The organism is Schinkia azotoformans LMG 9581 (assembly GCF_000307855.1).
GTDB lineage: Bacteria > Bacillota > Bacilli > Bacillales > Bacillaceae_J > Schinkia > Schinkia azotoformans.
This window is the reverse complement of sequence record NZ_AJLR01000152.1, coordinates 1-57,671: the sequence shown is the minus strand read 5'-3', so window position 1 is coordinate 57,671 and position 57,671 is coordinate 1. Positions and strand designations below refer to the sequence as shown.

Genomic DNA, 57,671 nt, shown 5'->3' with positions numbered 1-57,671 from the left:
TGCATTCTAATTATGATAGATTCTTACATAAAATTTGCTAGAGTGGAACATGCGAACCGTCCCCACGTTCCATAGAAATAAAGAACCAAATGGAATAACAAAAAAGAACAGGCTGCATTATAGCTATAGCCTGTCCAACATATCATGATGTACTGCCCTAAATAGCACATATAAATCCTCATTAAATTCAAATATTATTCTAATGTCCATATTTACATACACTTCATGATAAGGTGTTCCTTTTACTGCATGGCAATTTAAAGAAGGGTGTGTTATATCCTGTTCCATTAATTTAATTGTTTTGGCCACCTGTTTTTGCTCTTTCTTGGATAACTGGAACAAATCTTTAAAGAATTGTTGGGTAACAATAGATTGTTTACTCACTTTTAGCCTCAATTCCCTTTTCAATGAAGTCAGCTAATTCACTTAATGAGTCAAACTTTTGATAGTTACCCTCCTCTAAATCCTTTTCAGCCTGTTTCATTTTCTTTTGAAATGAATTTGTCCAGAAATATTCTTGGCTCTTATCATGCCAATTAACAGGTCTTAGAAACAGCCCACCATCTTTTACTTCAATTGAAACATAATCCCCTTCTTTGATCCCTAGTTCTGCACCAATAGTGGCCAATGAAATTAAGTTTCTTTTTTGTACTTGTGTTATTTTCTCCAAAGATTCTCCCTTCTTTCCCCTTTAATGTATCACTGTTGTTACTGAATCTGCTGTAATCACTGTAATTACATTATACCATCAAAGGGTTAGTTCAAGCAAACAAAAAAGCTGGACAAAGACCAGCTTACCTGCTTAATATATACCAGTTTTCCCATTGTAGAAACCCATTGAGAGTAATATTAGATGTTTGCCAATTAGTTCCTGCACAACAATATTGAATTTCATTGGCTTGCTATCATATTTATATAATTTAAGTCCAACTTCAACAATAGATCCTGCAAGTATGGATTTTAATACTTCTAATTTGTTCATGTTACTGACCCCACTTAATTATTATAAGGAATTGCTTCATGGAAATATTCTTCATCATCTTGAATGATGGTATATTCTTTTTCTGTCACTTTTGGAATATAGGCCCGGTTCGCATGTTCCAAACTCATTGTAATGGATTCAAACTCGGACCTTAAGAAAAAAGAAAGCAAAGATTGGGCATATGTGGATATTGCCTTAATAAATAAGGAAATTTTAAAAAAGCGCTAACTAGTAGCTATGTCTAGTTGCACTTTCGTAATTTTCATTGGAATTCACACTCTTTGAAAAGCCGAATGGAACATGAGAAGAACGAAATCGCTAACGCGATGGCTCTTTAAAAGCCCCCTCCGCAATAAATAAGCAAAAAAAACAGAAAAAGTATGTCTTTTGTGGTATTGTTTAATCGCCAAACCAAACAAACCTAGAAAGGACATACTTTTTCCTATGAAGATTTTAACACATTCTACAAATAAAATATATACCAATATTCCCCTTCAGTTTTCGAGAGACCCGCCTGCCTCCTGATTATTCATTCTAAACTCAATGATCGGGAGGGAAACATCATGAACCAATATGAACAAAAAACGGATCTTTACTTTGAACTAAAGGGTTCCCCGGAATCCACGAAAGAATCTTACAGCCGTCGAATGCAGGCTTTTACAAAATATCTTCAGGAAAACAATAAATCGATTGAAAATATGACCCATGAGGATGTCCAACAATATATTCTTTACCTTAAAAAAGAAAAAGGGTTATCCGCTGGGACCATCAATAATTATATTTCAGCCATTCGATTCTTCTACACCTATGTTTTAGAAAAAGATTGGAATAAAAGAAAGGTTCCGAGGATGAAAAGGTCACAAAAGTTACCTGTCATTCCAGCTAAAGAAGACGTTCTTTCCTTATTAGATTCAACTGAAAATCTAAAACATAAGGCCATACTTGAATTGATTTATGGCAGCGGTCTTAGAGTAAGTGAAGTGGCCAAATTAAAAATTAGCGATATTTGCAGTAAAACCATGCGAATTCGTGTAGAAAACGCCAAACACAATACAAATCGGTATACTATTTTATCTGATTTGGCACTGAAAGTGCTTCGGAATTACTTTAGAGAATACTTCTCTAACACATCGTATAAACTTGATGATTGGCTTTTTCCAGGGCAAAAACAGGGCGAACATATTCATGTCAAAACAATCAAAAATACGATCATTAAGCTTAGAAACAAATTAGAACTTGATCCCAAAATTTCCGCCCATACGCTTCGGCATTGTTTTGCCACTCACTCTTTAGAGGACGGGGTTGAGCCAGTACTTATCCAACAAATGCTTGGACATACAAGTCTTAAAACAACTACAGCCTACCTTCACATGACTTCCAAAAGTCTGATGGGAGTCAAAAGTCCATTGGATACTAGGAAGGACCGTGAAGTATGATAACAGTCCAAGATTTGTTTCAAAAATTCTTTTATCGGTTTATGGAAACTCACAAAGCATCGCCGCAACAACTCAAAGCCGCCTTTAACATCATGCGATGCCGAACCGCTGATTTAGGAGGACATGCCTATGAATGTGATCACTGTGAACATACACAAGTCAGTTATAATTCTTGCCGAAACCGACATTGCCCCATGTGCCAAGGAGTTAATAAAGAAATATGGGTAGATGGCAGAAAAAAGGATATTCTGAATGCCCCTTATTTCCATGTGGTATTTACCATGCCGGAACAACTGCACACGATTATTTATCATAATCAGAAACTACTTTATGACTTAATGTACAAAGCAGTAGCTGAGACGCTTACAGAACTCGCTCAAGACAAAAAGTATCTTGGTGCACAAATCGGCTTTTTTTCCGTTTTGCATACATGGGGTCAAAATTTGCACTACCATCCGCATATTCATACTGTTGTATTGGCAGGCGGTCTTACTAAAGAAAATATGTGGCGGAACACCAGCCAAAAATTCTTTATCCCGGTGAAGGTTCTATCAAAAAAGTTCCGCGGCAAATATTTTTATTACCTAAAAGAATATTATGAGAAAAATCAGCTTCAGTTTTTTAACGATGCAAAAAAGTACGAAGACCCGAAGGAGTTCCAATATTTATTGGACCAGTGTTACGCTAAAAACTGGTATAGCTATACCAAGAAAACCTTTGCCGGTCCTTTGGCCGTCATTCAATATCTTGGTCGGTACACTCATCGAATTGCCATATCCAATCATCGGATTGTTTCTATGGATGACGATACAGTGACTATTAAAGTGAAAGACTATAAAAATAACAATAAAGTTAAAACGGTAACCATGCCAGGCGTTGAATTTATTCGCAGATTTTTGATGCACATACTCCCGAAGGGATTGGTGAAAATCCGACATTACGCGATCTTAGCCAATCGAAATAAAAAAACGAAATTAGAACTATGTAGGTATTTAACTGGAAGTCCAGATTATAAACCAAAATTTGAAGGAAAAGATATTTTAGAAGTTGTCTCAATCCTAGCAAACAAAGACATTACCTTATGCCCTTCCTGCAAAAAAGGACATTTACAGAGGGCCGAACCAGGGGGCATACCTTGACAAAGTTCAATTTAATACTTTTTAAAAAAAGCCTCTTAAGTGGGAAGGGGGGAGCTGTAACCAAAAATGGATTTTTATCGATAAAACTGATAAAACAAAGCAAAAGGTAACGTAAAGATCCACTTAACGCGCCCAAGGGGGAGGATTGAAACCCCATAGGCCAGGTCCGCGACTTCATTCTTCCGAGGCAATCAAAAATTTTGCGTGTGTAGTGTATTTCAATAAAAAGCAAAAGGGCGTAACTAGTGAAAGCCACTAGTTATGCCCTTTTTCGCACAAAACTTCCGATTGTCCCCTATAAGAACCGTCCCAGTATTTCATTCGGGCTTAATAGTCATTCAAATATCATATTATTGGTAAAAGGGAGGTATTTTTGAAAACATCTAGAATTTAAATATTTAGAAAACATGGAGGTGTATAAACGCATGGACAAAAAATTCATTACAGGCTTTATAGCTGGAGCGATTACATTCAGCTCTATCGGTGTTTTTGCAGCAGGAGGAAAGGCAATTGAGGTATTTTATAGTATTAAAGATATTAAGATTGACAATGTCTCACAAATGCCTGAGCAAAAACCATTTACCTATAATGGAACAACATTTGTTCCATTACGCTTCATCGCAGATAAGCTTGGCCAACCAATCAAATATGATACAAATACACAAACTATCTTTATCGGTCAATTTGACGGTGAAAAGGTTTACCTTGGCGATGGCATTAAACATTCAGATGATGAGACAACTGCCCTTTCGTATGAATATAGTAATGGAAGTAAGACAGTGAAAGATAAAATTAAAAAAGAACATTCAAAATATCTATTATTAAAATATGAACCAACAATGACAAAGAAACCATCGGGGAAATTTACCTTTGACCTAAACAGAGAGTATACAAAGTTTTCTGCAACGATTGGATTTACCGAAGGATCTGGAGAAATTGATAAACCAATCCAAGTAAGGATTTATGCAGACGATAAAAGAATCTATGCTGGACAAATCACACGAGGGAAATTACCAGCTGATGTTAATTTGAATGTAACAGATGCAGTTAAACTACGGATTGAAACAGATCTAGATTCAGAAAAATCAGCTGAAATTGGATTGTTTGATGCTTATTTAGAGCAGGTAAAATAGGGGATTTTTCCAAAATAAAAACACAATTAGCATATTGATATGCTCCCCTTAAGGTAGACAGATTAAAAAATAAAAATCTGGCTACTTTAAGGGGAGTATTTTTTATGTCTAAAAGAGCTTATTCAGCAGAGGAAAAGTTTGAAATCTTAACAGCGTATATAGAGGGGAAATATTCGTTAAACGAAATTACTAAAATCTATAAGGTGTACAAAACCACAATTTTTGATTGGAAATATAATTTTGAAGAATATGGCACAGAAGGTCTTAAAGAGTCCTCAACCTGGAAAGAATACTCTAAAGAACTAAAGCTTTCGGCTATAAGAGACTATCAGTCTGGAGAATATTCCCTTAGAGAAGTTACAAGAAAGTATGGAATATCATCAACTTCTACCCTTAGGAAATGGATTAATAAGTATAATAATAGTCATAGAGAAATTAAGGCAACTGCCAAGGGGATGAGCCAATCTATGACTAAAGGAAGATCAACAAGCTGGGAAGAACGAATTCAAGTGGTCTTATATTGTATAGGGAACGGGAAAGATTATCAGAAAGCTGCGGAGGCTTATGAAGTCTCTTATCAACAAGTATATCAGTGGGTTAAGAAGTATGAAAACGGTGGAGATGAAGCCCTTAAAGATAAACGTGGAAGAAATAAAGCAGAACTATCTCCAGAAGAGAAAATTAGACTAGAGATGAAAAGGTTAGAACGGGAAAATGAACGGTTACGTGCAGAGAATTTATTCCTAAAAAAGTTAGAGGAAATCGAAAGGAGGCGAAAATAAGCCAAATCCGATTTGAAGATAAGTATACCGCTATTCAAGAACTTCATGAGGAAGAGAATCTAGCTATTATTCTACTGTGTGAAATCGCGGGTATTTCTAGAGCTGCTTACTATAAGTGGCTTAATCGTACGCCTTCTGCTCGAGAACTTCAGAATGAAACAATCATAAAAGAGATAAAGTCACTCCATGAGGAACTTGATGGTATCTACGGATACCGTCGAATGACGTTGAACGTAAATCGTAAGTTTAACAAGAATTTCAATCATAAGCGTATCTATAGATTGATGAAAATCTTTAGAATACAATCTGTCATTCGCAGAAAGAAAAAGCCTTATAAGCGCTCTCCCCCTCAACATGTGGCGGAGAATGTGTTGAATCGTGAGTTCACGGCGGAAAAGCCAAATGAAAAATGGGTAACGGATGTCACCGAATTCAAATACGGTTCCTCAAAGAAAGTCTATTTAAGTGCTATTCTTGATCTGTACGATGGATCAATTGTTAGTTATGTTTTAGGACATTCCAATAATAATAACCTCGTGTTCAAGACGCTTGACCAAGCCATAGAGCTTTTGAATGGGGACCATCCACTTATTCATAGTGATCGTGGGTTCCCATACACCTCTCATGGGTTTAAACGCAGGATAGATAAAGCAGAGATGGCACAAAGTATGTCGCGAGTCGGTAGATGTATTGATAATGGACCCATGGAATCTTTTTGGGGAACACTCAAATGCGAGAAGTACTATTTAAATAAGTACGAGACATTTGAAGAGCTTTCTAAAGCGATAGATGATTACATTCGTTTTTATAATCATAATAGATATCAAGAACGACTAAACGGCCTTAGCCCTATGGAATATAGAGCTAAAGCCGCTTAAATCATTTTTATTATTTCTACTGTCTACTTGACAGGGTGCAGTTCATTTTATGCCAGTCGTGCTTTTATTTTGGGGTAAACTACCAGTATAATTACTAACACCATAACTGAGGTGTATAATTTCACCCTTAAAATTGCAACTTGATACATAAGATGGAACAAAAGAACCGCCCCCAAGTTCCAACTTTTCCCCAAATATACAGATAAAATTCCTGATAAACTTTTGAACTAATAGTCTACATAGTCTATAATAAATGATAGCTTTGTAGATAATTGTAAAATTATGCGGAGGAAAATCGATGAAATTACAGTTCAGTGATAAAACTAGAAACTTAACTTTTTTATGTCTAACCGGCATAATTATCGTTTGTTTATTTGTTGTGAATAATATCGGAAATAAGCAGAACAAGGTATTTGCAGAAGAGAGTAATCAATTTAAATATGCCCTACATTTGTTGTCACAAAATAAGGTAACCGAAGCAGAGCCGCTATTAAAAGATTTAGCAGACAAGCACCCAGATAACTATGAAGTCATCTGGAATTATGGAATTGTTCAATTACAGCTTAAAAACTTTGAACAGGCTCGAGCGCTTTTTCAACAAGCACAAGATGAGAATGTTACCTTGGTAAAGAATTCTGCTTTTTTAGCACACTATGGTGAAGTGCTCTATAATCTTGGTGATTTAGAAAAAGCCAGAGTCTACTTGGAAGAATCGTTAAAATTTAACCCAAATGAACAAGTCTTAAATTCAGTTAATAATCTGCTAGAAACCATAAAGAATAAAGATCAACAATAGAGGTGGTGAAACAATGAGCAATAACTACAGTAAATATTATAAAAAAACAAAAGCAGATGCCACTAAAGATAATAAAAAGACGAATATAGAAGCTACTAAGGATAACAGGGACGTAGCAGAAGCACAAAAGATCGATAAAACTATATATGGCATTCTTTTAGCAATCTTAGCAATATTGCCGTTACTTACACGCACTAAAGTGATTGATTTTACAAGCCCACAGATAACAAATTCATCAATTGGCTCAGGAACAGTAGGTGATGTGTTTACGTATTATAAGTTTATTTTTCTAGTCATAGCAACGTCAATATTAATCATTCTTTTCCTATACCGTACATTTGGAATCGGTATTCCTATAAAGAAAAGCTTTATCAATATCCCGCTGGCAATTCTAGCGCTATTCGTGACACTTTCAGCACTATTTGCACCATATAAATCACTAGCTCTGGTAGGAATGTATAACCGCCATGAAGGTGCAATTACGTATTTATGTTATTTTACCCTGTTCTTTATTGCGGTAAACTTAACCTACACGAAAAAGATGCTTCATAATGTAATCTATGCACTTTACCCAATTGTAATAGTAAATGCTTTATTGGGATTATTAGGGTTTTATGGTGTGGATTTAATTAAAAGCAGCTTTGTCCGTTCAATATTATTACCTAAGGGTTTAACAGAGGATATGATTGGCACGGGCTCACAATTTATTACAACTATAAACCATGGGAACTATGTGAGCGGTATTTCAGTTGTATTAATCGCTATCTTTATGATGATGTTTATATTAGATAAAAATAAAATCCGTCAAGCTTTAAATACTCTATTAGCAACGTTGTCTTTTGCTATGCTTCTAAGTTCATTGTCACGAAGCGGATTTTTAACCTTTGTCATTATCTTGCCCGTTTTAGTCATTTTACTTGTTCGTTCGAGTGAAAAAGCGAAAAGCTATGGTAAGCTGGCAATTCAGTTAGTATTGTTTGCAATCATATTTGTGGCAATGACCACTCATAATCCCAAAGTATGGGATGAATCTGTGGGGATGTTTGTTGCGAAAAACCCTTTTGCAAATGATCAACAAGCAATCGGTGCAACTTCATTAGCGCTAAATAGCGACCATTATGATTTAAAAAATGGCAGCAGTGTCATACTAAATAAAGAAATAGCAGATCAATATCAAAAATTCGCTAAAGAACAACTAAATAAAGTATTACTTTTCCCAACCGCTTATGCGGATTCAAATGATAAAACAGCGGATGAATTCCAATTGCCACAGCTACCTGAATCAGGAATTGGGGCAGGCTCTGGTCGTCTCTTCATTTGGGGAAATACTTTTGATTTAATTAAGCAACGACCATTAGTAGGTTATGGTTTAGATACTTTTTCTTATCATTTTCCACAAAACGATCCAGAAAAAATTGCAGCCTTAGAGACGCATACGGTTATTGTTGATAAGCCGCATAACCTATACATTAATATCCTCTATGGATCAGGGGTACTTGCACTATTGGCATTGCTTGCTTTATTAGCGGTTCCTTTCGTAAAAGCAGTAAAAACGGTATTCACTCAACAGCTTGATAATGAACAATCAATTGTGTTCATAAGCCTATTTATCGGTTGGATTGCATATTTAATGCAGGCGTTATTCAATGATTCGGTAATTGGAACTGCGCCGATATTTTGGGTGATTTTTGGAATTAGTGTTGCAATTGTAAGGGGATTAGAAGTAAATAACGAAAAGTCTTTTGAAGAAAAGAACTAACGCTGCTTACAATCGTATTTCAATGATATAACTTGAGGGAGTTCTGGAATGTTAGGTTCAGTCAAATCAATAATAAGTTCAATTATAATAAATAAATCATTAACGAAACAATTGGTTAAGAGAGAAATAAAAGGGAGATATAAGGGTTCATATTTAGGACTACTTTGGTCATTTATTACCCCTATTTTTATGTTAATAATTTATACCTTCGTCTTTAGTGTTATATTCCAAGCTAAATGGGGGAATAATGCTGATACTAATAAATTAGAATTTGCCTTACTTTTGTTTTCGGGGTTGTTAGTATTTAATGTTTTTGCTGAAATCATCTCAAGAGCTCCGTCAATTATTACATCAAATGCTAACTATGTTAAAAAGGTTGTATTTCCTTTGGAAATCTTACCAATAGTTTCTTTAGGGTCAGCGTTATTTCATGCCTTTATAAGTCTAATAGTGCTTATACTAAGTATGTTTCTATTAATTGGTACATTACATTGGACAATAATATTATTCCCATTGGTTTTATTACCAATATGTCTTATTTCATTAGGTTTGTCATGGTTTTTGGCTTCACTAGGGGTTTACATTCGGGATATTGGTCAAGTAATCAATATTATTGTATCTGCCCTTATGTTTTTGAGCCCAATTTTTTATCCGATTTCTGCAATTCCAAAAGAGATGCAGTTCCTATACTATTTTAATCCAATAAGCTATGCAGTTGAAGATACTAGGAGAACGATTATATGGGGTCAACTACCCCATTGGAATTGGCTAGGTTATGGTATGTTAGTTGGGATAGTAGTAGCACTATTCGGATATATTTGGTTTAAAAAAACTAGAAAGGGTTTTGCAGATGTCCTCTAATGGAATTGCAATAAAGGTTGAAAATCTATCAAAGCAGTATCAAATATATGACAACCCCATTGACCGTTTAAAACAAACAATTAGTCGTGGGAGAAGGAAGTACTATCGAGAATTTGAGGCATTGAAAGACATTAATTTTGATATCTTAAAAGGTGAAACAATAGGGATTATTGGTAGAAATGGCTCTGGGAAAAGTACATTGCTACAAATAATCGCTGGCACATTAATGCCTACAAGTGGTGAAATAAATGTATACGGTCGGGTTGCGGCCTTACTAGAACTGGGAAGTGGGTTTAACCCGGAATTTACCGGGCGAGAAAATGTTTATTTGAACGGTAGTATTTTAGGACTTTCAAAAACTGAAATGGATAAAAGGTTCGATGAAATAGCACGATTTGCGGACATTGGCTCTTTTATGGATCAACCTGTAAAAACATATTCAAGTGGGATGTATGTAAGGCTAGCTTTTGCTGTTTCAATAAATGTAGATGCGGATATTCTTATAATAGATGAAGCATTGGCTGTTGGTGATGTGTTTTTCCAGGCGAAGTGTTATAAAAAATTCGAAGAATATAAACAACAAGGAAAGACAATTCTGTTGGTCTCACATGATTTAAGTAGTATTATCAAATATTGCGATAGGGCTATTTTATTACATGAAGGAAGACTTAATGAAATTGGAAGACCAAGAGAAGTTGTCGATAATTATAAAAAACTTTTAGTAAATCTACACGAGCATACGGATGCTATAGAAGTTAGTGATACCTCAAGCGAAGAGCATATTGGTAATAGGTGGAATACTTTTTATCAATGGAATCCAGAACATTTAGATTATGGTTCTAAATTGGCTACAATTACTGATTTTGGTGTTTTTGATGAGTCGAATGAGTTAACCAGTAATGTTGAAAGGAATCATTTTTGTTCAATTAAATTTAAAGTGAAATTTAATGAAGCTATTAGCTCCCCAATTTTTGCAATTACCTTTAAAGATTTGAAAGGTACTGAAATAGCAGGTACTAACACCCTGATAGAGGATATCTACACGGGTGATTACGAAATAGGTAATGAAGTTGAGGTTATATTTACACAAAAAATGAACCTCCAAGGAGGCAACTACCTTCTTTCATTAGGGTGTACCGGTTTTAGTGGGGAAGAGCTTGTAGTTTATCACCGATTATACGATATAATAAATATACAAGTGTTTTCTTCAAAATTATCAGTTGGATATGTTGATTTGGAAACAAAAATTAATATTTTATCCAAACAAAAGGTGACAGTATGAAACAGCAAATAGGAAATGTGAACCTGAATTTAGCATTCTATACTGGCCAGGACCAATACAGTGATGGTGACATTGAGGATGAATTGCTCGAGATAGTAAAAAAATATGAGGACTATGAAATCATTATTAAAAATGATAACAGATGGCCTATTCTTTACCATTTATCTAAGTATCGAGCAAATATTATCGAATGGTATCCAATGTCTAAAGACAAAACAGTTTTGGAAATCGGAGCAGGTTGCGGTGCTATTACAGGTGTATTATGTGAAAAAACTCATCACGTAACAGCAGTAGAATTATCAAAAAAGCGATCAATGATCAATGCATATAGACACAAAAGCAATGGGAATTTAGAAATCATTGTTGGTGATTTGAACAAAATAGAGTTCACAGAACAATACGATTATATCACGTTAATAGGCGTTCTTGAATATGCTTCATTATTTACTGAAGGTAAAACTCCTTTTTTTGACTTTCTAATGAAAATAAAACAGTTATTAAAACCCGGTGGGAAACTATTTATTGCGATTGAAAATAAATACGGTTTAAAATATTGGGCTGGGGCACGTGAGGATCATACTGGAAGATTTTTTGATTCTATTGAAGGTTATTCAGGCGAAGTAAGTGCACGAACATTTTCCAAAAGGGAATTAATGAGCTTACTTGAGAATGTTGGATTTTCTAATCAACAATATTACTATCCAATACCTGATTATAAACTTCCATTTAGAATTTATTCAGACGAACGTTTACCGCATGTTGGTGAATTGAGAGATTTAATTCATAACTATGACCAACAGCGCTTTCAGCTTTTTAATGAAAGTGTTGCATTTGATGAAATAATAGTAGATGGAAACTTTCCGTTTTTCTCAAACTCATTTCTTGTTGTTTGTGGATCTTAAAGTATACGGAGTGAAATTATGCATATTAAAAGTGTTAAATATAGTATAAATAGAAAAAAATGTTTCCAAATAAAAACAACAATTTTTGAGGATAATGGAATGCGCTTTGTTAGGAAGGACCCCTTTACCGAAGAAAGTAAAAGTCATATCCATCAAATAGAGAAAAATTTCCATCTATTAAAGGATTCAAATTTAGTTCATGTACCACCACAACTTGATGGAAATAAATTAATATTTCAATATGTTGATGGTGAACTACTTGAGACAAGACTTTATAATATACTAAAAAAAGGCTCTGCAAATGAGTTTATCAAAGCTGTTCAATCTTATCGGTCAATATTATTAAACGAAAATACTATAGATTTTTATGAAACAAAGCAGTTTACTGATATTTTTGGAGACGGAAAAAGATTTAATGGAATGCCCGCCTTCAAAGTTTCAAACATTGACCTGAATTTTGATAATTTAATTTTAAGTAATGGTAAGATTATTGTTATTGACTATGAGTGGGTATTTGAATTTCCAATTCCAGTTGATTATGTGATATATCGAGCTTTAAATGTTCTTTTTGCAAAGTATGAAAATCTTTGTAAAGGTACAATAGCAAAAAAAACTTATTTCGAACTTTTTGATTCTGAAAAAATAGATGATTTTTCAGAGCTCGAAAAGAATTTTTCTTATTATGTTGGCTTTGAATGGTTTGATTTACGTTCTAAGTATATGAAAGAAAATGTAGATCTTGATAAAATTATTACATTATATAATTCACAAGCTGAAATCCCTAAGTTTTTACAAGTATTCTGGGCAGATAATCAAAATTTCAGTGAGGAAGAGTCTAATAAAATCATTCTAAATAAAGGAAGAAGTATAGTTTTAAGGTGCGAATTACCAAGAACTCCTTTTGAATACTTAAGAATTGACCCATTAAATACAATTGGATATTTTTCTCTTGATGCTAAAGTGTTGATTAATAATGTAAAGTACAAACTAGATTCCTCTATTGTGTCTAAAAATAATGTGGTCGCATGTATTGAAGATCCATTATTTGATTTTATCTCAACAACCGACGATTCCCAAATTATATACAAACATGAAATCCTTAAATCTAATGTGGAAAAAACGTTGGAAATAAAGCTTGAATATGAAACTAACGAAAAAGTTTTATCGGATAGATTAGTATTAGGATATGCTAATTATGTTGATATAGTTGAGAAGCAAGTAGGACACCTACAGAAACAACTTCTTTTAAAAGAAGAAGATAAAAAACATATTAATGAGCAACTACAATTAAAAGAAATACAAATAAAAGAATTGAATGAAATAATTCAACAAAAAGAAAATCAAATAGAAAAAATTGAGGAAAGATTGGAGTTAAAGAAAGAAAAATTACGAGAACTCGAAGAATTTAACAGAGCAATTACGTCAACCAGAGGCTGGAAAGCACTCGAAAGGTTTAGGAAAATTGTATCTGTATTTTGTAAAAGTAAATAATATGAAGTAATAGATACGTTATACCCCCTTCTTTTAATGTTTCCTGAAAGGGGGTTATATATTAAAGACATACCCCTACATGGGCATAAATCAAGAGTATTAGGAATTGAACAGTGGTTCTTGAATGGAGTGATTTCATGAATAATATTATAAAACTGAGTGTTTTGCTCGTAACCTATAATCATGAGAAATATATTAAAGAGGCAATGGACAGTATTCTTCTACAACAATTAGATTATGATTATGAAATAGTGGTAGCGGATGACTGCTCAACAGATGATACACTTAATATAATTAAAGAATATAAGAAACAATACCCTGATAAAATTAGAATCCTTGATGGCGAAAAGAATTTGGGAATAACCAAAAACTATAAAAGGGGCTTTAATGCCTGTAAGGGTGAATATATTGCTGTTTTAGAAGGGGATGATTATTGGACGTCACCCCAAAAATTAAATAAACAAGTGAATGTATTAGATAATAATAAAAACTGCGTACTTGCATTTAATAGATTTACAGTCATGGATGTAGGAACGAAAAGATATAATATACAGCCTTGGCCGAGTCAGGAACCATTTCAATTAGTAACAGTTACTGACTTAGTCCGGGATAATTTTATAGGTAATTTTTCAACATGTGTATATAGAGCGGATATAATAAGAAAATTAGATGATAGTTTATTTGAATTTACAGTTTATGATTGGATGTTAAATATAGTAGTTGCTCAGTTTGGATTAATAGCTTATGTACCAGAGGTTATGTCTGTTTATAGACTCCATTCTTCCGGAACATGGTCTAATAAAAATCAAGTCGAAAAAATACAAGATACGATCAAACTAATAGATGAATATAATGCTTATTTAAATTACGTCTATAATCTTGAATTCACTGAACATAAAAATAGATTATTACAGCATTTAAATGGACTTTTAAATCCAGCCGAAAGAACAACGAAGGAAAAAGCAGTCATAAAGGTGAAAGAATATCTACCACCATTTGTTATAGTTTTATTAAAAAGCATCTTGCCACCCAAATTACTAAATCGATTCAAGGTAAAGTAATCTTTTAACAAGGAGTTTTCGTAATGGAGAACATATTAGACAATCCCAAAATCACAGTAATCATACCCTCTTATAATCATTCAAATTTTATTGGAGCAGCGATAAATAGTGTATTGAATCAAACATATGAACATTTTGAACTTCTTATTGTTGATGATGCGTCGCCGGATAATTCGGTTGAAATAATAGAGCAATTTAAAGACAAGCGAATTAGGTTTATTAAATTTGAAGAAAATAAAGGTGCTGTATACACTTTAAATTACGCAATAAATAACTCAAGGGGAGAATATATTGCTTTATTAAATTCAGATGATTACTGGGAAAAAGATAAATTAAGATTGCAAGCTGAAGTTCTAGAATGTCATAAACATATTGGTGCGGTTTTTACAGATGCAAAGTTTATCGATGAAAGTGGAACGGTTTTAAGTAAAAAGGACTATTTTTGGGCTGATACATTTGAACAAGAGAATAGAACGAAGGGAAAATGGCTAAGAAGATTCTTTTTTGAATTAAATTGTTTGTGCCATCCAAGTATTCTTATAAGAAAAAGTATCTATGAAAAAACTAATCTATATGATTCAACTTTTAGACAATTGCCGGATTTTAAAATGTGGACTGAAATACTAAAGTTTACAGAAATTCACATTATACAAAAAAAGTTAGTAGTATTTAGAATACTTTCAAACAATAAAAATACTAGTGCAAATACGGCGGCAAATAGAATTAGAAATAAAAATGAGATCTATTTAATCATGAGTAATTTTTTTGAAAGTATGGACAAAGAAACGTTTATCGATGGATTTAGCGACCTATTTACAAAAAAAGGTGAGTTAACTGATGATGAACTTTTATGTGAAAAAGCATTTATGTATTTAAAAACAAGTTTTGAAATTTCTTTTATTTATAAACTTATTGGAATAGAGAAACTTCATAAATTGATAAATAATGAATCAACTAGGAAAGTATTAAATGAAAGTTATCATTACGATGAAAATAGCTTTTTTGAGCTTACGGGTACTCTTGATATTGTAGAAAGCTCTCAAAATACAATTCCACAAGCTATTGTTGATAATACAAGGAAACAGCTTGAACAAAACACTCGATTATATTCTTTTATAAGGGTTCTATATCAAAAAATAAAAAAATAAGGTTTTATTTTTTGGAAGGGGGTAAAGAATGGAAAATGTGTGGAAAGGCTTGCCTTTTGTAATATTCGGTGTCGGTGGTCAAGCAAAAGAAATTAAAGTCCTTATAGATGATATTAATCAATCTAATAAAACGCCTGTTTATGAAATTATAGGTTTTGTTTCAAATAGCCAAGATGATGTTGGGTTAGAAATAGAAGGAATAAAAGTAGTTTCAACAAACGACAATTTTCCGGAGTTTAGCAAAAAATATAAGCTTTTAGGTGCAACAATAGCATTAGCAAATCCGAAATGGAAGGAACAAATTGTTAATTCCGTTTTTTCTAAAACTGATAACATAGTATTTCCTAACCTAATTCATCCTTATGCTCATGTTAGTACAAATGCTAATAATGAATTAGGTATTGGGAATATTATTTGTGCTGGAGTTACTATTACGACCAATATTAAATTAGGAAAATTTATTATTCTAAACTACAATAGCACTGTTGGTCATGATGTAGTTATTGAAGATTATTGTACAATTAATCCCCTTTCAGCAATATCAGGCAATATCAAACTATCAAAGGGATCCTTAGTTGGTGCTGGGTCTTCTATAAGAGAGAAACTTACTGTTGGAGAATATAGTACGGTAGGGTTAGGCTCAACAGTTGTTAAAAATGTCGATGATAACAAAATAGTTATCGGGAAGGCAGCGGAGAATCTTGAATATAAGAGAAGGGTGTAAGTAATTATTATGGAGAATTTTAAGGAACCTATTATGGTAACGAAATCATTTCTGCCTCCTTTAAATGAATATATGAAAGAGTTGGAAAGAATTTGGGATAACTCATGGCTCACGAACAATGGTGAAATTCATAATGAATTTGAGAAGAATTTAGTCCAATATTTAGGCGTTCCATATGCATCATTATTTGTTAATGGCCATTTAGCACTTGAGACTGCTATTAAATCGCAACATTTAACTGGACAAGTTATTACAACACCTTTTACATTTACATCTACTACGCACGCAATTGTAAACTGTGGTTTAGAGCCAATATTTTGCGATATTGAACCATCAACTTACAATATTGACGCACAAAAAATTGAAGACCTCATAACTGAAAAAACGACTGCTATCGTTCCAGTTCACGTATTCGGAAATCCCTGTGATGTTTTTGAAATTGAAAAAATTGCAAAGCGCCATAACTTAAAGGTAATCTATGATGCTGCCCATGCCTTTGGTGTTGAGATAAATGGTGTCGGAATCGGTAACTATGGCGATATTTCAATGTTCAGTATGCATGCTACCAAGGTTTTTCACTCTATTGAAGGTGGAGTCTTAACCTATTCAGATAATCATCATAAGTCATTTATTGATTTATATAAAAATTTTGGTATTAGTGGGCCAGAAGATATAGAGTTAATTGGTATTAATGCAAAAATGAATGAGTTTCAAGCAGCAATGGGATTGGTAAATATTAGATATGTAGAAAATGAGATAGCAAAACGACGTGAGCTAGTGGGTGTTTATAGATATTTATTAAAAGACATTAAAGGTATTACGGTATTGGAGGATATGGTGGGAATAAAACACAATTATGCTTATTTTCCAATACTAGTAGATGAAGAATCCTTTGGAATGAATAGAAATGAATTACACGAGACGTTAAAAGAATATAATATATTTACTAGAAAGTATTTTTATCCTCTAATTACAAATATGGAGTGTTATTCCTCCTATAAAACGAGATACAATCTTCCTGTGGCAGAGCGTATAGCAAATTCGGTACTAACATTACCTATCTATTCAAGGCTTTCTGTAGATGACATTGAGAAGATTTGTTCGGCAATAAAAAAAATCCACCAAAACTTAAACTAAGGTAAGAAATAGAGGAGTGAATGTTTAATGAAAGGAATTGTCCTTGCTGGCGGAAGTGGTACTCGATTATATCCACTTACGAAAGCTGTCTCAAAGCAATTACTTCCAGTTTACGATAAACCCATGATCTATTATCCACTATCAATATTAATGTTGGCTGGTATAAGAGAAATATTGATAATTTCTACACCAACAGATACTCCAAGGTTTCAAGAATTGTTAGGTGATGGTTCTGAATTGGGAATTTCCTTATCATATGCGGTTCAACCTTCACCAGATGGACTTGCGCAAGCATTCATTATTGGCGAAGATTTTATTGGTGATGATAATGTAGCTTTAATTCTAGGAGATAATATATTCTATGGACATGCTTTTCCACGATTGTTGGAAAAGGCAGTAAAACGGAAAAAAGGTGCAACGGTTTTTGGCTATTATGTTAATGACCCAGAAAGATTCGGGGTCGTTGATTTTGATGAAGAAGGTAAAGTTATATCTATAGAGGAAAAGCCTCAATGCCCACAGTCTAATTATGCTGTGACAGGTTTATACATTTATGATAATCGTGTAATCAATATTGCGAAAAATATTTCTCCTTCTGAACGTGGGGAACTAGAGATAACAGATGTTAATAAAGTTTATTTAGAAATGGGAGATTTACATGTTGAACTTTTAGGGCGAGGTTTTGCATGGCTTGATTCAGGAACACATGAATCTTTATTAGAAGCATCCCAATTTATTGAAACGATTGAAAAACGTCAAAGTTTAAAAGTTGCTTGTTTAGAAGAAATTGCATATACAAAAGGTTATATAACAAGAGAAGATTTATTGCAATTAGCAGAACCATTAAATAAAAATGAATATGGAAAATATTTAATTAAACTTGCTAACAGAAAAAATATCCAAAGGATTAGATAAAAAATAGAGGTGTTACATTTGAAAGTGATTAAAACCAAAATCCCTTGTGTTTTGATTATCGAACCTACTGTATTCAAAGATTCTCGTGGATTTTTTATGGAATCATATAATTTAAAAGAATTTAATAAGCTTGATATTAATTATAACTTTATACAAGATAACCATTCGTTGTCTGTTCCAGCTGGAACCATCCGTGGATTACATTATCAATTACACCCTAAAGCTCAAACTAAACTTGTTCGTTGTGTAAAAGGGGCAATTTTTGATGTTGTTGTAGATATTAGAAAGGGTTCTGGGACCTTTGGTAAATGGGTATCTGTCATGCTAAGTGAACATAATAAAAGACAGCTATTAGTACCGACAGGTTTTGCTCATGGTTTTTGTACGTTAGTAGATAATACAGAAGTAACCTATAAGGTTGACGAATATTACTCACCTGAAAATGATCGAGGGATATTATGGAATGACTCTGAAATTGGAATTGATTGGCCTGTATCAGATCCTATACTTTCTGATAAAGATAAAATCCACCCATTACTAAAAGAGGCAGAAATTAATTTTACAATTTAGGAGGTCATTAATATTATGAAATTACTTGTAACAGGTGGAGCAGGTTTTATCGGAAGCAATTTCGTTCGTTATATGGTGGGTAAATACCCTCATTATCATATTGTAAATTTAGATAAGCTAACATATGCCGGAAATTTAGGGAACCTCAAAGATATTGAAGATAAACCAAATTATACTTTCATAAAAGGTGATATAGCTGATACAGAATTTATTAATAACCTATTTGAAAAGGAAAGCTTTGATTATGTTCTAAATTTTGCAGCTGAATCCCATGTGGACCGGAGCATAACAGAGCCGGATATTTTTATTAAAACGAACGTATTGGGGACTCAGGTTTTATTAGACGCAACTAAAAACAATGATGTCAAGAAGTATTTACAAATTTCTACTGATGAGGTATATGGGACTTTAGAGGAGACTGGTTATTTTACTGAAGAAACACCTTTAGCGCCTAATAGTCCATATAGTGCAAGTAAAGCCAGCGCTGACTTCCTTGTACGTGCTTACCATGAAACATATGGCTTGCCGATTAATATTACGAGATGTTCTAATAATTATGGCCCCTATCATTTTCCGGAAAAATTAATCCCATTAATGATTATTAATGCATTAAACGATAAGCCACTTCCAGTTTACGGTGATGGTTTAAATATCCGTGATTGGCTTCATGTTGAGGACCATTGTCAGGCTATTGATCTTGTCCTTCATAAAGGGCAGCCAGGGGAAGTGTACAATGTTGGCGGTAATAATGAAAGAACAAATATGGATGTTGTAAAGATTATTTTAAATGAGTTAGGGAAACCTGAGTCGTTGATAAAATTCGTTGCTGACCGGCTTGGACATGATCGTCGTTATGCGATTGATGCCACGAAATTAAAAACGAATTTAGGCTGGAACCCCAAATATAGATTCGAGGATGGTATCAAACAAACTATCCAATGGTATTTGGATAACAAAGACTGGTGGGAAAATATTATTTCTGGGGACTACCAACAATATTATGAAAAGCAGTATTCTAACAGATTGGGAGAATAACGAATGAAGGTTTTAGTTACAGGCACAAAAGGACAGTTAGGGTATGACGTAGCTAAGGAGTTATCTCAATTAGATCATCATGTATTTGCTTTCGGTCGCGATGAGCTTGATATTACCAATCAACAACAAGTCAACCATGTTATTAAAGAAATAACGCCAGATGTCATTATTCATGCGGCAGCCTATACTAAAGTGGACCAAGCTGAAACAGACAAAGATCAAGCTTATTTAGTAAATGCTTATGGAACTAGAAATCTGACGGTTGCGGCTGAAAATATAGGCGCAAAGCTTTGTTATATTAGTACGGATTATGTTTTTAATGGTAAAGGGCAATCTCCCTATCATGAATATGCAGACACTTGTCCACTTGGCGTCTATGGGCATTCAAAATATGCCGGAGAAGAACTTGTTAAGTCACTAAGCACAAAATATTTTATTGTACGGACAGCCTGGGTCTATGGTATTAATGGTCAAAACTTTGTAAAAACAATGTTAAAGCTGGCTCATGAAAAAGATGAACTTGGTGTTGTCCATGATCAAGTTGGTTCACCAACCTATACAGTTGATCTTGCAAAATTTCTAATCGAATTAGTGCAAACTGAAAAATATGGGATTTATCATGGTACAAATTCAGGGAGTTGTTCTTGGTATGAGTTTGCCAAAGCCATTTTTGAAGAAGCGGGTATTGCTATAAAAGTAAATGCATTAACTACAGAACAATTTCCAAGGCCTGCCCAGAGACCGGCGTATTCTGTTTTGGGGGATATGGCCCTTCGTCTAAATGGATTCACACCATTGCGACACTGGAGAGAAGCGCTGCAATGTTTTCTTAAAGAATTGGAGTCATAACTATGAAAAGAGTAGCTGTTCAGATTGTTACATATAATAGTGAGTCTGAAATAGTCCCATGCCTGAAATCGATTAAAGAGCAATCATATCCCATTTCTGATATTTTAGTTGTCGATAATCAATCAATGGACGGTACAGTTGATTGTCTAAAAACCAGCCCTTATTATCAAGACATGACTCTTGTTGAAAATAAGGCGAACAATGGTTTTGCCGGTGGGCACAATCAGGCCTTCCAACTATCCGACTCAGATTATGTCTTAGTTCTAAATCCGGATGTACAACTACATCCGGATTATGTTTATCATCTAGTTCAGGAATTGGAGCAAAACCTGCAGGTAGGTGCAGCGACTGGGAAGCTGTACCGCGAGCAGGAGCATCAGGTTTTAGATAGCTCGGGTTTAATTATAAAAAAGAATCACCGTGCTTTTGACCGTGGAGCCGGGGAGACGGATAATGGACAATATGACCGTGTAGAAGACATTTTTGGTGTATCCGGTGCTGCAGCCATGTACCGTAGGGCGATGATAGCGGATGTTTCAATTGATGGTGAGTTTTTTGACGAAACATTTTTTGCCTACAAAGAAGATGTTGATGTGGCTTGGCGGGCACAGCTTTTCGGTTGGAAAGCGATGTTCGTCCCTGAAGCGGTAGCCTACCATAAAAGAGGCTGGAAAGGGAAAAAAAAACGGACACAAATTTCGTTGAAAATACGGAAGTATTCTTATATTAATCGCTATTATACGATGCTTAAAAATGATTCATTCTTTTATTTATTGCTTCACTTGCCGATAATCTTGTTTTACGAAGTGTTGAGTTTAAGCTATGCCACTTTAAAAGAAAGAGAGATTTTAAGCTCCTGGAAAGATTTTAGAAAAAACTTTTATGGTATGATGAAAAAGCGTGAATTTGTAAAAAATAAGCGGAAAGTACCATATAGAGAGGTATACCGCTATTTTAAAGGGATTTGGTAAGTTGGTGATCATATGGACGTAAGTATTGTCATCGTAAATTATAATACAAAGCAGCTAACAATGGATGCTATTCATTCAGTTTTTCAGTCTAAAACAAAATACTCCTATGAAATTCTTTTAGTCGATAACAACTCAAGCGATGGCTCGGTTCTGGCATTTCAACAGGAATTTCCGGAAATCATACTGATTGCCAATGATGAAAATGTTGGCTTCTCGAGGGCCAATAACCAAGCCATAAAAATCGCGAAAGGTCGTTATATTCTTTTGCTTAATTCGGATACGATTGTTCATGAGGAGACACTCCAAGTGATGTTGGATTTTATGGAAGCACATCCGAAGCTAGGGGTAAGCGGCTGTAAAGTGGTTTTGCCGGACGGATCATTAGATAAAGCATGCCGCCGCGGTTTTCCAACACCTCAAGCTTCCCTTTATCATTTTTTAGGATTAGCTAAGCTGTTTCCAGACAATCCACGCTTTAACCAGTATCAGCTCGGACATTTGGACCCAGATAAGGACTATCCAGTTGATTGTTTAGTCGGTGCATTTATGTTACTTCGCCGTGAAGCAATTGAACAAGTGGGTTTATTAGACGAAGAGTTCTTTATGTATGGGGAAGATATTGATTGGTGCTACCGCATTAAGGAGTCAGGCTGGGGTGTTCACTATTATCCTTATACATCCATCATTCATTACAAAGGAGCAAGCAGTCATCGTAAGCCTTTTAAAATAATTTACGAATTTCACCGGGCCATGATTTTGTTTCATCGCAAACATTTTTTAAAGAAATATTCATTTATAGTAAATGGTCTCGTATACATCGGTGTTTCATTGAAATTTTTGTTATCATTAATTATAAACGGATTAAAAGCTAAAAAATAATGGAACATGGGGACGGTTCTCATGTTCCATTTTTCTACTTCTTTTTCACTTTCCTAAGTTTCCAGAAATGGAATCTACAAAACTGGCAATAACTTTGATACAATAGTACTAGAAATTCAAATGATAAGGTGATAAAAAATGATCCGTGGACGTGAAAGGTTTCTTACGCAAATGTATGTCATAACAGATTTTATCGTAGTTCAACTGGCATTTTTACTTGCTTGGCTTTTCCGATTCATCATTTTTCCGGAAGCAAATGCCGGGGCATTGCCATTCCAAACTTATTTCTTTTGGAGCATCATCTACGGTTTCATAGCCATCATGATTGGCTATGTTTTAGGTATCTATATCCCGAAACGCAAGAAAAAGTTTGCCTTTGAAATGATAAAAGTTTTCCAGATACATGTTTTTAGTATGTTTATGCTTTTGAGCTTACTATTTTTATTTAAAGTTGTTGATTTATCCCGTTATCTATTAATCTTTTACTTTATATTTAATGTTCTGCTTGTTATCTTTTATCGATTATTCGTGAAAATAAGCTTACGAACGATGCGCCGAAAAGGCTTCAACAAACAATTTATTCTTGTAGTTGGTGCCGGTGAGCTTGGTCGTAAATATTATGATAATTTAATGAGAAATCCTGAATTTGGGTTTCAGGTCATTGGTTTTCTTGATGATTTTGTAAAAGAATTTGATTGCGCCAATAAGAAATATGGGAACATACTTGGTACAATTGATCAGTTGCCTGGGATTCTTGAAGACAAATTGGTGGATGAAGTTGTAATTGCATTGCCAATTCGTGTTCATAAGAAGTATCGCGAAATTGTAGTCGCATGTGAGAAAGCAGGGGTACGGACTTCGATTATTCCTGACTTTTATAATATTCTTCCAGCAACACCGCATTTCGATTCGCTAGGTGACATCCCGTTGATCAATGTTAGGGATGTACCATTGGATGATGCACAGAAACGGTTGTTTAAGAGATTGTTTGATATTGTTTTTTCAATTTGTGCGATTCTCGTTACATCGCCAATTATGATTTTGATTGTCCTTGGAATTAAAATCACTTCTCCTGGTCCGATTATTTTTAGGCAGGAGCGGGTTGGCTTAAACCGACGCACGTTCCAAATGTATAAGTTTCGTTCAATGAAGCATATGCCAGAAAGTGAATCAAATACGCAATGGACAACAGCGGATGATCCTCGTAAGACGAAGTTTGGTGCCTTCTTGAGAAAAACAAGCTTAGATGAGCTGCCGCAGTTTTTCAATGTTTTAAAAGGGGATATGAGCGTGGTTGGTCCGCGCCCGGAACGTCCATACTTTGTCGACCAATTTAAAGAAGACGTACCCAAATATATGATTAAGCACCATGTCCGCCCTGGTATTACCGGCTGGGCGCAAGTATGCGGTTTACGTGGTGATACATCAATTAAAGATCGAATTGTGCATGACATCTTTTATATAGAGAATTGGACATTTTTATTTGATATAAAAATAATCTTAAAAACGATAGTAAATGGATTTATAAATAAAAATGCATATTAAGTTCATTTTTCCTAGAATAGATAGATAAGGTTAATACAATAGAACATAAAAGGCATGAATTCGGAATTGAGCCGGATTCATGCCTTTTAATTTCGCCTTAATGCGTGTGTGTGCCGCTTCTTTCCACATCTTTGTTACTAAAAAGGTTAGAAAGTTTAACTTGTTTGAGTGAAAGAGCAGGTTTTTCTATAAATCTCCAAGAAAAGTAAGAGGTTATTGCTGTAATAATCGATGAAAGGGCAAATAATAGCAAGGGATGCAGAGAAACATTATTTCTTAAAAACAAAAATATAATAGTTTGTTGTATAGGCCAGGCATAAATATATACACCATAAGAAATATCATTCTTAGCCTTTAGTATAAGTGGAATATATTTACCTAAATAAATAATTGCTAGTGGTAGTAGCATTAAATATAGAAAATAGTTTATTGCTTCTTGAGGGAATTCAGGGCCATATAGCCAATAAAGTGTGTTAATAACTCTCTTTGGTAACTCCGGTATAAAGGCTAAAATACTTAAAACTAATATACTTATCAAACCGCTAGAAGTTAATTTTAATTTTTGTTCATTAACAGCAATGAATCCACCTGATAGGAATAAAAACAACATTGGAACAATAACTTGGTATGTTGGTGATGAACTACCATAATTAATGATAATATATACATATGATGTTATCCAGAATGCACCAAGTATACTAGGAGTTAATATTCCAGCAAAACCGATCAGGGCACAAATAACATATGCCAATACTTCCCAGGATAGAGTCCAAATTGTGCCATTAAAAATATAAGGTACTGGATTATCAATAAATTTATTAAACACTGAAGAGAGTGTTCGGCTTAGGAAGTAGGCTATTAAGAACGCTGGTATTAACCTTAGTGCTCTTTTTTTAAAAAAATCGATAGTATTTTTAGAATTAAGATAACTTATTGTAATTAGATAGCCACTTAAGACAAAGAAACAATGGACTGCAAGGTTTCCAAGTGTTCGACCTAAAAAGTGTGGCTCTGGTAAAGTTAATAAACCATATGAGTGTGAATATACAACCATAAAGGCAAAAATTAACCTCATAAAATTGAAGTTATTATTTCTTTCCATAGTTTTCGTAGTTTCCTTTCCAAGTAATATTAATAAATACAAATAGTATGGTACCATATACAGATTTAATAATGTACTTAAAAATTAAAACTAAATTGAAATGTGGAGATGTAGTATTAGGGATTGGTTGCTTGATGGTGGATTAAGTAAGCCTGTTTTAGGCTAAACTATATAGCGCATAGGTTTCCTTTCCTTTATAATGTTTTTGTAGAAAAAAAGAAGGGAGGGATTATTGTGCGATTTTTCATTTCAGTACTGGTAATAATTATTTTATCGGCTTTTGGATCCTTGAATGGAATTTCAGAAACGGAACTATCCCATCCTAATAACAATGGCGATTCATATAACCAAGAAAATATAGAATCCACTTGGCAGGGGCGCCTTTATACTCCTACATATTTAACAAAGATAGACAATAACTATTTTATTGTTGATTGTTGGCATCATAGGGTAATTTTTTCGGATAAGGTAAGTTTACCAATTGAAGAGTGGGATGAATTAGATGACAATCTCGGTGGACCTCATTCAATTGCAACTGATGGGGACATACTAGTTGTAGATAATACTGGATTTAATAAGGTAAATGTTTACTTGCGTACCGAAAACGGAAAATACACTTTAACTCAGGAGAGCGATGGAATAGGTACCAGACCACATAGAATAATATATAGTCCCGAAAAAAACGGGTTTTATGTACTAGGTTCAGTATCTACAGATATTTATTTTTTTAAGAATATTAACGGGAAATTGCAATTGATATTTACTAAGAAACTTGAATTTCTTAAGGGAGCTTATACACGTTCATTTCATATTATAGGAGATAAAATGTTTTTTGTGTCAGGGGCAAGTAAAATAAGTGTTGTTAACTATAAAGACGACTCATTTAATGTTATTACCCAGTACGATGTACCTGAAGAATTATCGGGAATGAACGATATAATTAAGATTGATGATTATTATTATATTACTGCAACACCTCAAAAATTCATTCGAACTAAAGACTTGAATAGTTTAAAAGAAGGTTTATATGAGGATTTATTCGATAAATATAACTTAAAAGGAACCCCTTATTATTTTGAGGTAATTGGAGAATATATTTATTTGCCGGAAATCACAGAATACTCAAGTATATTACGTTTTAAAATAAAAAATAATGAAATTATCGATTTCGAAAGATTGCATGATTTTGGCGTTCCAATAAAGGAATCACAAGAGAGAAAAAGTGAATTGCCGACATAGATTGGATAATATCCCAATAATAAAATTGTAATCAAGCAAATATTCTCAAATTAATTATGATGGAAGTATTTCTAATACGAAAATTATTAATCACAAGTTTGCTATTTTTAACTTTCTTAGGAGTTAATCAATCAGTTACAGCTGCACCAATCATAAAAGTGGTCGTTGATAGTAAATCCCCAAATTACGATTAACTATTATTTTTTCCTTATGTGCAATTGCCATTATACCACCAATTATGACCTTATAGTTATGGTATTAAATTAACATTTCCTCGTCCGATAATTTTTAAACAGGAGCGAGTTGGCTTAAACCGACGCACGTTCTACATGATATAAGTTTCGCTCAATGAAGCATATGCCGGAAAGTGTCTCCAATACACAATGGACAACAGAAAATGACCCAAGGCGTACAAAATTTGGGACATTCCTAAGAAAAACAAGTCTTGATGAACTACCGTAATTCTTTAACGTATTAAAAAAGGTGATATGAGTGTTGTCGGTCCACGTCCTGAGCGCCCGTATTTTGTGGATCAGTTTAAAGAAGACATTCCAAAATACATGGTTAAGCATCATGTGCGACCAGGTATAACTGGATGGACACAGGTATGCGTTCTTAGAGGAGATACATCCATTAGAGATTGAATTGTTCATGATATTTTCTACATTGAAAATTGGACGTTTTTGTTTGATATAAAAATAATTTTAAAGACTATTATAAATGGGTTTGTAAATAAAAACGCATATTAATATAGTGGGCGGAAAAAAGGCTGGTAGATTACCTTTAAGAAATACATTTGTATGATTATCTCTCTTACTGGGAAATATAGTATATAAAACTATTGGTTATCAATGTTTAGAGAAGAAAACCTTTTTATCGGTCTTTTTTGGGCCGTATTATTTAGTATTCCGCTCTGGTTCTCAATTTTTGGCTGCAATGAAACATGGGATCGGTTCGCGTGTTACAAGATATGGACAAAATCAGGCTGTGGGGACTTTTTGTCCCCTGCAGCCCGATTTGTTAACACGGAACACACGAACTGCCCCATCATTCCATGCGCACAAAAACTTGAAAATGGTTCATTTTCTTGCAGGTTTATTAAACTTTTTGTCGAATACTATGAATGTATGACTTTTCATTTTAGAGAGATGTTGATGTGATTAAAACTTAAGATTATGATTAACCATGGAAGGAGGCTATTACAGAACTGAATAGAATGCTCCATTTTTTTGAAACACTACCACAATTCCTTGACTTTGAGTAGAACCTCTAAGCTTTTTTCGAATGAGAATAAATAGTGACAACCGTGTCCAAGGCGACAGTATACTATCTTTCCAAAATAAATATTTCAAAAACTTTATGGTATAATACCATCAGGTTTATGCTTCCGTCCTATCATCCAATAAGGTCCCCAACAACAAACACTACAAAAAACACTTTGATTCCAAAGGAACAAAATTAACATACAAATTTAAATATTCCTGGATGGAATATAGCAGTGGAATATTTCCCCTGGAACGCGAGGACCGCCCCCTTGTTATGTAAAAAGCTGTTATACTAGTTAAAAAGCGAGGTGTCCGGTAATGGAAGAGTTAATAAAGCAACTCATGGGTCAAATGAATAATCGTTTTGATAAACTTGAACAAGAAACAGGTCAAATGAATAAACGTTTTGACAAACTTGAACAAGATATAGAGGGAGTTAAACAAGAGATTGTAAATAACCAAACCGAAAATAGAAGTTACTTTAAGCATATAGAGACTAAAATTAGAACAACAACAACGCACATTTGAACTTGTTTTTGATGAACTAAGGGGAATAAAGATAGATATCGAGTATTTAAGTGAAAAAACAGGTAAACACGATAAACAAATTAATAATTTGAGCAAACGTATTCAAGCTTAATATCGGAATGTAATATGGGGTCGGTTCGCGTGTTACAAGATATGGACAAAATCAGGTTGCGGAGACAGTCCCCTGTAGCCTGATTTGTTAACACATAATACACGAACCGTCCCTGTGTTTTAAAATTTCAAAGAAGGAAGTATGATTATCACAAGAAGCAAAGGGAAGGTTCTTTTCTAAGAGGTCAGACGTCTGATGAGCAATCGTATAAAGTGAATTTTTTGAGGTAAAATTAAACAAGTAATACAAAATTATGGGAATTAGTTTATTAGTGTCGCTCCTGAATTATTATTTGTACTATCGCTATTTTTGTCAGTTTATTTTGGTATGTTTTTTCTTTTTCATGTGTTAAAATTCAAGTAATTATTTGGAAAAGGAAACGGATAGCAGTGTTAAAAGATATCAGTGAGTGGGAACGCATTGGATACGGTGGGAAAAGTACCTTAGAGAAAGAAGAATTAGTGTCACCAGAAGGCTTGAAATATCTAATCAAATATCCAAGAAAATTTAATCAAGGAGTTTCTTGGGAAGACATCACTGAATTAATTGCTGCTGAAATTGGAAAGATTCTAGGATTAGAAATGATGAAGGTTGAAATGGTTACTAGGAATGGTCGAAGGGGCTGCCTTCTTCGGAACTTTGTTGAGGAATCTAACGCTATGATGGCGGAAGAGGGAGGGGCGCTGTTACCTAGCCTAGTAGAAGCTTATATCGAACTGCAAGAATCACCTTTGAAAAACATAGAACTTATTGATGCTGGTTTTCAAGTTATGGAGAAATTTGATTATTGGGAGTTCGTAAAAACGGAATTCATGGATATACAAATATTCGATATTTTTATCGGAAATCAAGATAGACATCCGTTTAATTGGCAGGTCCTATTCCTTGCTGAAGAAGGAGCTAAATTCTCCCCAATTTATGATAATGGAGCTTCTTTAGGCTTTCGATTCGATGATGAGCAGTTGATGATGAAGGCTATAAATGTTCAGGAAATGAACAAATATATGAAGAATACGAAGGTTAAAGCAGGTTTATTTGAAAAGAAAAGTGTGAAAGCTAAAGATCTGTTAATTTATATTCACAAACATTATCCTAATGAATTTAAAAGTAGTTTGGACAAACTTATAAAATTTGATACGGAAAGATATATAAAATTCATTCAATCCTTGGATTTGTTAAGTGAGGCACAAAGGGTATGGTTGCAGCATATAATACCAATTCGTAGACAGAAAATATTAGAGTGGTTTGGAAAGGAGGAAGAAAATTATGAGTAATGTTCATACACTGCTAGTTGTGTGGCAAAATAAAAATAATCGTCTGTATTATCATATTGGGACTCTTTCTTATTATAATAATCAGTACGAATTTACTTACACGCATTCAGAACAAGGCGGGCGAAAGTTAGGTGATGCAATAAAAAACGGTTATATACATCATCCGGCTTTTCCTAATCCTAGTAAGGTTTATCGATCAAATACTCTTTTTCCTGCTTTTGATCGCCGATTACCTTCAAATGACCGTTCGGATTTTAAAGCAATTCTATCTGATTTAGGTTTAGATGAAAGGTCTACGAAGATGGATTTGCTTCAACAAACTCGTGGTCGACTAGCGAGCGATACGTATTCTTTTGAACAACCTCTTCGACTTGAAAAGGATGGAAAACTACATTCTAGTTTCTTTGTTCACGGAATGCGTCATCGGAATTTACCGGATCAATGGTATTTATGGTTAGCTAAAAGTGATTCGCTAAAATTAATACCTGAGCCTACTAATAACTATGATCCTAACGCTGTAGGCATTTACACTCAAAGTGGGAAACATCTTGGATACGTACCTAATTTTTATAGTAAGGCTGTCTTTTCATTATTGGAAAATGGGGCTGCCCCTTCTGTTAGAGTGGTCTATCTTAATGAAAAGTCAACCCCTCATTGGTGGTTAAAAGTGGACTTTCAATGTGAGATCCCTTCCCTACAAGGTACCACATCTGATGAATTAACCCCTGTTATGCAATGAAAGCGAAGAAGTAAAGATGTAATTTTTTTGCCTCTTTTTCGAGATGTCAGATGTCTTGTTTTGGGAAAAATATTGGTTAAAAAAGAAGTCAACTTATGTTAAAATATATTCAAAAATGAATTCGGGGTACACTTTATGAAAAAAATTATTTTATCAATCCTGCTATTACTAGTTTTAGCTGGTGGGGGAACGGCCTATTATTTTCTGAAAGTAAAAACATATGATATAAGTCAAGATGCTAAGCTTCAAGAAATTGTTGCTGATGAGGATTATGACATTGTCCTGCCACCACAGGACTCCCCAATAGAAGCGACTGATCCGCAAACAGAGAACGGCGGTGTTTCCGAACAAGCGCCAAATGACGATAGCAACCCCACTTCAACTAACAGTACTGCAAAACCAGGGGTGACAGCGGAAACGATAAAAGGTAAATATCGACCATCCTTTGAAAGTTTAGAGTCTCAAGCCAATGGGAAAATTAATGCTTTAGTAGGTCGGGCTATAGGTGAATATAAGGAAAAAAAGGCAAGTGGCGAAAAGATTTCTTATAGCTATTTTTTAAGTAAATATAAAACAGCTGGTGAAGCATTGGAAGCGAAGACAGACCAAGCGTTTAATAAACTCTATGGTGCCTTGCAAGAAGATTTGAAAGCTCATGGCTTCGACCCAAATGAAGCAGCAGAGTTCCGCAGCGCCTATGAAGCTGAAAAAAAAGCAAGACGAAATGCCTTGCTTTCAAGTGCAATGGAGAAAATGTAAGGAACATGGGTGCGGTGATGGAACAAGCGAACCGCACCCATGTTCCATCCTAGAATATCCCCAAAAACTTCTTCTTTTTAATTCGTTCCGGTTGTCCGGCATAAACCGTTTGATTACGCACTACAAGCTCGGCATTTTCTTGAAAATAGAAGCGGGCTTCTATCCCATATTCTTTTTCTACAACCTCATAGGCTTCCCTAAGTTTAAATGAACGTGAAGTAACATTATGGGCGTCTGAAGCTATAAAATGGGCCATTTGTGCTTCGATTAATTCGAACGTAAACTTTTGAATTTTTTTTCCGAAATGTCCCGTAGCGGATGAGGCTGTTACTTGTGTTAAGATCCCTTTTTCAACAAGATGATAAAGGGTATCTGGGTGACTAATAATTTCCGAATTTCGTTCTGGATGAACGATAATTGGTTTTAATCCTTTCACTTGCAAGTCAAAGAGCAGGCGTCCCGTGTATCTTGGGACATGACTTGAGGGTAACTCAATTAAAATATAGGATGTGTCCGCAATGGTTTGAAGCATGCCTGCGTCATAATCCTCGGAAATCTCTCCAAAAATACGGTTTTCCTGTCCTGGCTGGACGACGATATCGATTCCTTCCGCTTTTAATCTATCATTATAGGTTTGTACGTTTTGAATGATGGTTTGTTTAGGATTTTCATAGCTTCCGTTTTTATGATGGGGTGTTGCAATGATTGTTTTGATGCCTGTTTCAGCTGCATGTCTTGCCATTTCAAGACTAGCTTCGATTGTTTTTGGTCCATCATCAATATTCGGTAGGATATGACAGTGTAAGTCTATCATCATCTATTCCTCCAGTATTAAAAAATAAGTGGGACAAGGAACCTGTCCCTCGTCCCACTACTTGTTTCCATAATAGTAGTAATAATTGCTTTGTTTTTGATCTTTATGATTTAAGACTGCGCCTAATAGTTTTGCCCTTGAATTCTTTAATAACTCTGTTGCTTTGATTGCCATATCATATTCTGTTTGGCCGCTTTTTGTAACGAGGACGACACCGTCTGCAAGATTTGCAAGTATTTGAGCATCGGTAACAGCTAATACTGGTGGTGAATCGATGATAATGATGTCAAATCGCTCCGCCACATGTTCAAGAAGCTTTTTCATTGCATCGGATCCAAGCATTTCGGCAGGATTAGGCGGAATCGGTCCACATGTTAAAACACTTAAATGCTCAACTTCAGAGCTTTTGATTGCTGCATCACAAGTTGATTGTCCGGTTAAAATATTTGTTAAACCAATCGTATTATCAAGCTGAAATGTATAATGTACGGTAGGTTTACGTAAATCACCATCAATTAATAAAACTTTTTTATTCTGCTGTGCAAAGACTACAGCGAGATTGGCAGTAGTTGTTGATTTTCCCTCACCGGGTCCGGCTGATGTAACAACAATGGTTTTATAACTTTTATCTACCGCTGAAAATTCTATATTTGTGCGGATTGTTCGATATTGTTCAGAGATTGGTGATTTCTTATCAAAATGAGTGATTAAACTACGAAATTTGCTATTTGTCGTGTTTAGCTTTTTCTTCCGTCTAAGATTCAACTTTTTCACTTCCAATCTTTGCAGCAAAGGCTGGCTGCTGTCGTTTATTCTCCTCTGCGTCTAAATTAATAACTGTAATAATCCCAAGAACCGGGATATCAAGAATTTTAGTAATGTCTTGTTCAGACTTAATTGTATTATCTAAATATTCGAGTAAGAAGGCAATACCAACACCGGCCATTAATCCGACAACAATAGCGATTGCAATATTCAACACCGGCTGTGGTTTGATTGGTGATGGGTTGTCACCAACAGTGGCTTTTGCAAGAATATTTACGTTATTAACATTCATAATTTTAACAATTTCCCGTTGAAAGACAGTTGCTGTTGTGTTGGCAATTTTTGCTGCTAATTCAGGATCAGGGTCTTGGACAGTAATGGAAACAACCTGTGATTGGTTTTGACTTGCCACAGTAATTTGATTATTCAATTGATCATATGAGCGATCAAGCGCTAATTCCTCTATAACTTTATCCAAAATCGCTGGACTTTTAATGATGACATTATACGTATTAATAATCTCAAGATTGCTACGGATAGCATTTACGTCATACACAGCCTGATCATTACGAGACTGATTGACTAGAATCTGGGTAGAAGATTGATAGATTGGCGTTAATACAAAAAAACTTATGATAGCACTTGCAATTGCAGCAACACTTGTTATCGAAATAATTAACCAAATCCGTTTTTTCAACGTTTGGAAAATTTCTATTAAACTAATCTCTTCCATCGTTTCCTTCATTTTATTTCCTCCATGCTTATTTTTCAAAAAACTAGTTGTAATTATAACATACTCTCTATTGATTATATTATAAATCTTGGATTTTTCTATAGATGGTAGGTTGTTTTTCAATAAAATTATTAGAAGTAGTTTTTACAGGTGTACTATTCTAAATTATAAAGTGATTTAATTTGACAAGTATCGACAAGGTAAAATACATAAAAAGTAGGTCTAAATACCCGTTTGTTAACCAAAATTATACATCTTATTGACCATTAAATATAATGCGAGTAAAATAATTACTCAGGTATTGTAAAAATTCGTAAGATTTTAAAAGGGTATGGTGTATTTTGTTAGATATTTTGATTACTTCCAAAACTAGAGTGAAGTTGTTGGTTAAGTTTTTTGGAAATCCAAACACAAAAAGCTACTTGCGAGAACTGGCAGATGAATTCGGTGATTCGACCAACTCAATTCGCATCGAATTGAATCGAATGGTAGAAACGGGCCTTCTTAATGTTTGGTCTGAGGAGCCCTACAAAGTCTATCAAGCTAATAAACAACATGAGTATTTTACGGATATACATAATATAGTTTTGAAGATGATTAATAAGAGATGCACATAAGTCTGTTTTCGGTAATGTCTCCTCGCCGTTATCAATGGGGGCACTCGGTCATGCTGTGGGTCAATAGAATCAGTACCTTAGACGCGGGTCGTCGCTAGTGTGATGTGAGGCGGGGTTAGATGCCCTTACTTATAAATGAAGATTCTCGATAGGCTGTTTTTGTTTAAAGCAATTTATCTAGAGTCTTTATTTCGTTAATGTGAAAATAGGGGGGATGGTTGGTGTCGTATCGAAAACGGGTATTATTTTTGGTGACAATTGATTCAATTATCGTATTAACTGCAATCTTTTTCAGCCAGTACATACTTGATACGAAGAATGTATTTACACCTTTTTTGTTTGTGACGGCTTTTTCATTATTGATTGGCCATCATATTTTTGCTTATATTTTTAAACTTTATAAAAAAGTTTGGCAGTATGCGAGTATTGGAGAATTAATCGGTATTTTTAAGGCAATCACGTGGACAATTGTATTTGCAGGAATTGTGCAAGGGGTTATTTTCCATGATGTATATTTTCGTGCGCTTGCAATCACTTGGATGCTTCATATGTTATTGATTGGTGGAGCAAGATTTTCATGGCGTCTTTATCGTGACACATATGTGAAGCAAAATGCAAATAAAAAGCGGACGCTTGTAGTTGGAGCAGGAGCTGCTGGAACGATGGTTGTAAGGCAACTATTGCATAATAATGAAGCAGGACTGTTACCAGTAGCTTTTATTGACGATGATATTCATAAGCACCATCTGGAGATTTTAGATGTGCCAGTTGTGGGTGGGATCGAATGTATTGAGAGTGTTGTGAAGGAAAAAGAGATAACAAATATCGTGATTGCGATTCCTTCTTTAAGTAAGAAAGAATTAAATAAGATTTTCCAAGAATGCTCGAAGACAAGGGCAAAAACGCAAATCTTGCCGATGATTGAAGATTTAATGAGTGGGAAAGTTTCAGTAAATCAGTTTCGGGATGTGCAAGTGGAGGACTTACTTGGAAGAGAGCCGGTCCAACTGGATTCGGAAAGTATTGTCGATACAATTAGCGGAAAAACAGTACTAGTAACGGGTGCCGGTGGTTCAATAGGTTCGGAGATTTGTCGACAAATTTCTAACTTCAATCCTAGCAAACTCATTTTAGTCGGCCACGGTGAAAATAGTATTTATTCGATCGATATGGAGTTAAGGCAAAGCTATTCTGGGAAGATTGAAATTGTCCCTGTTATTGGCGATATCCAAGACCGGGCACGGATTTTTTCGGTTATGGAAATGTACAAACCCAATGTGGTTTATCATGCAGCGGCTCATAAACATGTACCATTGATGGAATATAATCCGGTCGAAGCAGTTAAGAATAATATATTTGGAACAAAAAATGTAGCGGAGGCTGCGGACACCTTTGGTGTCAAAACATTTGTAATGATTTCGTCTGATAAGGCGGTTAATCCAACAAATGTGATGGGGGCAACAAAACGATTTGCAGAATTGATTGTACAGCAGATGGCAAAACAAAGCCAAACAAAGTTTGTAGCCGTACGATTTGGGAATGTACTTGGCAGCCGTGGAAGTGTTATTCCGCTCTTTAAAAAGCAAATTCAAGCAGGCGGGCCCGTTACCGTTACCGATCCTGAGATGACTAGGTATTTTATGACAATTCCGGAAGCATCACGATTGGTGATTCAGGCGGGAACATTAGCCCGTGGTGGCGAAATATTTGTTCTTGATATGGGTGAGCCGGTAAAGATCGTTGATTTAGCAAAGAATTTGATTAAGTTGTCAGGGTACTCCGTTGAAGAGATCGGGATAGAATTTACTGGATTACGTCCTGGAGAGAAGATGTTTGAAGAATTATTGAATGAAAATGAGGTTCATAAGAAGCAGGTATTTCCGAAAATTCATATTGGCAAGGCTGTAGTGATTGAGCGAAGAGTCTTGGATTATTTTATGGAGAATTATGAGCAGATGAATGCGGTTGATGTTAAGGATTATTTGTTGATGGTGGCGAATAATCGGGTTGAAGAAGAGGCGTTTTTGGAGTTGGTTGGGAGTTAGTTTAAAAACTTGTAAACTTGTATAGACTAGTACTAACGTCAGTATTAATGATAAAATGTGGAATAAGAGAGTAAGAAATGACAAAGGTGGTGTAATCATTGGAGCAGTCCTGGGTGTTATCCATTCGTGACTTTGGAAAAATTAAGAGTGGTGAGATTGAAATTGCCCCGTTCATGTTATTTGTTGGTGAAAATAATAGCGGTAAAAGCTATGTAATGTCCCTTTTATGGGGTGTTTTAACAGAGGCCCGCAAACTGTTTCCAAATGATCCTCCTAGTAGTCAAGCGTATCGAGAGGTTGATCGGTTTATTGCCGCTTCTAATGGGCAGTCAACTCAGCTTGATAATGAAAAAGCAAAGATCTTCATCAACTGGTTTAATGATATATTGCGAGTGAAAAAAAGTGAATTAACGAAACGTATTTTTCAAAGAAAGATAGATATAGGTTCTTTGAGTATTGAACAGTTTCACCGTTCTAGACCATTGGAATTAAAATTTGATCATAAAGAATCGATCGAAGGAACAAGATATTCCAGCGGGCAGCATTATGTTCGGATTCCGTATTCTGACCGGAGCAAAGATCTCGCTACAGAGCGATATCGAATGGCAAAATATATTACGTGGAAATTATTAATGGATCAATTAAGTTCTCCGTTATATCCTACAGGAGAACGAACGTCAATGAAATCACGGGCGATTGGAGAAGCATTTTATTTACCGGCATCACGTACAGGGTTTATGCTAGCTTATAAAACGCTTGTGCAAGAGATGATGGAACAGGCTATTGACGGTGATATTGAGGGTGCGAATTTACAATTCACACTCCCTGTTTACCGTTTTTTGCAGGGATTGATTAGGTTGGATGAGAGCACATCATCATCTTATGAAGATATTGGGGAATTTATTGAGGAACAGATTCTTCAAGGGACGATGGGGCAGGAGAAAGGGATTATTCCTTCTTTTTTTTATCAGCCCCAAGGGAAAAAGAATAAGCTGCCATTATTTATTACATCTTCGCTTGTTACAGAATTATCTCCGCTTATTTTGTTTTTAAAGTCTAAAACAACATATAGGTCATTGTTCTTTGAAGAGGCAGAGGCCCATCTTCACCCACGGGTACAACGGATTCTTGCTGTTGCTTTGGTGAAGCTTGTCAATCGGAAAATGCCGGTTTGGCTAACGACGCATAGTGATATTCTTTTCCAACAAGTGAATAACTTGATGAAGTTAGCTGCTCATCCACGGAAGGAAGAATTAATGGCAGCAAGAGGTTATACGGAGGAGGATGTCCTTTATCCGGAGATGGTTCGGGCGTATCAGTTTCAATCAAGCAATAGACAAACGACGATTACAAAATTAATAGCAACTGAAAATGGGTTTCCGGCACAGACATTTAATAAAGTTATCATGGAATTAAATGAAGAAACGTATGCTTTTCAAGTAGGTGATGAAGATGAATAATCTTCAATATTTCGTCGCTAATTTCTATGAGCAAAATGATAAAGGATATGTAACGATCGTTGAAACGGAAAAACAAGGTGAAGCAGAGCTCACCGTTCATAGTGATAAACAAGCCATTTCTTTTCGCATTAAAGCTGGAAATGGCTTTACTTATTTGGCAATACCTAATACCCCAGATGGGTTGGTATTTGTAAAGGATGAAAACAATGATTGGACGCTTCATATTTTTGAATGTAAGAAAACCGTAACAGAAAAAAGCTGGGATAAGGCGAAAAAACAGTTTACCGACGGTATTCTTAATGCGCATATGCTTAGAGGATTGCTTAATATATCCAACTTTGCTTCGATTAAAGTGTATACCGTATTTAGGGAGGATAAATTACTAGAGAATACGCAAGACCCAAGCCTCCTTCGGCAGCAAGTAGGTGTTCGTATTGATAAGCCGCGCTTTATAGATTGGAAAGAACCCAATCTATCGATTCTTTGGTATGGGAAGGTAGAGCATACTCCGATTCGTTTAGATAGTAATGGGATTGGGGAGTTTAGGCTAGAGTGAAAACTTAACCCATGATTTACTGGATTGTCGCCCCTCTCGGGGCTTATGTATTTTTGAATGATAAAGTATATATCGTGGAGGTAGAAATAGATGAAGAAGGTAAGAAAGGCGATTATTCCAGCGGCTGGATTAGGAACTCGGTTTTTGCCGGCGACGAAGGCACAGCCGAAGGAAATGTTACCGATCGTAGATAAACCAACGATTCAATACATTATTGAAGAAGCGGTTGCTTCGGGGATTGAGGATATTATAGTTGTAACAGGTAGAGGCAAGCGGGCGATTGAGGATCATTTTGATAAATCATATGAGTTGGAAGAGACGTTGGCGAAGAAGGAAAAATGGGATTTGCTAAAGGAAGTGCAAGGTATCAGCAATTTAGCGAATATTCATTACATTAGACAAAAAGAACCTAAAGGGCTTGGGCACGCGATTGCATGTGCTAGTCGGTTCATTGGGGATGAGCCGTTTGCGGTGTTATTGGGGGATGATATTGTTCATTCACCAGAGAAGCCTGCTTTAAAACAGTTGATTGACGTGTATGAGCGGTTTAATTCGTCGGTTATTGGTGTGCAGCAAGTTCCGGATGAGGATGTATCGAAGTATGGGATTATTTCAATGACAAACGGCGAGATTGAGAGTGGTGTGTTTCGAATTCATGATTTGGTTGAAAAACCTAAGCTTGAGGAAGCCCCTTCCAACTATGCGATTATGGGACGGTATATTTTAAGACCGGAGATTTTTTATGTGCTCGATAATGTGAAGCCAGGAGCTGGTGGCGAGATTCAGTTGACGGATGCTATTAAGCTGTTGAATGAGCAACAGATTGTTGTGGCCTATAATTTCGAAGGGACACGACATGATGTTGGGGATAAGTTTGGGTTTATTAGGGCTACGATTGAATTTGCGTTGGAGAGGGAGGATTTGAGAGAGGAAGTTTTGGGGTATTTGAAAAAGGTTGTTGAAGTGGAGAAGGTTTTTTAGTTGGTTAGTGGTTAGTTGGTAGGGAGAGCCCCTTGCGGGGCTTGTTTTGTTTTTTATACGGTAATGGGGTTAGTGTGGAAGCCAGTTAGAATACGAATTTGCATTTCCAATGGGAAACCAAGGAGTAGTGTGATACGGATAATGAAGGAGATTATCAAACATATTACAGCAAAGGGTTTACTCTTATTGAATTACTAGCGGTGATTGTAATAGTAGGGATATTAATGTAGATAGCTATGTTATCTGTTATGGGTGTAACGGAACATGCACAAAAGGAAGCTTGTGAGGTTAATCGCTTGGAGCTTGGAGGGAATTATCGTGTACACTTGATTGTTGAAAGTAAAGTGCATACGAGTACTGCATTTAAGGAGTTTTTACTTGCTTTTGGCAATAAGATTTGCCCAGTTGACGGAGAAATCTCATATGTTAATGGCAAGGTTGAATGTAGTGTTCATTCTGTTAGTGCAGAGGATAGTAACGATGGTGATGACGGAGAGGTTCCGTATTTATGAAAATTAATGTTTAGTTTAAGTTGTTTGATCTAATGGGAAGATCTTTATAAGCGGCTGAGTGCTAACTCCTTTAATGTGTGATTGAACGGTAATGTGGAAGGCAGAATGGTGAATAGATGATTACTATATGTTGTGTGGTTTTTAGTGATAAATCAATAAAATATACAATATGGGGATTATATCTATTCCGCATAATGGTCTTGGGGTCACTATGGTGTAGATAAAATAGATAAAAAATGCCTTTTGTAAATATTTGGTTTGTGAAAACGTTGATTTAGCAGGCTTTTTAAGTAGGAATTTCCGAAAACGGATTGAATCCAAGGAAGTCAGAATGGTTAATAGATGATCATTATATGTCGTGTAAATATTAGTGGAAAACCAATAAAATATACAATATATAGATTTCGTCTATCACATATACTTGTCTTGGGAGCACTATGGAATAGATAAAAAGGCTATTTAGGGAAATATGGGTGCTAGAAACGTTGATTTGGTGGGCTTTTGTAGTAAGAATATTTTGAAGGTGGATTGAATGTACTTAAGGAACTGAGTATCGTAGTTAGATTAAGTGCTAGAAACCTTGTGGGATAAGGGTTTAGGGAGTTTTTAGTGAGAATTATAGATTGATTGAATGGTTTATATAATTAGGAAGAAACTTGGTTAAGGTACCTAAAACAGTGAATATCTATTTCGTATTTGTTAGGTAGATTGAATAGATATTACGAGGTGAGTATCAGATATGGATAATTTAGTATGTTAGTAGTTGGTTGGAAAGGGAGATTCATAAGTTCCAATTAAGTCCTAACAAACTAAATAAATAAGTGCTCTAACCTAAAACTTGAATAAAGTGAGGAAAATAAAATGATTGATACTGAATTAAGAAACATTCCATTCTCTCCGCCGGATATTACAGATGCGGAGATTGAAGAAGTCATAAAAGCAATGAAGTCAGGTTGGATTACAACTGGACCTAGAACTAAGGAACTTGAAAAAAGAATAGCTGAATATGTGGGTACAAACAAAGCTGTTTGTCTAAATTCAGCAACTGCAGCTATGGAGCTTACTCTCCGTATTTTGGGAATAGGACCAGGAGATGAGGTCATCACTTCAGCCTATACCTATACTGCATCTGCATCAGTTATCGAGCATGTTGGAGCTAAAATAGTATTAGTAGACACAGCACCAGACTCTTTTGAAATGGATTACGTTAAACTAGCTGATGCAATAACAGAAAAGACTAAGGCGATAATTCCTGTAGATATAGCAGGGAAGATGTGTGACTACGATACTATCTTTGAAATAGTAGAAAGTAAGAAAGATCTATTTAAGCCTAGCAATGAACTGCAGTGGTTGTTTAATAGAGTAATTGTTATGACGGATGCTGCACATGCTTTTGGAGCAGAGAGAAAGGGAATGAAATGTGGGCAAGTTGCTGATTTTACTTGCTTTTCTTTCCATGCTGTAAAGAATTTTACAACGGCTGAAGGTGGAGCGGTTGTATGGCGTAATGATCATGGTTTAGATGATGAATGGCTTTATAAGCAGTTCATGCTTTATAGCCTTCATGGTCAATCAAAAGATGCACTTGCCAAAACTCAAAAAGGTGCATGGGAATATGATATTGTTTATCCAGCCTATAAATGTAATATGACGGATATTATGGCTAGTATTGGTTTAATACAGTTAAATAGATATGAAGGATTGTTGGAAAGACGTAGAGAGATTATTGAGATGTATGATGAAGTACTCTTGCCATTAGGTATTCAAAGCCTTCAGCATTACGGTGAGGACTTCTCATCGTCAGGTCATCTTTACTTAGCGAGAGTACCAGAAATCACTGAAGAAAAAAGAAATGAAATTATTATTAAAATGGCTGAAGCGGGTGTTGCTTGTAATGTCCATTATAAGCCATTACCTATGTTTACGGCTTATATGAATTTAGGGTTTGATATTAAAGATTATCCAAATGCTCATAAACAGTATACTAATGAAATTACGCTTCCTCTTCATACACTGTTGAGTGATGAGGATGTAAACTACGTGGTTCAGAGTTTGAAAAAAGTATTAAATGAAGTTCAAGGTGGGTGACAAGATGTATAAGATTTTTTTTAAAAGAGTATTTGATTTAATCCTATCTTTAGTAGCCCTACCATTTTGGTTTATTATTCTAGTGATTATAGGGCCAATTATTTACTTTCAAGACAAAGGATCAATTTTTTATAATGCACCCCGTCTTGGTAAGAATGGAAAAGTATTTAAAATGTATAAGTTTCGTTCTATGAAAATGAATGCTCCTGATCTTAGGAATGAAGATGGGTCAACTTTTAATGCAGAAGATGATCCTAGGTTAACAAAGATCGGAAAGTTTATACGTAAAACAAGCCTTGATGAAACACCACAGCTGTTAAATATTATTAAGGGTGATATGAGTATTATTGGCCCTAGACCAGACTTGCCAGAACATCATGAATTATATGAGGATAATGAGGGAAGAAAACTTGAAATTAGACCTGGTGTTACGGGTTATAATCAAGCTTACTTTAGAAATACTGTGCCTTGGAAAGAAAGGATCCAAAATGATATTTACTATATCGATCATCTTTCCTGGTGGCTCGATGTTAAAATATTTTTCAAGACAGCCATATCAGTATTGAAGCGCGAAGATGTATATGTTAAAGAAAAGAGTACCAATTCAAATAAAAATACAGGTATAGGAATGTGAGGGGCATTTCTGTGAATAATCTTGAGAAAGCAGTGACATTTAATGAATTAAAGTGGGATACTGACTATTTTGGTGTAGCTAGTGCTAAAGCTATACTGCATAGGCCTCTTTCATTAAATGAATGGGATGAATTAAAAACTAGGTTTAAAGATTATCAGTTTATATCAATTGTCAATCAAAATTCTGAACCTTTTAATGCACAGTTGATTGGAAAAGATACATCAGCTTTCTTGGCAGATGTGAATATACAATTTGAAAAAAGAGTTTTTGGGATAAATGAACTGCCAAAAAACGTAACAATTCATTATTCACTAGAAAGAAATGAAAAAATTCTCGAAATAGCAGACTTTAAGTTCTCAAAGTTTACGGAGGATGCTGAATTGGCCAGAAGAGGCGGAGATCAAGTCTATCGACAATGGATTATTAATTCTTTTAAAAGGCAAGATAAATATCATGCTGTATCTAATGATGAAAATGGTAATATAAATGGTTTTGTACTCTTTTCATATTCCGATAATCAGTTTGTAATTGAGCTTATTGCTGTCTCTCAAAAGAAGTCTAAAGGTGGAGTAGGAACTAGTTTATTTAAAGCGGTAGAATATGTTGCACATCAACAAGGATGTAGTGAGATTAAAGTTGGAACACAAGTAAGGAACATTGTAGCAATTAACTTTTACCATAAAGTTGGTTGTAAACAAATAGAATCCCATCAAGTCTTTCATTTGTGGAATAATTAAATTCCAATGTTAAAGGAGAGTTATAATTGAAAAAAATAGCAATAATTACAGCATTTGTTGCATTACCTGGAGAAAAAGGTTATTCAAGATTTGAGTTTTTATCAAACTTTTTGTCAAACAATGGCTACGAAGTTGATTTGATTACGAGCACATTCCAACATTGGGAAAAGAAAAAAAGAGATATTGAGAGGGTCAATAGACTAGATACGAAATATAATATAGTTCTGATTGATGAACTAGGTTACCATAAAAATGTTGATTATAAAAGAATTTTAAGTCATCGAAAGTTCGCTCAAAATCTAAAAGATTACTTATATAAAGAAAAGAAGTATGATCTTATCTATTGTATTATTCCGGATAATCACATTGCAGTAACTGCCGCAGAATATTCAAAAAAACACAATATACCTTTTGTTATAGACGTTGAGGATTTGTGGCCAGAGGCCATGAAAATGGTTATTGATATTCCTATCATTAATGACCTGTTTTTTTATCCTTTTAAGTTGGATGCGAAGAAAGTGTATAAAATGTGTGATGCTGTTGTAGGTACTTCTGATGAATATCGTGATCGTCCGTTCAAAGATACTAATCGTAAAATTCCTAATATCACAGTTTATGTTGGAAATGAGATTAGTGAATTTGACGCTGGTGTTAAGAAATATTTATCTGAAATAGACAAATCAGATAATGAATTTTGGGTTTCATATGCCGGAAATATAGGCACAAGCTATGATATAAAAACTATGATTTTAGCATCTGAGGAATTAAAAAGAAGAGGATATAGTAATATCAAAGTAATGTTAATGGGAGGCGGACCCCTTAAAGAAGACCTAGAACAGCTGTCAAAGAGCATAAACTGTAATGTAGAGTTTGTAGGTTATCTACCTTATCAAAAAATGGCAGCTTATTTATCTAAATCAGATATAGTAGTAAACTCATTTGTAAAAAAGGCACCACAGAGCATAGTTACCAAGATAGGAGATTATTTAGCTTCAGGTAAGCCAATGATCAATACTTGTAGTAGTCCAGAATTTAAAAGTAAAGTTGAAAATGATGGATTTGGTGTAAACATAGAAGCTGAAGATGTAAACATCTTAGCGGATGCAATAGAAAATTTATATAACAATAAGGCGTTGTGTGAAGAGTATGGAAGAAACGCTAGAAAAGTAGCAGAAGAACAATTCGATAGGCCGAAATCTTATTTAGAGATTGTGAATTTAATTAATAAGTTATTAGAAGAGAACAGATAAATTAATAAGGAACATATTAATATTTTTTATAGGTACTGAAGGTTTTAAATTTTTCGAAGAACGAAGGAGTAAAAAATGAAAATCGTACATGTTGTGATAGGGAATTCTTATACTGATGGGTGGGCCTATCAAGAAAACCTATTACCCGAAGCACATTATAGACTTGGCCATAAGGTTACAGTAATTGCCTCTACGGAGAATTCATTAGAAAAAGAAAAAATCTACACTTCAGGTGAAGTTTATAATATTAATGGGGTAAAAATAATTAGACTAAAACCAGATAAGCAATTTTTAAATGCACGTTTTTCAATACATTCCAACTTATACAACAGTGTTGTACAAGAAAATGCAGACCTGATTTTTATTCATGGTTTAAATTTTCTTTCTTTGTCAATTGTTAAAAAGATCAAGGAGAGTAATCCAAAGTGTATTATCTTCGCAGACACACATGCCGATCAGTTTAATTCAATTCTAAGATATAAACTTGTCAATGAATTCTTAATTCATAAAGGTATTTGGAAGTTTGTTATTCAATCTAATATTTCATATATAGATAAGGTTTATTATACTTCATCTGCAACAAAGTCATTTGCAGAAACAATGTATAATATTCCTTCTTCAAAACTTACTTTTCTGCCTATGGGTGGAGATGTGACATCTAGGAAAATTGAAAATAAGATTGAAATTAAGAAAAAAGTGCGCGAGAAATATAAAATAATGGAGAATGATTTCCTTTTAGTGAGTGGCGGTAGGTTTGATCGAAGAAAAAATATAGATAAACTTCTATCTGCAGTTAAAAATATAGATAATTCTAATTTAAAAGTCTTGGTTTTTGGGAAATTTCAAGATGAAGCGTATGAAAAGGAAGTAAATGAAATCATTGGTTCAGATAAGAGAGTTAAATTTATTGGATGGCTTAGTTCAGAAGAAACAACAGACATTTTCCTTTCCGCAGACTTAGGTGTATTTCCGGGTACGCAGTCAATAATATGGAGAAACGCAGTTTCGTGCGGGTTACCATTAATATGTAGGTATACAATGGGAGCAGAACAAATTGATGTTAACGGGAATGCAATTCATATGTTTACAGATGATGTTTGGGCCTGGACACAGATGTTAGAAAATGTAATCACTATACCAGAATTTCTAGAGAAATTAAGGGCTCGTACTCTAGAATATGGAGTACCATTTTTTGATAATGAACGCATAGCACAATCAATAATGGATGATAGTATTAAAATTAGAAACACTGAAAAGATATGAGGAATATTTGATGAATTTTAGCTTTAGAAAAATAAAAAAATTAATCAAAGACTTTGGGACTTCAATAGTTGCAACGTTCTTAATGACGTTTGCATTACAATTTGTAGTTTATCCATATCTAGCTTTAATAAATTCCCCCACAGAGTATGGAATAATACTAACAGTAATGGGTGGAATTAATATAATAGTAGTTTCTTTGGCGACCTCCCTTAATAACGTAAGGTTAATCCAAAATGTTGAATACGAAAAGAAAAGCATCAAAGGTGATTTTAATTTATTATTATTAATCGCTGTTTTGTTTAGTTTATTAATAACTATTTGTATAGGTTTTTTCTTCTTTGATAACTTTAGTAATCTAACAATTGTATTACTTGTAGTTTTGGTTATATTGGCAATATTAAGAACTTATTATATGGTTTTTTATAGGGTTAAACTGGAATTTTTCAACAACATGATCTTTAGTTTGATTATTAGCATTGGTTACATTCTTGGGGCACTTCTTACTTCAATTACAAAGTATTGGCCAATAGCATTTTTAATTGGGGAATTATTTGGATGTATTTATTTATACTTTACAACTTCATTTTATAAAGAGCCCCTTTCACGTACGGTTAATTATAAGAGTACTGTTAATAAATACTTAATACTAATTGTAACAACATTAATAGGGAACCTAATACTATATCTAGATCGTTTATTATTATTTCCTTTCTTAGGTGGCGAGGCGGTGGCAACATACACAGTTGCTTCTTTTTTTGGGAAAAGTTTGGGTATGGCAATAATACCAATATCCGGTGTTTTACTAGCGCATTACTCACAAAAAAAATTTTCTATGACAAAAAAGTTCTTTTGGCAAGTTAATATCTTAGTGATAATTCTCTCTGTTTTTTTCTTTATTATTAGTATCTATACTTCTGAATGGGTTACAGGCTTGTTATATCCTAGTCTAATCGAAGAAGCAAAGCCTTACATAATAATAGCTAACTTGGCTGCTATTATTAATGTTACTGGTAATATTACACAACCAGCATTGTTATCTTTTTGTAAAACTTCATGGCAGTTAGTCATTCAAATTATTTATGGTGCAGCTTACCTTGGATTAGGGGTCCTTGGAATTAAAATGGGTGGTTTATATGGTTTTTGCTTGGCTGCAATAATATCAAATATAATTAGGCTTCTGTTAATGTATATAATCGGAACTTTTTCTAGTTTCTCAACTAGGTAAAATAAATTTCTAAAAAGTGTTTTTTCAGATTTTTACTCTTAAAAAAAGACCTCTTCTTGCTAAGGAGTTTATGACAGAGTAAAAAATATTCCTACAAGGAAGGAGCATTGTGGTGATGATAATAAAATGAAAAAAATAAATGAATTTGTATTATTTGTATTTTTTAAGGTTATATATGATTTCATTTATATCTTTATTACCACAGATATATTTGATTACATGAATAGTATATTAGTATTCAATATTTATAGATATATTATAAATTGGATAGTTTTTTTGTTGCTTCTTATATCTATTCTGTATTTTTTAAAGGATAATATTATGTCCTTTGTTTTAAAAAGTTTGTTTATTTTTTCCGCGATACCAACAATTTCTTTATACGGCTTAAAGGAAATGAATAATGAAGCATTTTTTTTAATGACATTATACTGGGGTGTTATGATTTGTTCATTTGCACTCATCCAAAATCTAAAAATATATAATGAAAATAAAAAAAGCAAAGATTGGTATAATAATTTTCGTTATACAAATATATTATTTGTTGGTTCGATAATAATGACTATTTTTTTATGGGGATTTTATGGCGATTTTAGAATACTTATATCTTTTTCAAATGTATATGATTATCGGTTAGCTTTAAGGGAAGTACAGATACCATCTTTCCTTCGTTATGCGATGTTATGGTTGGGAAATGTGTTTTTACCATATTGTTTTACAATATTTTTGCTATATAAAAAGGTTGGAAGAGCAATAATTACATTTAGCGGAGGTGTCATGCTTTTTTCAATCAATGGATTGAAATCTTGGCTTATCGTTTACTTTCTTATCGCGTGTATTTTTTTTATATATAAAAAAGGATATAGATTAAATAGATATACTGGGGTCTTATCTTTATTAGTAATTATGTATGGCTTAATAGCGATCATTATGTATATGGTTGGAGGATCTATATCATTGGTAGCTATGTATCATAGAGTTTTTTCTGTTCCTGCTGAAATTAATTATAACTATTTTACTTTTTTCTCTAATAATGAGGCATTATTACTTAGGGAAAGTATCCTAAGACATATTGCTAGTTCTCCGTACGCTATAGGTTCATCTTTTATTATAGGAGACTTATTTGGAGGAAATAGTACAACAAATGCTAATAATGGGATGTTTGGGGATGCATATGCGAATTTTAAAACAATAGGCATTTTAATATATCCTATAGTTTTATCTGTTATTTTTAAGATATTAGATAGTTTTACAAGAGATAGAGATACGCGAGTAGTTATAAGTATTTTATTAATACTTATATGGAACCTTATCAATGCTTCTTTCTTCATGTGGTTGTTATCGGGAGGGGTAGTAATCTTCCTTTTACTTTTTTATTTTGATAGGAAAAGGAATCTTATTCAATAGAAGACAGGAAATTGGATTTGGTTATTTTTGGAGATAAAATAAATCACTTAGAAAAAGGAGAGGAAAATGTAGTGACGAAAAAATATGATTATTTAATAGTTGGAGCAGGTTTGTTCGGATCTGTTTTTGTGTATGAAGCTACTAAAAGAGGTAAGAAGTGTTTGGTAATTGATAGAAGAAGTCATATTGGTGGAAATGTATATTGTGAGAATATTGAGGGGATAAATGTTCATAAGTATGGTGCTCACATATTCCATACGAGTAATAAAAGTATTTGGGATTATGTGAACCAATTTGTAGAATTTAATAGATATACTAATTCGCCAGTTGCTAATTATAATGGTGAAATCTACAATCTTCCTTTTAATATGAATACATTTAATAAACTTTGGGAGGTACGCACACCTCAAGAAGCTAAGAAAAAAATAGAAGAACAGAAGAATGAGGCGGGAGTAAAAGAACCTAAGAATTTAGAAGAGCAAGCAATCTCGTTAGTGGGAACTGATATTTATGCAAAATTAATAAAAGGCTATACAGAAAAACAGTGGGGCAGAAGTGCTACTGAATTGCCTGCTTTTATTATTAAAAGGCTACCTGTGAGATTTACGTATGATAATAACTACTTTAATGACAAATATCAAGGTATTCCAATAGGCGGTTATAATGTAATAATAGAAAAGATGTTAGAAGGTGCAGATATTCATCTGAATACGGATTTCTTTTCAAACAGAGATGAGTTAGAAGCACAGGCTGATAAAGTGGTGTTTACTGGAATGATAGATGAGTATTTTAATTATAGGTTTGGAAAATTAGAATATAGAAGTTTAAAGTTTGAAAGTGAATTATTGGATATAGATAATTATCAAGGGAATGCAGTGATTAACTATACTGATAGAGGTACACCGTATACAAGAATTATTGAACATAAACATTTTGAATTTGGTAATCAAGAAAAGACAGTTATAACAAAAGAGTATCCAGTAGATTGGAAGCAAGGAGATGAACCTTACTACCCAATTAATGACTCCAAAAATAATGAGGTCTATAAAAAATATAAAAATCTGGCCGAAAATCAAGAAAAGGTAATATTTGGTGGAAGGTTAGCCATGTATAAATATTATGATATGCATCAGGTAATTGGTGCTGCTCTTACTACAGTCGAAAATGAGTTTAAACAAAATTAATATAGAAAATCCATAAATTTACTTTTTTATTTTATTGAAAAGATGCAAACGATTCTTGTTATCACTAAATGGAAGTAGTTGTTGGTTTAGAATATCCGCCCAGGTTTTTATATTAGTTTTTTGATAATTAGAATCTGGAAACAAAAAGGAGAATTAATCTCATGAATATTGGCGTTTTAACAAACAATTTAAAAGAAAAATTACTAAATAAAACTGCAACACTTGGAGTTATAGGATTGGGTTATGTAGGTCTACCACTAGCTGTAGAAAAAGCAAAGGCTGGTTTTAAAACAATTGGATTTGATGTACAAGAATCTAAAATTAATATGGTCAACTTAGGTCAAAATTATATAGGTGATGTTGTAAATGAAGATCTTAAAGAAATAGTAGAATCAGGACTTCTTTCAGCAACTACTGATTTTGCACAAGTTGCCAAAGCAGACTGTGTATGTATTTGTGTACCAACTCCTCTTGATATGCATCAGCAACCTGACATTAGTTATGTTAAAGCATCTGCGGAGAGCATAGTACCTTATGTGCATAAAGATATGCTAATTGTTTTAGAATCTACTACTTATCCAGGGACTACAGAAGAACTTCTTAAACCAATTCTCGAAAAATCAGGACTAAAATGTGGTGAAGATTTCTATCTGGCATTTTCTCCAGAACGTGTTGATCCAGGTAATTTAATCTATAAGACTAAGAATACACCAAAAGTAGTTGGCGGGGTTACCTTGAAATGTACTGATGTTGCGGCCGCGCTTTACGAAAGTATACTTGAAGCACCGATTCATCGAGTATCATCACCTGCAATTGCAGAAATGGAGAAAATACTTGAAAACACTTATAGAAATGTAAATATAGGACTAGTTAATGAACTTGCCATTTTATGTAATAAAATGGGCATTAATTTCTGGGAAGTTGTTGACGCTGCGAAGTCTAAGCCATATGGATTTCAAGCATTTTATCCAGGACCAGGCTTAGGCGGACATTGTATCCCACTAGATCCATATTATCTTTCTTGGAAAGCACGTGAATATGGATTCCATACATCAATGATAGAATCTTCAATGATGGTTAATGACCGTATGCCTGAATATTGTGTTGAGAGAGCGAGTAAAATTTTAAACAGATATAAAAAGGCTATGAATGGCTCAAAAGTTTTAGTACTTGGAGTAGCTTATAAACAGGATATTGATGATTATAGGGAAAGCCCTGCATTAAAAGTAATTGAAGAACTCGAAAAAGAAGGAGCAGAAGTTGTGTACTATGATCCTTATGTAGTAGAGTATCGAGAACATGGTGTGGTGAAAAAAGGTGAATTGGAATTAACAGCTGAACTCATTAAGAGCGCTGATTTAGTAATTGTAACAACTGCACATACAAAAGTAGATTATGATTTTGTACAACAACATGCAAAGGCAATTTTTGATACAAAAAATGCGATGAAGCACGTGAAGAATAGAGAAAATATCGAATTGTTATAAGGAGAGACTATCATGAGTTTAAAATATGCCATTATAGGTTGTGGAAGAATATCACCTAACCATATTGCTGCTTCGATAAAAAATGAGCTTGATATTGTTGCCTTGTGTGATATAGTTCCCGAAAATATGGAGGATAAAATTTCAAAATTTAATCTTCCACAAACTATCGCAAAATACACTAACTATAAAGAGTTACTAGAAAAAGAGAAACCAGAGTTAATTGCAATATGTACCGAAAGTGGTAGGCATGCTCAAATTGCTTTAGATTGTATTGAAGCTGGTGCTAATCTTATTATTGAAAAACCAATTGCACTCTCACTTGAAGAAGCTGACCAAATCATTGCAAAGGCTAAAGAAAAAAATGTGAAAGCGAGCGCATGCCACCAAAACCGTTTTAATAAATCTATTCAAAAAATAAGAGAAGCAGTGGAAGAAGAACGCTTTGGCAGATTACTTCATGGAACGGCTCATATCCGTTGGAACAGGGGAGAAGATTACTATAAACAAGCTCCTTGGCGTGGAACTTGGGAACAAGACGGCGGAGCACTAATGAACCAGTGTATTCATAATATTGATTTATTACGTTGGATGATGGGCGACGAAATTATTGAAGTTGTCGGAATGACAGATAATTTAAAGCATAATTTTATTGAAGCGGAAGACTTAGGGTTGGCTTTAATTAAGTTTGCTAATGGTAGCTACGGAATTGTTGAAGGAACAACAAATATCTATCCTCAGAATCTAGAGGAAACATTATATATATTTGGGGATAAAGGTACAGTTAAGGCTGGTGGAAAGTCTGTTAATATAATTGAAGAGTGGCACTTTGCTGATAATCTTGATAATCCGGAAGAAGTTAAAGAGAAGTATCATGAAAATCCACCTAATGTATATGGATTCGGACACATTCCACTATATGCTGATGTTATTGATGCTATTAAGAATGATAGGGAACCATATGTTTCAGCAGAAGATGGAAGACGAGCATTGGAGTTGGTACTGGCAATATACAAGTCGGCCGCAGAGGGTAAAAGTGTCAAGTTGCCATTAGAAAAGTGTAATACTTTAGACTTTAAAGGGCGGTTTGGTAATGGAAAATAACAAATATGTTAGAAATATAAAGGCAACAATTCTACTAACTTCAGCAGGAGGTCTGACAGGGATATATTTGAGTAAACATTTAAGAAAAAGCCAATTATATAGAATTATCGCAATAGATATGTCAGAAATAACCCCACTAAGTAAATGGGCGGATGCTTTTTATGTAGTTCCATCAGTAAAAGATAAAGAGTATATTCCTTCTGTTCAGCAAATTGTCTCTAAGGAAAAGGTAGATATAATCATTCCTGTTACGTCTTACGATGTAAACATATATAGCAAAAAAAGTATTCAAGACAAGTTCCAAAATGTTAAGATGCTGGTAATGAATAATCAAGATAATGACATTTTTAGTAATAAAGAGACTTGCTATAAATATTTAAGCGAATTTGGTATTAGGACACCCGAAGTATATCATTCAATAGATGATGCGGTTTTTCCCTGCATTTTAAAGCCTGTAGTCGGTTCAGGAAGTAAGAATACCGTTAAAATAGAAAATATCAAAGATTACAATTATTGGTCCGATAAAGTAAAAGATCATATTTTAATTGAGTATCTAGCAGGGGAAGAGTATACGGTAGATTGCTTATTTAATAATAATGGAAAATGTCTAGGGGCAAATGTAAGAGAGAGAATCAAAACAACTGGGGGCGGTGCTACAATAACTCGTAATGACTACACCCAAGATATAAAAGAAATTATTAAAATCTTAGAGAACACAAGGAAAATTAAGGGGCCTGTGAATTTCCAATTTAAGAGGTTGAATACAGGCAATTGTTGTATATTTGATTTTAATACTAGATTTGCCTCTGGTGGACTTCCATTAACAGTAAAATCGGGATTTGATATACCGAATAAGTTGATCCAATTATTATTAAATGAACAAGTAGAAGCGTGGTATCCTCAACAATCAAATAATAGTTTAACAATGATTAGGTACTATGAGGAGTATTTTGAGAACCTATGATGAAAAAAACTGCATATGTAGATTTTGATGGTACTGTTGTTGATGTAATGCCGCGATATCATGGGATATTGGAATCATATCTAAAAAAAGATAATCTTATAGAATTAGATTACACGGAATATTGTTTTCTTAAAAGAAAAGGAATTAAAGATCATGAAATTGTTTATAGGCTTTGTAATGGTTTAAAAATTGATATAGAAAGCTATCTTGAATTTAAAAGACCCAACTTGGAAAGTTCGTTTTGGTTAAAAAAAGATATTATTATCGGATCGCCTAAGGATGCCTATAACAAATTAAAATGCCTGGGTTATAATGTAGTATTATTAACGCAACGAAATTATGAAAAGCGTTTATTACAACAGGTAGCAGGTCTTGGCTTGGATAATTGTTTTGATGAAGTTCTTGTGGTTAAGCCGTTATTAAGGGGAAACGCAAAATTAAATGTACTAAAAGATAAGATTAATAGTGAAGATATAATTATTGGTGATAGTAAAATAGAAATGGAATGTGCTGATTTTCTTTATATAAATGGCTTTTTTGTTGAATCTGGGTTATGGGGAACTACATTTGCAGGTGAAAAAAGCTTAATTTTTAAAACATATAATTTGGTTGTGGATTTTTTACTACAATCTTCTGGAAAAATTAACAGTAGGATGTGAACAAGTTGGAGTTCAGAGACCTAAAAGCTCAGTATGGAAAATATAGACAGGGAATTGATACTGCTATACAAGAAGTAATTAATAATGCAAATTTTATTGGTGGTAAAGAAGTAAAAGAGTTGGAAGGACAATTAGCTGACTACGTAGGGGTTAAATACTGTATATCTTGCGCCAACGGAACAGAAGCAATGACTTTAGTAATGATGGCTTGGGATATTAAGGAAGGAGATGCGGTATTTGTACCCGATTTTACGTTCTTTTCCACTGGCGAAATTGTTTCCTTTAGAGGTGCGACACCTGTTTTTGTAGATGTAGATAGGGAAACGTTTACTATTGATACAATTAAATTAGAAAAAGCAATTATAAGAACAATTAAAGAAGGAAAATTAACACCAAAAGTAATTATACCTGTTGATTTATTCGGCCTACCTGCAAACTTTTATGAAATAGTTAAAATTGCAAAGAAATATAATTTATTAGTATTAGAGGATGCGGCTCAAGGTTTTGGTGGAAATATTAACGGAAAAAGAGCATGTAGTTTCGGAGATGCAGCCACTACTTCATTCTTCCCGGCTAAACCTCTGGGTTGCTATGGAGATGGAGGGGCAATTTTTACAGATGATGATAACTTGGCTACCTTATTGAAATCATTAAAGATTCATGGAAAAGGCGAAGATAAATACGATAATGTAAGGATTGGGGTTAATTCAAGGCTGGATACAATCCAAGCAGCGGTGTTAAAAGTGAAGCTAAAAGCATTTATTCATAATGAATTGGAAGATGTAAATAAAGTATATCAATTATATACTGAAAGATTACTTAGAATTGTTGAAACTCCTTTTATACCAGATGGTTTTTATTCGAGTTTTGCACAATATACTATTAAACTTAAAAATAAGGAACAACGGGATGGATTACAAGCAAAACTAAAAGAGCACGGAATTCCTAGCATGATTTATTATGTTAAGCCAATGCATAAACAGGGAGCCTTTTCTTATTTGAATTATGATGAAGATTTTGAAGTAACTAATGAGTTGTGTGATACAGTGTTATCGTTGCCAATGCATCCTTATTTAAGTGAAGAGGATGTAGAAAGCGTATGTGAAGTTATTAAAGACTATTTAGTTTAAAAACATGTTATATGTAAAAGAAATAGGATCAATTAAAAGGGTTGTTTAATAGCTTTTTGTGAACTGCTCTCCAAAAATTAAATGATAGTAGTAAAGTAGCTCCTTTTGTATTTACTAAACCTTTCCTTATAATAGTAAATATATGATAATGTAAAAAAAGGAGGGGAAACATGTCTATATTAGTAATCGGTGGGGCAGGTTATATTGGATCCCATGCAGTAAAGCATTTTTTAGATAAAAATGAAGATGTAATTGTTGTCGATAATCTGCAGAGTGGCCATAGAGCTGCGGTTGACGTAAAGCATTGTTATGAAATTGATATTAGAGATGAGGAAGCTTTAGGCAAGGTCTTTAAGACTCATAATATCGAAGCAGTGATTCACTTTGCAGCAAATTCCTTAGTGGGCGAAAGCATGGAAAAACCATATGAATACTATCATAATAATATATATGGCATGATGTGCTTATTAGGTATTATGAAGCAAAATAATGTTAACAAAATTGTATTTTCTTCTACAGCTGCTACTTATGGAGAACCTAAAAATATCCCTATCCTTGAAAAAGATGAAACCAACCCTACCAACACCTATGGCGAAACAAAGCTAGGGATGGAGAAAATGATGAAATGGTTTGATCAAGCTTATGGCACTAAATATGTGTCTTTAAGATACTTTAATGCTGCAGGGGCACATGAAAGTGGAATTATTGGTGAGGATCATGACCCAGAAACCCACCTTATTCCTCTAATTCTACAGGTACCTCTTGGTCAAAGAGAAAAGATTTATATGTTCGGAGATGATTATCCTACAGAAGATGGTACATGTATAAGGGATTATATTCATGTAATGGACTTGGCTTCTGCTCATTATCAATCATTAGAATACTTAAGAAAAGGCAATCCAAGTGAAATTTTTAATTTAGGTAACGGAAATGGTTATTCAGTCAAAGAAGTAATTGATGTAGCAAGAAAAGTGACGAATCACCCAATTCCAGCAGAAGTAAAAGAGAGAAGAGCGGGAGATCCGGCAATTTTAATTGCTTCATCTGAGAAAGCAAAACGTATCTTAGGTTGGAGACCACAGTTTGATTCATTAGAGAAAATCATAACTGATGCATGGACTTGGCATAAGAATAATCCCGAAGGTTATTCATCAAAATAACTTCTATAGCCACTTAAATACTTACCCGCTAGGCTAATTGCTCGGCGGGTATATTTGTCATGCTTATTTTTTATTCATTTAATATCTGTTCGTCAATAATTTTACCCTCTTCTAGATCGATAAACATGGCAGTAACTTTTAATCGTAACAATCTAGGGGGATATTTAAGTACTAGCTCATATATTTTCTCATCGCTTACTACTATTGTATATTTGGTAATATCGTCTTTGTCGTATACAGCCAATTTACCGTAAGTTCTCCATATTGTTTCTCGTGCACGCATATCATATCTGAAATGCTTGTCATTGTCTTCCCGTGTTCGAAAAAATCTATAATCAATATGCCATTCTTCTTTCCCTTTTTTAGCCACAATATCTCCGATATTAGAACCTTTTCTATTACGCTCAACACTCCAACCATCTATGATCAATTTAGGTGTGACTGTTGCAATAAACAATTCTTCTGCTTCTCTATGTTCAGTCATAAAACTAGATTTGCTATTAATATATCCAGCCTTATCCATAAGCTCTTCATAAGGGATTTCTAAGATCGGGGCAATGGCTCTTAATACATCGGGTGAGATTTTTTGCCTTTCGCCAGTTTCAATTCTGCTGATTTCCGCATTATGATTACGGCCAAGAGATTTTACCACCCTTGCCATCTTTTTTACCACCGTTTGCCAAGGAATTTACCAAGCTCCGCCATCATCTTTACCAATATACATAAAAGCCCTACAAGATTATTAAAATATTAATCTGTAGGGCTTTTAAACCCCATCAATTATCTAGAGGTATTATTGAAGTAGTCGAAGATTAATTTCCTAGACCCTTTATCAATAGCTTGCTCAGTCCAGTAATGAGGAAGAGGTTTCTCCCCATCAGCACTTAAGAGCTTTTCTTTTAGTTCCAAGGGAAATGGAGCCCAGCTTTTGTAACCTTTCCAGTAATAGTATTCTTCAATTTTTTGAATTTCTTTCTTAGTCAATATGGCCATTATGTCATTACCTTCCTAACCCATGACGTTCACGCATTGAAACTTCTCCATCTAGTAAAATCTGATAGGAGTCATGGATAATGCGGTCCAATATTGCTTCCGCAATCGTTTCATTTCCTAGCTTAATATGCCACCCAGTGGGGTCAATTTGTGAACAGAAAATAGTAGAACCAACTTTATGACGAGCCTCTGTGATTTCTAGTAAAATAGCTGCTTCATCAGTTGATAAATCTGTTAACAGCCATTCATCAAGTATGAGTAAATCTACTTTTGTATATTTTTTGATGCTCTTGCGATAACTTCCGTCAGCTGCCAATTTGGCGAGTGTTAATTCATCAAGTAATTCTGGTAAACGAATGTATTTGACATTATAGAATTGTCGGCAAGCAGATATACCGAATGCAGTTGCTAGGAATGATTTCCCTGAACCAGTGGGTCCCTTTAAAATGATGTTGTGACTATTATGAATGTAGGTACCGCTAGCCAGTTTGAGTATCAATGCTTTATCTAATCTCCGATCCTCATGGTATTCCAAGTCTTCAATACATGCCTTGGAGTTTAAAAAAGTCGCTGTTTTGATTAAGCGTTCAAGCTTATGTAACTGCTAAACTATTAT

At 34.3% G+C, this 57,671-nt stretch carries 53 protein-coding genes and 3 pseudogenes; 47 read left to right on the top strand and 9 right to left on the bottom strand.

Features of this window, described 5'->3' with window-relative positions; genetic code table 11:
• Positions 1 to 123: 123 nt before the first annotated feature.
• From BAZO_RS20025 to BAZO_RS20015, 3 genes are all read right to left on the bottom strand, one after another.
• Positions 124 to 384 carry a hypothetical protein gene (locus tag BAZO_RS20025; protein ID WP_003333317.1) on the bottom strand — a complete coding sequence of 87 codons (261 nt, stop codon included), beginning with the start codon at positions 382 to 384 and terminating at the stop codon, positions 124 to 126.
• Complete coding sequence (locus BAZO_RS20020) at positions 377 to 670, bottom strand: AbrB/MazE/SpoVT family DNA-binding domain-containing protein (protein WP_003333316.1); 294 nt, start codon at positions 668 to 670, stop codon at positions 377 to 379. The genes BAZO_RS20025 and BAZO_RS20020 overlap by 8 nt, the downstream gene beginning before the upstream one ends.
• Positions 671 to 802: 132 nt before the next feature.
• Positions 803 to 982, bottom strand: coding sequence for a hypothetical protein (locus BAZO_RS20015; protein WP_039957822.1), 180 nt, complete (start codon positions 980 to 982; stop codon positions 803 to 805).
• Between the two features lie 563 nt (positions 983 to 1,545).
• Here BAZO_RS20015 and BAZO_RS20010 point away from each other — a divergent pair.
• The 21 genes from BAZO_RS20010 to BAZO_RS19905 all read left to right on the top strand — a co-directional run bounded on the left by BAZO_RS20010 (position 1,546) and on the right by BAZO_RS19905 (position 24,275).
• Complete coding sequence (locus tag BAZO_RS20010; RefSeq protein ID WP_003333315.1) at positions 1,546 to 2,418, top strand: tyrosine-type recombinase/integrase; 873 nt, start codon at positions 1,546 to 1,548, stop codon at positions 2,416 to 2,418.
• Positions 2,415 to 3,557: an IS91 family transposase gene (locus tag BAZO_RS20005; protein WP_003333314.1), complete on the top strand. Its 1,143-nt coding sequence runs from the start codon at positions 2,415 to 2,417 to the stop codon at positions 3,555 to 3,557. The genes BAZO_RS20010 and BAZO_RS20005 overlap by 4 nt, the downstream gene beginning before the upstream one ends.
• 425 nt (positions 3,558 to 3,982) lie before the next feature.
• Entirely contained in the window at positions 3,983 to 4,690 is a 708-nt protein-coding gene (locus BAZO_RS20000; protein ID WP_003333313.1) for a stalk domain-containing protein, read from the top strand.
• A gap of 104 nt (positions 4,691 to 4,794) precedes the next feature.
• A protein-coding gene (locus BAZO_RS21975) for an IS3 family transposase (RefSeq protein WP_087946173.1) occupies positions 4,795 to 6,350 on the top strand; the annotation gives its coding sequence in 2 pieces (ribosomal slippage) (positions 4,795 to 5,434 and positions 5,434 to 6,350; 1,557 coding nt in all).
• A gap of 298 nt (positions 6,351 to 6,648) precedes the next feature.
• Entirely contained in the window at positions 6,649 to 7,146 is a 498-nt protein-coding gene (locus BAZO_RS19985) for a tetratricopeptide repeat protein (protein ID WP_003333310.1), read from the top strand.
• 13 nt (positions 7,147 to 7,159) lie between these two features.
• Positions 7,160 to 8,905 carry an O-antigen ligase family protein gene (locus BAZO_RS19980; RefSeq protein ID WP_003333309.1) on the top strand — a complete coding sequence of 582 codons (1,746 nt, stop codon included), beginning with the start codon at positions 7,160 to 7,162 and terminating at the stop codon, positions 8,903 to 8,905.
• Between the two features lie 48 nt (positions 8,906 to 8,953).
• Positions 8,954 to 9,766 carry an ABC transporter permease gene (locus BAZO_RS19975; RefSeq protein ID WP_003333307.1) on the top strand — a complete coding sequence of 271 codons (813 nt, stop codon included), beginning with the start codon at positions 8,954 to 8,956 and terminating at the stop codon, positions 9,764 to 9,766.
• Positions 9,756 to 11,048, top strand: coding sequence for an ABC transporter ATP-binding protein (locus BAZO_RS19970; protein WP_003333306.1), 1,293 nt, complete (start codon positions 9,756 to 9,758; stop codon positions 11,046 to 11,048). The genes BAZO_RS19975 and BAZO_RS19970 overlap by 11 nt, the downstream gene beginning before the upstream one ends.
• The gene (locus tag BAZO_RS19965; protein WP_003333305.1) at positions 11,045 to 11,950 is read left to right on the top strand and encodes a class I SAM-dependent methyltransferase; all 906 of its coding nucleotides are present in this window, start codon (positions 11,045 to 11,047) and stop codon (positions 11,948 to 11,950) included. The genes BAZO_RS19970 and BAZO_RS19965 overlap by 4 nt, the downstream gene beginning before the upstream one ends.
• Before the next feature lie 18 nt (positions 11,951 to 11,968).
• Positions 11,969 to 13,441, top strand: a complete 1,473-nt coding sequence (locus BAZO_RS19960) for a hypothetical protein (RefSeq protein WP_003333304.1) — start codon at positions 11,969 to 11,971, stop codon at positions 13,439 to 13,441.
• A 137-nt stretch (positions 13,442 to 13,578) separates the two neighbouring features.
• Positions 13,579 to 14,502, top strand: coding sequence for a glycosyltransferase (locus BAZO_RS19955; RefSeq protein ID WP_003333303.1), 924 nt, complete (start codon positions 13,579 to 13,581; stop codon positions 14,500 to 14,502).
• A 23-nt stretch (positions 14,503 to 14,525) separates the two neighbouring features.
• Positions 14,526 to 15,650, top strand: coding sequence for a glycosyltransferase family 2 protein (locus tag BAZO_RS21360; protein WP_003333302.1), 1,125 nt, complete (start codon positions 14,526 to 14,528; stop codon positions 15,648 to 15,650).
• Positions 15,651 to 15,678: 28 nt separating this feature from the next.
• Positions 15,679 to 16,374, top strand: a complete 696-nt coding sequence (locus BAZO_RS19945; protein WP_003333301.1) for a PglD-related sugar-binding protein — start codon at positions 15,679 to 15,681, stop codon at positions 16,372 to 16,374.
• 9 nt (positions 16,375 to 16,383) lie between these two features.
• Positions 16,384 to 17,511, top strand: coding sequence for a DegT/DnrJ/EryC1/StrS family aminotransferase (locus BAZO_RS19940; RefSeq protein WP_003333300.1), 1,128 nt, complete (start codon positions 16,384 to 16,386; stop codon positions 17,509 to 17,511).
• A 27-nt stretch (positions 17,512 to 17,538) separates the two neighbouring features.
• Positions 17,539 to 18,426 (top strand): glucose-1-phosphate thymidylyltransferase RfbA, encoded by an 888-nt coding sequence (gene rfbA / locus BAZO_RS19935; protein WP_003333299.1) that lies wholly within the window; start codon positions 17,539 to 17,541, stop codon positions 18,424 to 18,426.
• Between the two features lie 18 nt (positions 18,427 to 18,444).
• Positions 18,445 to 18,996, top strand: coding sequence for a dTDP-4-dehydrorhamnose 3,5-epimerase (gene rfbC / locus BAZO_RS19930; protein WP_003333298.1), 552 nt, complete (start codon positions 18,445 to 18,447; stop codon positions 18,994 to 18,996).
• Positions 18,997 to 19,011: 15 nt separating this feature from the next.
• On the top strand, positions 19,012 to 20,031 hold the full coding sequence (gene rfbB / locus BAZO_RS19925; protein ID WP_003333297.1) for a dTDP-glucose 4,6-dehydratase: 1,020 nt from the start codon (positions 19,012 to 19,014) through the stop codon (positions 20,029 to 20,031).
• A gap of 3 nt (positions 20,032 to 20,034) precedes the next feature.
• Entirely contained in the window at positions 20,035 to 20,880 is an 846-nt protein-coding gene (rfbD, locus tag BAZO_RS19920; protein ID WP_003333295.1) for a dTDP-4-dehydrorhamnose reductase, read from the top strand.
• A 2-nt stretch (positions 20,881 to 20,882) separates the two neighbouring features.
• Positions 20,883 to 21,851, top strand: a complete 969-nt coding sequence (locus BAZO_RS19915) for a glycosyltransferase family 2 protein (RefSeq protein ID WP_003333294.1) — start codon at positions 20,883 to 20,885, stop codon at positions 21,849 to 21,851.
• A gap of 12 nt (positions 21,852 to 21,863) precedes the next feature.
• Positions 21,864 to 22,730: a glycosyltransferase family 2 protein gene (locus tag BAZO_RS19910; protein WP_003333293.1), complete on the top strand. Its 867-nt coding sequence runs from the start codon at positions 21,864 to 21,866 to the stop codon at positions 22,728 to 22,730.
• 138 nt (positions 22,731 to 22,868) lie between these two features.
• Positions 22,869 to 24,275: an undecaprenyl-phosphate glucose phosphotransferase gene (locus BAZO_RS19905; RefSeq protein WP_003333292.1), complete on the top strand. Its 1,407-nt coding sequence runs from the start codon at positions 22,869 to 22,871 to the stop codon at positions 24,273 to 24,275.
• A gap of 97 nt (positions 24,276 to 24,372) precedes the next feature.
• Here the strand turns inward: BAZO_RS19905 and BAZO_RS19900 are convergent, their stop codons facing one another.
• Complete coding sequence (locus tag BAZO_RS19900; protein WP_003333291.1) at positions 24,373 to 25,377, bottom strand: acyltransferase family protein; 1,005 nt, start codon at positions 25,375 to 25,377, stop codon at positions 24,373 to 24,375.
• 234 nt (positions 25,378 to 25,611) lie between these two features.
• Here BAZO_RS19900 and BAZO_RS19895 point away from each other — a divergent pair, with 234 nt between their 5' ends.
• The 6 genes and pseudogenes from BAZO_RS19895 (at position 25,612) to BAZO_RS19875 (ending at position 31,293) form a co-directional block, all read left to right on the top strand.
• Positions 25,612 to 26,616 carry an NHL repeat-containing protein gene (locus BAZO_RS19895; protein WP_003333290.1) on the top strand — a complete coding sequence of 335 codons (1,005 nt, stop codon included), beginning with the start codon at positions 25,612 to 25,614 and terminating at the stop codon, positions 26,614 to 26,616.
• Positions 26,617 to 26,812: 196 nt separating this feature from the next.
• Positions 26,813 to 27,365: pseudogene (locus BAZO_RS21970) on the top strand (sugar transferase); the annotation flags it as partial.
• An 834-nt stretch (positions 27,366 to 28,199) separates the two neighbouring features.
• Positions 28,200 to 28,409, top strand: coding sequence for a hypothetical protein (locus BAZO_RS19890; protein ID WP_003333288.1), 210 nt, complete (start codon positions 28,200 to 28,202; stop codon positions 28,407 to 28,409).
• Between the two features lie 501 nt (positions 28,410 to 28,910).
• Positions 28,911 to 29,795 carry a HipA domain-containing protein gene (locus tag BAZO_RS19885; RefSeq protein WP_003333286.1) on the top strand — a complete coding sequence of 295 codons (885 nt, stop codon included), beginning with the start codon at positions 28,911 to 28,913 and terminating at the stop codon, positions 29,793 to 29,795.
• A complete protein-coding gene (locus tag BAZO_RS19880) occupies positions 29,788 to 30,534 on the top strand; it encodes an HIRAN domain-containing protein (protein WP_003333285.1) in 747 nt (248 codons plus the stop codon). Before BAZO_RS19885 ends, BAZO_RS19880 begins: the two co-directional genes overlap by 8 nt.
• A 135-nt stretch (positions 30,535 to 30,669) precedes the next feature.
• Positions 30,670 to 31,293: a hypothetical protein gene (locus tag BAZO_RS19875; protein ID WP_003333284.1), complete on the top strand. Its 624-nt coding sequence runs from the start codon at positions 30,670 to 30,672 to the stop codon at positions 31,291 to 31,293.
• Between the two features lie 49 nt (positions 31,294 to 31,342).
• Here the strand turns inward: BAZO_RS19875 and BAZO_RS19870 are convergent, their stop codons facing one another.
• From BAZO_RS19870 to BAZO_RS19860, 3 genes are read right to left on the bottom strand one after another with little or no spacing between them, the layout of a single operon-like run.
• A complete protein-coding gene (locus tag BAZO_RS19870) occupies positions 31,343 to 32,107 on the bottom strand; it encodes a tyrosine-protein phosphatase (RefSeq protein WP_003333283.1) in 765 nt (254 codons plus the stop codon).
• A 57-nt stretch (positions 32,108 to 32,164) separates the two neighbouring features.
• On the bottom strand, positions 32,165 to 32,872 hold the full coding sequence (locus BAZO_RS19865) for a CpsD/CapB family tyrosine-protein kinase (RefSeq protein WP_003333282.1): 708 nt from the start codon (positions 32,870 to 32,872) through the stop codon (positions 32,165 to 32,167).
• Entirely contained in the window at positions 32,862 to 33,617 is a 756-nt protein-coding gene (locus tag BAZO_RS19860) for a YveK family protein (RefSeq protein WP_003333281.1), read from the bottom strand. The genes BAZO_RS19865 and BAZO_RS19860 overlap by 11 nt, the downstream gene beginning before the upstream one ends.
• A gap of 826 nt (positions 33,618 to 34,443) precedes the next feature.
• Here BAZO_RS19860 and BAZO_RS19850 point away from each other — a divergent pair.
• The 20 genes and pseudogenes from BAZO_RS19850 (at position 34,444) to galE (ending at position 56,062) form a co-directional block, all read left to right on the top strand.
• Positions 34,444 to 36,267, top strand: coding sequence for a polysaccharide biosynthesis protein (locus BAZO_RS19850; protein ID WP_003333279.1), 1,824 nt, complete (start codon positions 34,444 to 34,446; stop codon positions 36,265 to 36,267).
• A gap of 98 nt (positions 36,268 to 36,365) precedes the next feature.
• A complete protein-coding gene (locus BAZO_RS19845; protein ID WP_003333278.1) occupies positions 36,366 to 37,727 on the top strand; it encodes an AAA family ATPase in 1,362 nt (453 codons plus the stop codon).
• Positions 37,720 to 38,283, top strand: coding sequence for a hypothetical protein (locus BAZO_RS19840; RefSeq protein ID WP_003333277.1), 564 nt, complete (start codon positions 37,720 to 37,722; stop codon positions 38,281 to 38,283). Before BAZO_RS19845 ends, BAZO_RS19840 begins: the two co-directional genes overlap by 8 nt.
• A gap of 90 nt (positions 38,284 to 38,373) precedes the next feature.
• The gene (galU, locus tag BAZO_RS19835; protein ID WP_003333275.1) at positions 38,374 to 39,264 is read left to right on the top strand and encodes a UTP--glucose-1-phosphate uridylyltransferase GalU; all 891 of its coding nucleotides are present in this window, start codon (positions 38,374 to 38,376) and stop codon (positions 39,262 to 39,264) included.
• Positions 39,265 to 39,434: 170 nt separating this feature from the next.
• A pseudogene (locus tag BAZO_RS23475) lies at positions 39,435 to 39,494 on the top strand (prepilin-type N-terminal cleavage/methylation domain-containing protein); the annotation flags it as partial.
• A gap of 6 nt (positions 39,495 to 39,500) precedes the next feature.
• Positions 39,501 to 39,776, top strand: a complete 276-nt coding sequence (locus tag BAZO_RS19830) for a hypothetical protein (RefSeq protein ID WP_003333274.1) — start codon at positions 39,501 to 39,503, stop codon at positions 39,774 to 39,776.
• Positions 39,777 to 40,637: 861 nt separating this feature from the next.
• Positions 40,638 to 41,864, top strand: a complete 1,227-nt coding sequence (locus BAZO_RS19825) for a DegT/DnrJ/EryC1/StrS family aminotransferase (RefSeq protein ID WP_003333273.1) — start codon at positions 40,638 to 40,640, stop codon at positions 41,862 to 41,864.
• 4 nt (positions 41,865 to 41,868) lie between these two features.
• Entirely contained in the window at positions 41,869 to 42,498 is a 630-nt protein-coding gene (locus BAZO_RS19820; RefSeq protein WP_003333272.1) for a sugar transferase, read from the top strand.
• An 11-nt stretch (positions 42,499 to 42,509) separates the two neighbouring features.
• Positions 42,510 to 43,235 (top strand): GNAT family N-acetyltransferase, encoded by a 726-nt coding sequence (locus tag BAZO_RS19815; protein WP_003333271.1) that lies wholly within the window; start codon positions 42,510 to 42,512, stop codon positions 43,233 to 43,235.
• A gap of 26 nt (positions 43,236 to 43,261) precedes the next feature.
• Positions 43,262 to 44,485 carry a glycosyltransferase family 4 protein gene (locus tag BAZO_RS19810; protein ID WP_003333270.1) on the top strand — a complete coding sequence of 408 codons (1,224 nt, stop codon included), beginning with the start codon at positions 43,262 to 43,264 and terminating at the stop codon, positions 44,483 to 44,485.
• 75 nt (positions 44,486 to 44,560) lie between these two features.
• Positions 44,561 to 45,748: a glycosyltransferase family 4 protein gene (locus BAZO_RS19805; protein ID WP_003333269.1), complete on the top strand. Its 1,188-nt coding sequence runs from the start codon at positions 44,561 to 44,563 to the stop codon at positions 45,746 to 45,748.
• Positions 45,749 to 45,758: 10 nt separating this feature from the next.
• Positions 45,759 to 46,973: a lipopolysaccharide biosynthesis protein gene (locus BAZO_RS19800; RefSeq protein ID WP_003333268.1), complete on the top strand. Its 1,215-nt coding sequence runs from the start codon at positions 45,759 to 45,761 to the stop codon at positions 46,971 to 46,973.
• A 126-nt stretch (positions 46,974 to 47,099) separates the two neighbouring features.
• A complete protein-coding gene (locus BAZO_RS19795; RefSeq protein WP_003333267.1) occupies positions 47,100 to 48,377 on the top strand; it encodes an O-antigen polymerase in 1,278 nt (425 codons plus the stop codon).
• A gap of 71 nt (positions 48,378 to 48,448) precedes the next feature.
• Complete coding sequence (gene glf, locus BAZO_RS19790; RefSeq protein WP_039957830.1) at positions 48,449 to 49,561, top strand: UDP-galactopyranose mutase; 1,113 nt, start codon at positions 48,449 to 48,451, stop codon at positions 49,559 to 49,561.
• 161 nt (positions 49,562 to 49,722) lie between these two features.
• Positions 49,723 to 51,048, top strand: a complete 1,326-nt coding sequence (locus BAZO_RS19785; protein ID WP_003333265.1) for a nucleotide sugar dehydrogenase — start codon at positions 49,723 to 49,725, stop codon at positions 51,046 to 51,048.
• Positions 51,049 to 51,060: 12 nt separating this feature from the next.
• The gene (locus tag BAZO_RS19780; RefSeq protein WP_003333264.1) at positions 51,061 to 52,149 is read left to right on the top strand and encodes a Gfo/Idh/MocA family protein; all 1,089 of its coding nucleotides are present in this window, start codon (positions 51,061 to 51,063) and stop codon (positions 52,147 to 52,149) included.
• Positions 52,139 to 53,113, top strand: a complete 975-nt coding sequence (locus BAZO_RS19775; protein ID WP_003333262.1) for an ATP-grasp domain-containing protein — start codon at positions 52,139 to 52,141, stop codon at positions 53,111 to 53,113. Before BAZO_RS19780 ends, BAZO_RS19775 begins: the two co-directional genes overlap by 11 nt.
• Positions 53,110 to 53,772: an HAD family hydrolase gene (locus BAZO_RS19770; protein ID WP_003333261.1), complete on the top strand. Its 663-nt coding sequence runs from the start codon at positions 53,110 to 53,112 to the stop codon at positions 53,770 to 53,772. The genes BAZO_RS19775 and BAZO_RS19770 overlap by 4 nt, the downstream gene beginning before the upstream one ends.
• Before the next feature lie 5 nt (positions 53,773 to 53,777).
• Positions 53,778 to 54,902, top strand: a complete 1,125-nt coding sequence (locus BAZO_RS19765) for a DegT/DnrJ/EryC1/StrS family aminotransferase (RefSeq protein WP_003333260.1) — start codon at positions 53,778 to 53,780, stop codon at positions 54,900 to 54,902.
• Between the two features lie 170 nt (positions 54,903 to 55,072).
• Positions 55,073 to 56,062 (top strand): UDP-glucose 4-epimerase GalE, encoded by a 990-nt coding sequence (gene galE, locus BAZO_RS19760; protein ID WP_003333259.1) that lies wholly within the window; start codon positions 55,073 to 55,075, stop codon positions 56,060 to 56,062.
• A 70-nt stretch (positions 56,063 to 56,132) separates the two neighbouring features.
• Here galE and BAZO_RS21355 read toward each other — a convergent pair whose 3' ends face one another.
• Together BAZO_RS21355 and BAZO_RS19745 are read right to left on the bottom strand one after the other, a co-directional pair.
• Positions 56,133 to 56,723: a helix-turn-helix domain-containing protein gene (locus BAZO_RS21355; protein WP_003333258.1), complete on the bottom strand. Its 591-nt coding sequence runs from the start codon at positions 56,721 to 56,723 to the stop codon at positions 56,133 to 56,135.
• Positions 56,724 to 57,062: 339 nt separating this feature from the next.
• A pseudogene (locus BAZO_RS19745) lies at positions 57,063 to 57,653 on the bottom strand (ATP-binding protein); the annotation flags it as partial.
• Between the last annotated feature and the right edge of the window lie 18 nt (positions 57,654 to 57,671).

Coding starts and splice junctions, on each gene's coding strand:
- BAZO_RS20015 (WP_039957822.1), bottom strand. CDS start 982: ATGAACAAATTAGAAGTATTAAAATCCATACTTGCAGGATCTATTGTT.
- BAZO_RS20010 (WP_003333315.1), top strand. CDS start 1,546: ATGAACCAATATGAACAAAAAACGGATCTTTACTTTGAACTAAAGGGT.
- BAZO_RS20005 (WP_003333314.1), top strand. CDS start 2,415: ATGATAACAGTCCAAGATTTGTTTCAAAAATTCTTTTATCGGTTTATG.
- BAZO_RS20000 (WP_003333313.1), top strand. CDS start 3,983: ATGGACAAAAAATTCATTACAGGCTTTATAGCTGGAGCGATTACATTC.
- BAZO_RS19985 (WP_003333310.1), top strand. CDS start 6,649: ATGAAATTACAGTTCAGTGATAAAACTAGAAACTTAACTTTTTTATGT.
- BAZO_RS19980 (WP_003333309.1), top strand. CDS start 7,160: ATGAGCAATAACTACAGTAAATATTATAAAAAAACAAAAGCAGATGCC.
- BAZO_RS19975 (WP_003333307.1), top strand. CDS start 8,954: ATGTTAGGTTCAGTCAAATCAATAATAAGTTCAATTATAATAAATAAA.
- BAZO_RS19970 (WP_003333306.1), top strand. CDS start 9,756: ATGTCCTCTAATGGAATTGCAATAAAGGTTGAAAATCTATCAAAGCAG.
- BAZO_RS19965 (WP_003333305.1), top strand. CDS start 11,045: ATGAAACAGCAAATAGGAAATGTGAACCTGAATTTAGCATTCTATACT.
- BAZO_RS19960 (WP_003333304.1), top strand. CDS start 11,969: ATGCATATTAAAAGTGTTAAATATAGTATAAATAGAAAAAAATGTTTC.
- BAZO_RS19955 (WP_003333303.1), top strand. CDS start 13,579: ATGAATAATATTATAAAACTGAGTGTTTTGCTCGTAACCTATAATCAT.
- BAZO_RS21360 (WP_003333302.1), top strand. CDS start 14,526: ATGGAGAACATATTAGACAATCCCAAAATCACAGTAATCATACCCTCT.
- BAZO_RS19945 (WP_003333301.1), top strand. CDS start 15,679: ATGGAAAATGTGTGGAAAGGCTTGCCTTTTGTAATATTCGGTGTCGGT.
- BAZO_RS19940 (WP_003333300.1), top strand. CDS start 16,384: ATGGAGAATTTTAAGGAACCTATTATGGTAACGAAATCATTTCTGCCT.
- rfbA (WP_003333299.1), top strand. CDS start 17,539: ATGAAAGGAATTGTCCTTGCTGGCGGAAGTGGTACTCGATTATATCCA.
- rfbB (WP_003333297.1), top strand. CDS start 19,012: ATGAAATTACTTGTAACAGGTGGAGCAGGTTTTATCGGAAGCAATTTC.
- rfbD (WP_003333295.1), top strand. CDS start 20,035: ATGAAGGTTTTAGTTACAGGCACAAAAGGACAGTTAGGGTATGACGTA.
- BAZO_RS19915 (WP_003333294.1), top strand. CDS start 20,883: ATGAAAAGAGTAGCTGTTCAGATTGTTACATATAATAGTGAGTCTGAA.
- BAZO_RS19910 (WP_003333293.1), top strand. CDS start 21,864: ATGGACGTAAGTATTGTCATCGTAAATTATAATACAAAGCAGCTAACA.
- BAZO_RS19905 (WP_003333292.1), top strand. CDS start 22,869: ATGATCCGTGGACGTGAAAGGTTTCTTACGCAAATGTATGTCATAACA.
- BAZO_RS19900 (WP_003333291.1), bottom strand. CDS start 25,377: ATGGAAAGAAATAATAACTTCAATTTTATGAGGTTAATTTTTGCCTTT.
- BAZO_RS19890 (WP_003333288.1), top strand. CDS start 28,200: ATGGAAGAGTTAATAAAGCAACTCATGGGTCAAATGAATAATCGTTTT.
- BAZO_RS19880 (WP_003333285.1), top strand. CDS start 29,788: ATGAGTAATGTTCATACACTGCTAGTTGTGTGGCAAAATAAAAATAAT.
- BAZO_RS19875 (WP_003333284.1), top strand. CDS start 30,670: ATGAAAAAAATTATTTTATCAATCCTGCTATTACTAGTTTTAGCTGGT.
- BAZO_RS19870 (WP_003333283.1), bottom strand. CDS start 32,107: ATGATAGACTTACACTGTCATATCCTACCGAATATTGATGATGGACCA.
- BAZO_RS19860 (WP_003333281.1), bottom strand. CDS start 33,617: ATGAAGGAAACGATGGAAGAGATTAGTTTAATAGAAATTTTCCAAACG.
- BAZO_RS19840 (WP_003333277.1), top strand. CDS start 37,720: ATGAATAATCTTCAATATTTCGTCGCTAATTTCTATGAGCAAAATGAT.
- galU (WP_003333275.1), top strand. CDS start 38,374: ATGAAGAAGGTAAGAAAGGCGATTATTCCAGCGGCTGGATTAGGAACT.
- BAZO_RS19830 (WP_003333274.1), top strand. CDS start 39,501: ATGTTATCTGTTATGGGTGTAACGGAACATGCACAAAAGGAAGCTTGT.
- BAZO_RS19825 (WP_003333273.1), top strand. CDS start 40,638: ATGATTGATACTGAATTAAGAAACATTCCATTCTCTCCGCCGGATATT.
- BAZO_RS19820 (WP_003333272.1), top strand. CDS start 41,869: ATGTATAAGATTTTTTTTAAAAGAGTATTTGATTTAATCCTATCTTTA.
- BAZO_RS19805 (WP_003333269.1), top strand. CDS start 44,561: ATGAAAATCGTACATGTTGTGATAGGGAATTCTTATACTGATGGGTGG.
- BAZO_RS19800 (WP_003333268.1), top strand. CDS start 45,759: ATGAATTTTAGCTTTAGAAAAATAAAAAAATTAATCAAAGACTTTGGG.
- BAZO_RS19795 (WP_003333267.1), top strand. CDS start 47,100: ATGAAAAAAATAAATGAATTTGTATTATTTGTATTTTTTAAGGTTATA.
- BAZO_RS19785 (WP_003333265.1), top strand. CDS start 49,723: ATGAATATTGGCGTTTTAACAAACAATTTAAAAGAAAAATTACTAAAT.
- BAZO_RS19780 (WP_003333264.1), top strand. CDS start 51,061: ATGAGTTTAAAATATGCCATTATAGGTTGTGGAAGAATATCACCTAAC.
- BAZO_RS19775 (WP_003333262.1), top strand. CDS start 52,139: ATGGAAAATAACAAATATGTTAGAAATATAAAGGCAACAATTCTACTA.
- BAZO_RS19770 (WP_003333261.1), top strand. CDS start 53,110: ATGATGAAAAAAACTGCATATGTAGATTTTGATGGTACTGTTGTTGAT.
- galE (WP_003333259.1), top strand. CDS start 55,073: ATGTCTATATTAGTAATCGGTGGGGCAGGTTATATTGGATCCCATGCA.
- BAZO_RS21355 (WP_003333258.1), bottom strand. CDS start 56,723: ATGGCAAGGGTGGTAAAATCTCTTGGCCGTAATCATAATGCGGAAATC.